We start from the raw sequence: 57,671 nt of genomic DNA, 5'->3' as shown, positions 1-57,671 counted from the left end.
TCCGGGCCGGTTGTGGGCCACGACGGCGACTCGCACGTGCTCGCCGGCCGCGCGGACCGCCTCGGTGCAGTCGGCGAGCCGCGCCCGCCGCCACGTGTCGACCTGTTCCGGGGCGTGCAACACCCGTGCGCCGCCCAGGTACAGGGTGAAGTCGTCGTCCGCGGTGGCGACGATGCGGGCGCGGGCGATCTCGGCGCCCGGGGGAAGCCGTAGCTCGCCGTGGAACCAGCGGTCGCCGACCGGCGCCGTCTCGGGCGAGGCGTCGGCCGACCAGATCCACGAGGTGCCGTCCAACGTCGGCGGGGCCTCCGTGGCCGGGGCGCCGATCCAGCGGGCCTGCCAGTCCTCGCCGAGCATCGCGGTCTCCCACCAGCGGACGTCGCTCCAGTCCGATCGGCGGCCCCGGCCGTCCCAGACCCGCACCCGCCAGTGGTAACGGGTGCGGGGGCGCAGCGGCTCGCCCGCGTATTCGACGCCGATCGAGCGATCGGACGCGACCCGGCCGGAGTCCCAGGCCCGGCCGCGCGGCCAGTCGTTCGGATCGGTGGTGACCTGCACCTGGTAGGCGGACTGTCGTGCGCCGTGTCCTTCGGCGGCGGTCACCCACGACAGTCGAGGGGTCGTCACGTCGGTGCCCAGCAGGGTGTCGGCGTACTCGACGGTCGTGCGCTCCACACGCAGCCTGCCCGCCCCGTGCCCGGCCGAGGGTCGTTCGTCGTCGTGCGCGTCGTATGCGGCGGCGGGCGCCGAGGACAGCGACAACGCCGCCACCCCGGCGCCGGTCCCGAGCGCGGACGTGTGCAGGAATCCACGTCGATTCATGCCCTTGCCCATCGACTTCCTCCGTGATCGTCGTCGACTGAGGAGAGAAGGACGGGCCGGCGACCACCCCGTTCTGCCGGTCGACGCGCGCCCGTCGTAGCGAGTCCACTTCGGACCGTAGTCGGATGGTCGCTGGATCGAGTGTTTCACGATGTCCGATTCCGGCCGGCGACGGTCGGCGGCGCGGCTTCGCAGTCGGCTTCGGGTGTCTCGGTCTCGGCTCGGCGGCCCCTGTCGTCGTGCGCCGTGGGAGCAGGATCGCCGCCGCGGCGGCCAGCCGACGCTCGCCACCGCCGTGCGGGCGGCACGCGGCGACCCTGAGGAAGGTCGTCGACGGCGCGGCCGGGCGCCACGCCGCACCCGCCGGCGTCGCCGGGGAACCCGGTTGCGGCGAGCGTGACGGGCCACGAAGATCCGAGAGTCGAACCCCGGATCGCCTCCCGGCGCGTGCGGCGACGGCAGCACGGGACGGCGGTCGAGCAGAAGGAGCGAGGTCCGCCCGAGTGAGCCTGGATTCCGAACGGCATGCGAGCGCCGAGGGGGAGCGGCCTGCGGTCGACCTCGATCGGCTGCGGTCCTGGGTCCTGGCGGACTTCGCCGTCGACCTCACCGCGATCGACTCCGTCGCCGAGGGCGCGGACTCGGCCGCCGAGGTGTGGCAGGGCCTGGCCTCGGACGGCGCGTGTTACGCGGTGAAGTGGAGCGGCGGCGGGAGCCCGGCGGGTCTGATCCTGGCGGCACGGCTCGCGCACCAGGGCATCGCGGGGGTGGTGGGGCCGATCCCGACCCGTGCGGGCCGCTGGTGGAGCGACCGCGAGGGACGCAGGCTGTCCCTCGTCCCGTGGATCTCCCACGAGGCGGCGCTCGGCGGGATGACCCGGCGGCAGTGGATCGCCTACGGTGAGCTGCTCGCCCGGACCCACGCCACCGAGGTCACCGAGACACTGGTCGAGATCCTGCGACAGGAGGACCATCGGACCCACGAGCAGTACGCGGCCGTGGCCCGCTCCGTCGGCCGACGACTCGACGCCGTCGCCGCGGCGCCCGCCGAACCGGGGGCCGACGGTGCGCGATCCCGAGGCGCGTCCGGCGCCCCGAATCTCGCCGCCGAGCCTGCCCGAGGACCGTCCGCCGACGCGACGGCAGATCGTCTCCGGGGCGACCCGCTCGTCCGTTCCCTGGCGACGGGCTGGCAGGCCGCGTCGACGCTCATCGGCGTGCTTCTCGACCAGGCGGAGTCCCTGGCCGCGGAGCTGCGGACCCGGCCGACCCGTCGCGTCGTCTGCCACGGTGACCCGCATCTGGGCAACGTGCTGGCGGCGGGCGATGACGAGGTCTTCCTGCTCGACTGGGACGACGCGGTGCTGGCGCCCCGAGAGCTGGATCTGTTGTTCGTGCTCGGCGGGGTGCTGCCCTTCGCGCAGGTCACGCCGCAGGAGCAGACCTGGTTCTTCGAGGGGTACGGGCCTGTCGAGATCGACCCCGTGCGGCTGGCCTACCACCGCTGCACTCGAGCACTGGAGGATCTGGCCGTGCCCGCCGCCGAGGTGCTCGATCCGCGTCGCCTCAGCGTCGAGGAGCGTGCCGAGGCCTTGGACATCGCGCTGAGCGTCGTCTCGCCCACCGGACTCGCCACCCTGGCCTATGCCGGGCTGCGGGAACTCGGCCGGATCGCGGAGGCGTCTCCCGCGCCGTCCTCCTGACCGATCGACAACCCGACACCCCGGAGCCCGGAGTCGGCGGACCGGGCCTCGCTGCCTCGACGGCAGACGAGCCCGCGTGGTGCGCGCCCGCGCGGACGGGTACGGCGGCGGAACATCGAGCGGCCCGCGGCCCGCGGCACGACGCGAGCGGCGGCGCGTCCGCGCGCGTCACAGTTCGTCGGCGGATGCGGGCGTCGGCCCGCGGCCGGCGTGCGAGGCGGCCCGCGTCGAGAAGTGAACGGTCTCGCCGGGGCCGAGCAGCACGCTCTCCGGGCCGCACACGCATCGGATCGCGGGCCTGCGCGGTCCCGGCGCGGTGCGCACCGTCACGGTGCGGCCGCTCACCCGCACCAGCACCGGCTGGTGGTGGTAGCGGATGGTCAGCTCCAGCACACCGAGCTCGGCGGGCCAGTGCGGGTCCAGTCGCAGCACGCCCTCGCGGACCTCGATGCCCGCGAAACACCGTTGCAGCAGGTCGACGCCGCCGACCATCCCGGCGAGGTGGATGCCCTCCTGGGTCGTGCCCTTCTGAACGTCGTGCAGGTCCGACACGATGGCGCGGTCGAAGAACTCGACGGCACGCGCCCGGTGGCTGCGCGCCAGGACCCAGGCGTGCACCACGGAGCTGAGCGTGGAGCCGTGGGAGGTGCGGCCCAGGTAGTACTCGATGTTCTTCGGGATCTGCTCCCCGGTGAAGTCGTACCCGAGGTCCCGCAGGATCTCGATCAGCTCGTCTGACGACAGCAGGTAGAAGAGCATCAGCACGTCGGCCTGTTTGGAGGCCTGAAAGTCGTTCGGGTCGCGCCCCTCCGCCTCCAGGATGCGGTCCAGCCTGTGGATGTCGGGATAGCGGCGGCGGTAGTCGTCCCAGTCCAGCTCGGCGAGCCGTTCATAGCCTTCGAACTGGCTGATCACCCCGTCGTCGTGGAACGGAACGAACAACTTGCGTGACATGCGGCGCCACCGGTCGATCTCGCGATGCCGCAGCCGCAGCGTCTCCATCAGCTCGTCGCCGCGCTCGGTGGGCAGAACGGTGGTGACGACGTCGACGGCGACCCGGCACAGCCAGGCCGTCATGATGTTGGTGTAGGCGTGATTGTCGATTCCGGGACGGTCTGAGCCCGGATAGGCTGTGTGGTACTCGTCGGGGCCGACCACGCCGCGGATGACGTACCGGTCGCGGCCGTGGTCGTACCGGGCGAGCGACGCGAAGAAGCGGGTGATCTCCAGGATCATCTCCGCTCCGAAGGAGCTGAGGAACTCCTCGTCGCCGGTCGCCTGGTAGTAGTGCCACACGTTGTAGGCGATCGCGATGCCGATGTGGCGCTGGAGATGCGTGTCGTCCCGCAGCCAGCGGCCGGACTCCGGGTTGAGGTGCATGAACTGGCTCTCCTCGCGGCCGTTGCTGCCGCTCTGCCAGGGATACATCGCCCCGGTCAGGCCCTCGCGGCGGGCGGCGAGCCGAGCCTGTGGGAGCCGACGATGGCGATACAGCAGCAGGGACCGGGTCAGGTGCGGGGTGCGCAGCGTGATCGTGGGAAGCACGAACAGCTCATCCCAGAAGACGTGCCCCCGGTAGGCCTCGCCGTGCAGTCCACGCGCCGGGACGCCGACGTCGAGATCCGCGGTGTGCGTCGAGAGCGTCTGCGCCAGGTGGAAGAGGTTGAGGTTCACCGCCTGCCGCGCCTCGACGTCGGCCGACAGGCCGCAGCGGTACCGCGACCACACCTGGTCCCAGGCCAGGACGTGCGTGGCGAGCAGGTCGTCGAACCCCGCCGCGTCCGCCAGGTCGCCGACGGCCTCCTCCCTGGGCTCGGTGGCGGCGAGATCGCGCGAGGTGTGCACCGAGACGATCTTCTCCAGCCGGGCCTGGCGGCCGGGTGTGAGGTCGACGCTCATCTGCTGGGCGATCAGGTCGTCCTGTCTGCACAGGGTGCGCGTCGGCTCGACGACCTCGGCGTCGCACCACACCGTCGAACGGCACGCCTCGGCGACGAGGATGCCGGACTGGCTCGTCCTGGCGTGCAGCAGCACCGTGTCGGGGCGCGCCTCCTCGGTGCCGTGCTCGATCAGATGGCGGCCGTTCAACGCCCGGTAGCGCGCCACGCCGGCGTTGGTGATCCGTCCGTCGATGCCGCTGCGGAAGGTCAGCCGCCCGGACCAGTCCTCGGCCACGATCGTCGTCTCCAGGCCTGCGAGGTGTGGCGAGCCGAGATGGACGAACCGGCGCTGAACCAGCCGGGTGGTGCGTCCTCGCGCATCACGGAAACGAAGTCGGCGCAGTAGCAGTCCGCGCTCCATGTCCAGTTCCTGCTCGTGTTCCAGCAGTTCCGCGGAGTCCGGTGCGAACCACGGCCCGTCGTCGATCCGGAAGGTGAGCAGCAGCCAGTTCGGGAGGTTGACCATCGACTCGTCTTCGATGTCGTGACCGGCGATCCGGCTGGTCACGCGGTTGTAGCAGCCCGCGACATAGGTCCCCGGGTAGTGCACCCCGTCGGCGACGGACTCCGGCGCGGCGCCTCGGGTGGCGAGGTACCCGTTGCCGACGACGCACAGCGCCTCCCGCCTGCCCTCGTCGGCGGGGTCGAAGCCTTCGAACAGCAGTTCCCACGCCGTCACGACGGCCGCCCGCTCCCCGGCCCGGCCGAGCCCGTGCCGGTCGAGCCCGTGCGGCGGCGGCCTGCGGTGGTCGCCGGGCCGCCGCCGTGTCGATCCGGCCTCGCCGGCCCGTCGCCATGCGACGGCTCGACAGGTCCGTCGACGATTTCCTGCCCCCGAGTCTCGCCTGCCGCGGCGTCCCGGCCCGCCCGGCCGGGGCCGGTGGCGGGCCGATCGGCCTCCGCGCAGCCGTGGATCGCCAGTTCGTCGAGGTTCGACACGACGACATGGGCGCCCGCGGCGCGCAGCCGAGAGCCGTCGCCCGCTCGGTCGACGCCCACCACCAGACCGAATGCGCCGCGCCTGCCCGCGAGGACGCCTGCCTCGGCGTCCTCCAGCACGGCGGTCTGGTCGGGCGGGACGCCGAGCAGCTCGGCCGCGGCGAGGAACACGGCGGGATCGGGCTTGCCGGGCAGGTCTCGTCGCGCGGCGAGGAGGCCGTCGACCCGTGCGTCGAAGAGATCGTCGATGCCTGCTCGGGCCAGGACCGCGGCGCAGTTGCGGCTCGCGGAGACCACGGCGACGGTCAGTCCGCATCCACGCAGGGACGTCACCAGCTCGCGCGCGTCGGGGTAGACGTGCACGCCGTCGGCGAGGGCGTGCTGGAAGCAGGCATCCTTCCGTCTGGTCAGGTCGTGCACCGTCTCGGCCGGACCCGCCGCTCGTGTCCCGTCCTCGCGGCCGTCGTCCGGCCCGTCGTCGGGCAGGCGGATCCCGCGGGAGCTCAGGAAGGCCCGGGCGCCGTCCTCTCGCGACCTGCCGTCCACCTCACGCAGGTAGTCCTCCTGGCTGAACGGCCGATGATCCTCGCCCTCGGCGGCGGGACGGGTCGCGAGGAAGTCGTCGAACAGCCGTCGCCAGGCCGCGGCGTGCACTCGTGCGGTGTCCGTGACGACACCGTCGAGGTCGAACAGCGCCGCCGCCACCTCTCGCACGTCGATGCCCGCCATCCACGCCTCCCTCCCCACTGCCGACCGCCGTGCCGACGGCTGCGGCGACCTGCCGCGACGGGGCTCGTCGGACGAGGGGTTCCCCGTTCCGCCTCGGGTACTCCGCCGCCCGGTGATTCCGCGAGCCCGGGACGCGGCCCGATGCGGGGTCCGTCTGGGATCCGTCGGCACGAGGGCCGCCGGAGAACACCTTCGAATACCCCCACGCGGCGGCGCGCGGAATCGATTCGCCTTTTCGTCGAGAAAATTGCCCTGCGATGTCCTCGATATTCCCTCTGCTGTCCACGAGGAACGTCGTCGGATCGTCGGCGGACATCGGCGAGCGACGTTCGTCGACGCGACGTCCGGGCGCGAACCACAGGCCGGAGAGGTCGGTGACCAGGCAGGCAGGGCATCAGCGCAGGCATGTCACGCCCCCGCGACGGCTGTGTTACCTTCCCGTTAACAAGATCATCGAGCACCCCTGCGAACCACCGGCGAGAGAATTCATGACGAACAGGCGGGCGTGGTCCTCGGCTGCGCTGCAGAGCAACCGAGGTTTCATTCTTCTGCTGCTCTCCACCGGGGTATCGGCATTGGGATCGGGCATGTATCTGCCCGCGATCCAGCTTCTGGCCACCGAGATCGCGCAGGACGACCGTGTCGTGGCCGTGGTCCGGGTCGCCATGACGCTGCCGCCGGTGCTGTTCATCCTTCTCGCGGGCGTGGCGGCCGATCGGATGCGTCGTCGCAGACTGATGATCCTCGCCGACGCGGTGCGGGCGGCGGCGGTCCTGGCCTTCGCCGTCGTGGTCGGCGCCGAGGTCGGATCGATGTGGTTCGTCCTGCTCGTGGTGATCGTCTTGGGCTCCAGTCAGACCTTCTTCGACAGTTCGGCACAGGCCCTGCTGCCGCAGCTGGTGGCCAAGGACGCCCTCGTCCAGGCCAACAGCTGGCTCACGGCTGCGCTGACCCTCGGGTTCTCCTTCGTCGGGCCCGCCATGGGCGGCGTGCTGTTCTCCTGGAATCCCAGCCTGCCGTTCTTCGTGAACGCGCTGACCTTCCTCGTCTCCGGGCTGCTGATCCTGGGGGTCCGCTCCACCACGGCCCGCTTCGACGATCCTTCGGCGCGGCGGCCGAATCGGTCGGGGGTGGTGGCCGACATGCGTGCGGGGCTCGCCTACACCGCACGGCACCCGGTGCTGCGGTCGGTGACCCTGCTGGGCATCACCGTGTCGTTCGCGATCGGGATGGTCACGGGGGTGTTCGTGCTGTTCGCGACCCGCTACCTGGCGTTGGGGCCCATCGGCTACGGGGTGCTGCTGGTGAGCGAGTCCCTCGGGGCGCTGCTCGGCAGCATGCTGGCCCTGCGGCTGCGACATCGGCTGGGGCGGCGGAGGATGTTCCGGATGCTGCCGGTCGTCATGGCCCTGACCTATCTGTTGGAGATCTCCACCCGCAGCGTGGTGTTCATCTTCTTCGTCATCGTGGTGGGCAACGCGGCCTTCCTGGTCTGGGTCATCACCTCCACCTCCGTCCGGCAGGAGGTGGGGCCGCCGGAACTGCTGGGGCGGATCACCAGCGTCTATCGTCTCGGCGGACTCGCCGCCACCAGCCTCGGCGCGGCAGCGGGCGGCCTGATCTCGGAGTCCTTCGACGTCCGGGCGTCGTTCCTGGCGGCGGCCGTGCTGCTGCTCGTCGTCCCCTGGTTCGTTCCGCTGCGGGTGCCCGCGGCGGAACGCGCGCCGTCGACGCCGCCGGCACTCGGCGCGGCAGCGGGTTCGGAGACGCTTCCCGGTTGAGCATCGAGGGCTCGGCGCGTCCGCTCGGCGCGGATCGTCCGGCGCCGCGAGGTCATCCCTCGTCCGGCGCCGCGAGGTCATCCCTCGGCAGGCGTCGGCGCGGCGGGGCTCGGCTCGACGGGCGCCGGCTCGGCAGGGGCCGGCTCGGCAGGCGTCGATGCGGCGGGCCAGGCACGCAGGGCCAGGTCCACGGCGCGGTCCAGCTCTTCACGCTCGGCGCCGTCGGCGGCCTGGACGGAGATGCCGTAGGAGATCATCGCGATATAACGGGCGAGGTCGGCGGCGTCGACGTCGTCCCCCAGCTCGCCGTCGGCCTTGGCCTGTGCGAAGCGGGCACGGAGGCCGAGTTCGCCCGCGCGACGCCGGGAGACGAGTTCGTCGCGAGCGGCGTCCGCCTGGGCGCCGGTGACCAGCGCGGACTGCACGACCAGGCAGCCTCGGCTGGGGCCCGTGGTCGTGACCGAGGCCGCGCCGCGGAGGAGGCCTTCGGCGGCGGCCCGCGCCGTCGGCGCCTCGGCGGCCTCCCGGATGTGGCGCGCCGGCCCGTCGAGATAGCGATCCACCGCCTTGCGGAACAACGACTCCTTGTTGCCGTAGGCGGCGTAGAGGCTCGGCCTGCTGATGCCCATCGCCTCGGTCAGCTCCGCGAGTCCGGCGCCCTCGTATCCGTGGCGCCAGAACACCTCGAGCGCGCGGTCCAGCCGTTCGCCTACGTCGAACTCGCGGGGGCGTCCGGTGGCCATGAGTGCCCTCCCTGCTTCCGTACTGATCGATAGGATAGCCTTCCTCTTGTATACTGAACGGTATAAAACTGGAGGTAGCGTCATGACGACCAACCAGGCAGGACGAGTCGCCCTCGTCACCGGCGGTTCACGCGGCATCGGCGCCGCCACCGCCCGAGCACTGGCCGACGAGGGACTGAACGTGGCGATCGGCTACTCCGCCTCGGCCGAGAAGGCCGACGAGGTCGTCCGCGATCTGCGGCGCCGAGGAGTCCGCGCGGTCGCCTATCGGGCGGACCAGTCCGACGCGGACCAGGTCACCGCCCTCGTCGACACCGTGGCGACCGAGTTCGGCAGGCTGGACGTCCTGGTGAACAACGCCGGGGTGTCGATCAACGGCAGGGTCGACGACCCCGAGGCCGACACGACCGCCTTCGATCACCAGATCGCCGTCAACCTCGGCGGCGTGGTCGCCGCCATTCGGGCCGCGACCAGGGTTCTCGGGCGCGGCGGACGCATCATCACGGTCGGCTCGACGCTCGCCGCCCGCGCCGGATTCCCCGGCGTCGCCGACTACGCCGCGACGAAGGCGGCGGTCACCGGATACAGCCGCGGCGCGGCTCAGGACCTCGCGTCACGCGAGATCACCGTCAACGTGGTGCAGGTCGGCGCGGTCGCCACCGACATGAACCCGCCGGTGGGCGACTACGCCGACCGCCAACGGGCGGCCGTCGCGTTGGGCCGCTTCGGCACCCCGGAGGAGATCGCGGCGGGCATCGTCTTCCTCGCGAGCCCGGGCGCGTCGTTCGTCACGGGCAGCGTGCTCACCATCGACGGCGGCTTCCTGGCCTGACCGTCTCCGAGGCCCTGCGGGCATCCGTCACGTCGCGGCGGGAACGCGGCCGCGACGAGGGCGACCGGCCCCGCGCGGCGGAGTCGACAGGACGGACCCGACAGCGGCGACCTGCTACGGCGGGCGGGCGTGGCCTGCGCGGCCGTGACGGCGGCGCAGGACGGCCCGGCGGCGCAGGTGCGGACGACGGGCGTGCGACCGTCCGACGGTCGCACGCCTCGTCCAGGGGAGTCTCGGCTGTCAGAGCCCCGTCGCCCCGTCCAGCTGTTCCCGGAGGATGTCGGCGTGGCCGGCGTGCCTGCCGGTCTCCTCGATCATGTGCGCCACGATGGCCCGTAACGGCACGCGCAGCTCCTCGCCGGGGTTGGCCGCGGCGGCGAGCGTGGCGAGGTCGGGGCAGTCCCGCACGATCTCGTCGCTGCGCGCCGCGGCCTGTCGGTAGGCCGTCAGGACCTCCTCGGCGGTCCGGCTCGCGGGGACCCGCATCGACTCGTCGCTCGCGATCTCGACATCGAGGAAGACCCGTTGGAACCAGTGCTCCCCGCACCAGGTCAGGTGCTGGATGAGACCGAGCAGGTTCGTGCCGGACGGGACGCCGGGGGCCCGCAGGTCCGCGTCGGAGAGTCCCGCGCAGGCCCGCGTCACCGCCTGGCGCATCTTCTCCAGGTAGCGCAGGAGCACTTCACGCTCGGACTCCAGCCACTGTGGACGGACGGGTTCACTCATGCCGCGCACCTTATGCCGGGCGCCACCGCCGTGCACCGGACATCCGCCGCCCGCCGCCCGCCGCCCGCCGCCCGCCGCCCGGCGCCCGGCGCCCGGCTCACAATCCGCCGGAGCAGCCCGGCTCGTCGACGCCGCCCTGGATCCACGGCAGGTTCACCTTTCGGAAGGCGATCGAGCGGTTCGAGGTCGCGCTGCTGCCGGTGTTCTCGTTCACCTCGATCAACGCCCCGACGTGATAGTCGGCGGTCTTGGCGATGCTGGAGTAGCCGCCCTCCCGGTAGGTGCTGCTCTCCCCGGACAGCGGGGCGTCGGAGAACGGCCTGCTGTAGCCCCAGGTGCGGCCCTCGTCCTCACTCATCCGGATGCGCATTCTGGTGCGCGTCTCGGTGCTGGCCGAGTTCACGAAGGCCAGCCGGGCGGGCTCGTCGGAGTTGTACCGCATGGTGGACGCCTCGTTGATCGGGTCCAACAGGCAGCTCGCGGGGGCGAACGGCGTGAAGCCGTTCTCGATCGACCCGCGGGAGACCCAGCGGCGCTTCCCACGTTCGGCCGTCGCCGTGGTCGGCCGATCGTTGCGGTAGAGGCTGCCGTCGGCCAGTTCGAGGATCGTGGACTCCCCGGTCTCCTCCATCGGGGCGCCCGAGGTGGTGCGCATGACCTCGACCTGCCAGGTCTCGCCGTGGTCGTCGCTGTAGATGTTGCGGTGCTGGGCGGGGATCACGAGCCTGCCGGGATCACGCACCGTGGTCTGGATGCCCACTCCGGGGCCGATCGCGTCCCAGTTCCAGCTGGACCCGTCCGCGCGCGTCCGGGGCTTGAGGGTGTCGGACATGTTCACCGGGTCGGTCCAGGTCACGCCGTCGTCGCTGCTGGAGGAGACCCAGACCTGCCGGTCGTCCCAGGAGTCCACCGTGCCGCTGCCCTCGGGCTGGTGGTTCATGAACAGCCAGATCCGATTGTCGGTGCGGTCCACCACGGGCGTCGGATTCCCCCAGGTGCCCTGGCCCCGGCCGACCACCTCGTTCAGGCCCGACCAGGACGCCCCGTCGTCCGTGGAGCGCTTGTAGAGCAGGTTGATGTTGCCGAAGTCGCGGTTGTTCGACGCGCGTCCCTCGGCGAAGGCGATGAGGGTGTCGCGGTTGGTCCTGATCAGCGCCGGGATGCGGAACGAGTGATATCGAAGACCGTTGAAGGACTCGTCGCCGCCGTCGAAGAGGATGCGAGAGGACTGCGAGGGCGCGGCGGAGATCTCGGCCTCGGCGGCGGTCTCGGCGAGGCTCGGCGTGGTCGGGGTCATCACAGCCTCGCTCGTCGCCGCGGTCGGCCGCGGCACGACGTCGGCCGCGCCGTCTGCGGCGATCGCCGAGCCCGAGGTCGAGACGGCGGCCGCCAGCACCCCCGCCAGTGCGAGCGCGACTCCGCGCGGGTGCCGTCGTGTTCCCGTTCTGAACAGAGGTGTCCGTGCCACCGGGGTCTCCTTCGCGGCCGTCGTCTCTCGCGCACCGGAGGAGCTAGTCGATCATCCGAGCGTCCGGTGTGACTCGACGATCGATCCACCCGCTGTTCACCGGGGATCGGGCGGCCCGACGGTCGCTCCCTCGGGGCCGTGCCGGGTTCCGACGCGGCGACGACCTCCGGGGACGGACCCCGGGAACGGACCCCGGGAACGGACCTCGGTGGCGGACGCGGTGGCCGGACGCGGCGACGGACGCCCGCGACCATGAGGGCGGACCCGCCGCCTGCGCCTGCGACCGATCGGCCGAGGCGCCTGCGACGGTCGGCCTCGATCAGGACCTGCCGTCGTCCACGCCGAAGGCGGCGGCCAGCTCGTCCAGCATCTGCTCGGCGCCCTGGAGGCTCACCGAGGTGACCCAGACCTCGTCGTCGACCGTGGTGATCTCGCCCGTCAGCCTGCCCCACAGCGGGTTGGACTCGAACTGCTCCCGCGGGTTCTCCGCCTCGGCGGCCGGGTCCGTGTAGGTGGACACGAAGATGCGGTCCGCGTCGAGGTCGGTGATCTCCTCCTGACTGAGGTTCACCATGATCTCGTCCTCCGAGTCGGCCTGGCCTTCGGGGCGGGTCAGGCCCGCGTCGGCCAGGATGATGCCGGGGAAGGACGCGCTGGTGTAGAGCCGGACCGTCGGCTCGCCTTCGACGAAGCGCGCCATCGTCACGGTGGCGTCCCGGCCCAGCTCCTCGCGGATCGCCTCGCCGATGCTCGCCGCGCGCTGTTCGTAGGCGCTGATGCGCTCCTCGGCGAGGTCCTCCCGGCCGGTCGCCTCGCCCAGGAGTCGGATGTTGTCCTTCCAGGTCGCCCCGGTGGTCTCGCTGAAGACCGTGGGCGCCACCTCGCTCAGTTCCGGGTAGATCTCCTCGTGCCGCACCTGCGCCGAGACGATCAGCTCGGGCTCGACGTCCCACAGCATCTCGACGTCGGGGGCGGTGATCTCGCCGATCACGGTGGCCGCCTCGGCCTGGGCCTGCTCGTCCTCCTTCAGGTAGCCGGGCAGCGTTCCGTCGGCGGTGTGGTAGTTGATCCGCGCCACCACGTCGAGGTCCAACGCCATCGCGGCGTCGATGTAGCTGGTGTCCAGCGTCGCGACGCGCGTCGGCCGCGTCTCCAGCGTCGTCTCGCCCATGGCATGGCTGATCGTCCGGGGAAAGCCCTCCTGGCTCGCGCCCTCCGGCGCGGGAGTCTGGGCTTCCTCTCCGCCCCCGCATGCGCTGAGAAGCAGGCAGATCGCGAGCGGAACGGCGACGGCCGCCCCCCTGGTGCGATGACGCACGGCACTCGACATCTCACTCGTCCTTTGTTCGGTTAGCCTTGCCTCAGCATGGTACGAGGTGATCGGGAACGGCTCGGCGTCGCCTGTGTGCCTCGAACGATCGCCGCATCCCTTCCGCAGGCGGTGCACGACGGTGCCGACGAGCGTCCGCGGTGGACTTCCGGCGGGTGTCCGGTGCTCGGCGGGCAGGCGGGGGACGGGGCGTGCGGCTCGGGACGTGTCGGGCGCCGGGGATCGAGGTGCCTGCGCGCCTCGACGGAGTCGGTGAGGCTAGCCTCAGTGCCGGTCGTCGCCAGTCGTGCGAGAGCGGACGTCGAAGCGGCGCGTCGACGTCCGGAGCGGACGGCGCGACGACGGGACCGGGCCGCCCGCGGGACAGACCGGGACGCGGGACGATCGCCGAGTGAGGAGACAGGGTGAGCGCGACACTCGACGCGGTCCGTCGCCGCGTGCCCGACGGACGGGCGCGCCGCAGGACGGTGGGACTGACACTGCTCTGCGTGGCGCTGGTGCTGGCGGTCGCCGCGAGCGTCTCGATCGGGTCGCGGACGATCCCGCTCGACCTCGTCTGGGCGGCGCTGGTCGACCCGCGAGGCACCGAGTTCGACGACATCGTCCGCTCGCTGCGGCTGCCCCGAACGGTGCTGGGGCTGCTCGCCGGAGCGGGCCTCGGTGCTGCGGGCGCGCTGATGCAGGGCCACACCAGGAACCCGCTGGCCGACCCCGGCATCCTCGGCGTGACACAGGGCGCCGCCTTCGCCACCGTGCTCGCCGTGGTCGCGTTCGGCATCCGTGACCTGGAGAACTTCATCTGGTTCGGCTTCGCCGGGGCCTTGATCGCCAGCGTCGTGGTGTTCGTCCTCGGCTCGCTCGGCGGCTCCACGCCGGTGACGCTCGCGATGGCGGGTGCCGCCGTCACCGCGCTGCTCGGCGGCCTCGTCGCCGCGGTGGTGCTGGGCAACCGGGCCGGGATGGAGGTCTACCGCTTCTGGCAGGTCGGCTCGATCGCCGCCCGCGAGTACTCCGTCTCCGGGCAGGTGGCGCCCTTCCTGCTGGCGGGCATCGTGCTCGCCCTGGTCAACGCCCGAGGGCTCAACGTGCTCGCGCTCGGCGAGGACATGGCGCGGGCGCTGGGCCAGAACATCCGACTCACCCGGATCGTCGGCGTCACGGCGATCACGCTGCTCACGGGCGCCGTCGTCGCGGCCTGCGGGCCGATCGCCTTCCTCGGGCTGGTCGTCCCGCACCTCGCCAGGTCCATCACCGGACCGGACTACCGATGGATCGTGCCCGTCTCGGCGCTGACCGGTGCGGTCCTGCTGCTGGCCGCCGACGTGCTCTGCCGAGTCGTGTCCTCCGACAGCTTCGAGGTGGGCATCATGCTCGCCGTCCTCGGCGCGCCGGTCTTCATCTGGCTCGTCCGGCGGAAGGGACTGATCCGGCTGTGACCGTCCACGATCCACAGCTCGACCCCGACGGCCGCGGCGCGGGCAGGCGGAACGGAACGGCGCCCGGCTCGACGGCCCCGGCCGGGGGCGGCCCCGAGGCGGCGGGGAGATCCGCCGAGGCGCCGGTCATCCCTGCGGTGCGCCTCGGGCCGGTCTCGATGATCCTGCGGCCCCGGGTCGTCCTCGTCACCGGCATCGCGCTCGTCCTGCTCGTCCTGGTCGCCGCGCTGAACATCGGCCGGGGCACCTCGCAGATCGAGGTGTTCGACGTCCTGCGCACTCTCGCGGGCGGCGGCGACCGCCGGGAGAACGGCATCATCTTCAGCCTGCGCATGCCCAGGACCCTCACCGGCGTCCTCGTCGGAGCGGCGCTCGGCCTGTCCGGGGCGCTCTTCCAGTCGCTGGCGCGCAATCCACTGGCCAGCCCGGACATCCTCGGCGTGACCTGGGGCGCGGGTGTCGGCGCCGTCGCCGTCATCGTGCTCGGCGGCTCGCGCGGCACGGTCAGCGGCGCCGTCGCGTTGGGCGTCCCGGCGGCCGGGCTCGTCGGCGGCCTCGCGGCGGGCCTGCTGCTGTATCTGCTGTCCTGGCGGCAGGGCATCGACGGGTATCGGATGGTCCTGGTGGGCATCGGCCTGTCGGCGATCGGCGGCAACATCGTCTACTGGCTGCTGACCGTCGGCGACGTGGACGATGCCAGTCGGGCGACCGTCTGGCTGGTCGGCAGCCTCGCCAACGCGGGCTGGGACGGCGTGGGACCGCTCGCGATCGCCGTCGCGATCCTCGTCCCCGCCACGCTGGCCTGCTCGCGGGTGCTCGGCGGCCTCCAGTTCGGCGACGACACCTCGCGCGCGCTGGGCATCCGGGTCGACGGCGCGCGCGGCACCCTGCTGCTGCTCGCCGCCGCGCTCGCCGCCGTGGCCGCCGCGACCGCGGGCCCCATCGCCTTCGTCGCGCTGGCCACACCGCAGATCGCGATGCGGCTCGTCGGGGCCTCGCAGCCGCCGCTGGTCGCCTCGATGGTCCTGGGCGCACTGCTCACCGTGAGCGCCGACCTCGCCGTGCGGATCACGCCCGGCCTGTCACACCTGCCGGTCGGAGTGCTCACCGCCGTCCTCGGCGCGCCCTACCTGATCTATCTGTTCGTCAGGACCCGCCGCAGACAGCAGTCCTGAGCCGCGGCGGATCGTAGGCTGCGGCCCGAGACGTGCCGCCTGCGGCGGCGGTCGACCCGATCAGCCTGCCGACTCCGGGTTCAGGATCACGGGCAGCTCGGCGTGTCCGTTGGAGATGAACGACGACACCGGTGCCAGCTCGTCCGCGGCCACCGCGAGCCGCATGTTCGGGAACCGCGCGAACAGGGCGGGCAGGGCGGTCTTCACCTCCATGCGGGCCAGCGGCGCCCCCAGGCAGTAGTGCACGCCGTGACCGAAGGCCAGGTGGTCCTTGACCGCCCGGGTCAGGTCGAACGAGTCGGCGTCCGCCCCGTGCCGCTCCGGGTCCCGACCGGTGGCCGCGTAGGGCGCCAGGATGCGATCGCCCTTGCGGATGAGGATGTCGCCGACCTGGATGTCCTCCACCGCGTACCGCAGCGGCAGGTTCGCCACCGGGGCCTGCCAGCGCATCGTCTCGTCGATCACGTCGTCCCAGGACCGCTCGCCGGACCGGACGAGCGCGAGCTGGTCGGGGTGGGTGAGCAGCGCGGTGATCGCCTGATCCAGCAGGTTGACCGTCGTCTCGTGACCGGCGGACAGCACCAGGCTCAGCGTGTCGATCAGCTCCGTCTCGTCCAGCTGCGAGCCGTCCTCGTCACGCGCGCTGATCAGTGCCGACGCGAGGTCGTCCCCGGGGTTGGCGCGCTTGTCCGCGATGAAGACGTTCATGATCTTGTAGAGATCCTCGCCCAGCGCGGCGGCCTCCTCCGGCGTCGCGGCCGTGTCGAACACCCCGTCGACCACTCGACGCAGCTCCGGCCGGTGCTCCTCCGCGACGCCGAACAGGGCGCAGATCACCTCGATCGGCACCGGGAAGCAGAAGCCCTCACGAAGGTCCACCGGCTGATCCTGCGGCCCCGCCGCCAGGTCGGTCACGAGCCGATCGGTGATCGACTCGATCCACGGCTGGAGCGCGTTGACCCGGCGGGGCGTGAAGGCCTTGGAGACCAGCGACCGCAGCCGCCGATGATCGTCGCCGTAGGCGTTGAACATGTTGCGCACGCCGACCCAGGTCGCCAGGACGGAGTCGAGCCGCACCCTGCCCTCGGCGTAGCCGGGCCAGTGCTGGACGGGGTCCTTGGACACCCGAGGATCGGCGAGCAGGCTCCGCAGGTGGTGGTGGCTGGTCACAGACCACGCCACCACCGGACCAGGGAGCTCAACCAGCGTGGCGACTCCCCGCTCCCTGAGCCGCCTCGCCTCGCCCTGGATGTCGGCGCCTGCGGGGTCGATGACATAGGGGGCGGTGGACTGACGTTCCATCTGCTGTCTCCTGTGTTCTCGTCGGGTCGGACGGAGGAACGGACGGGGGGAAAGCGCACGGGCAGCGAGTCGAGTGCCCGGTGGAAGGGACCCGGCCGCCACGTCAGGTCGTCGACGGGCACGGCCAGTTCGAGGTCCGGCAGTCGGTCGAGGAGCGTCTCGACCGCCACCGAGGCGATGGTCATCGCCTGGGACTGGGCGGGGCAGACATGCGGGCCCGCGCTCCATGCCAGGTGCGCCCGGTTGCCCGACGCACGGGCGGCGGACACCTCGGGGTCGGCGTTCGCGGCGGCCAGGCTGATCAGCACGGGGCGATCGCCCGGAACCCGCACACCGCCCGCGAGGTACACGTCATGGATCGGATGGGTCGTCGCGTAGTTCGCCATCGGCGGGTCGGTCCAGAGGATCTCTGTCAGCGCGTCGTCGAGTGCGACGCTGCCGCCGGTCAGGCCGCCCGCGAACCGATCGTCGGAGAGCAGCAGCCGCAGCACGTTCGCGATCAGGTTCTGCGTCGGCTCGATGCCCGCCGCCATCAGCAGCATGATCGTGCTGACCAGCTCTTCCTGCGTCAGCTCCGCGGGATGGGCGATCAGCCACGAGACGACGTCCCTGCCCGGCGCGGCGCGGCGGGTCTCGACCAGCTCCGCGGTGCACAGGAAGAGTTCCCTGTTCGCCTGCTCGGCGTTGGCCGCGACGCCCTCGAAGATCGTTCCCAGGGCCGTGGTCAGGCGTTCGCTGAGATGCGGCGGGGTGGCGAACATCTGATCGAGGACGAGGATCGGCAGGAGCCTGCCGTACTGCGTGAGCAGATCCGCCTCGCCCGCGGGCGCGAACTCGTCGATCAACGTCGTCGCCCCGCGCTCGACATAGCCGCGCAGCGTCACCGAGTCGACCCCGCCGAGGCCGTCGTTCAGCGCCGCGCGGAGCCTGCGGTGCCGCTCGCCGTCGGTGAACAGACAGTTGTCCCGGTACATCAGCATCGGCAGCACCGGCGAGTCCGGCGGGACGGTCTGCTGCCACCGTCGTGGGTCCTTCGGGAAATTGCGCGGATCGCGCAGGACCTCCAGAGCCGTCGAGTAGCTCGTGACCAGCGTGGCGGGCACACCGGGGGCGATCTCCACCGGCGCGACGGGTCCCTGGGCCCGCAGCGAGTCGTAGACGGCGTTCGGATCGGCCGCGAACTCCGGCAGGTACAACCGCGTCACGCCGTCGTGCGCCGGGCAGCCGGGCGGCGGCGACGACCGCGCGCCGTCCGGCGGGTGCACGTGGTCCTGGCCGAGGGGATCGGTGGGAGTCACACGTTCTCCTGGAGCGTCGTCGGTGCGGAACGAGAGGTCGGTCCGGTGGTGCTCGGACGGTGGCGGACCGCCCCCGCCGCCGGTCCGCGTCGTGGACCGGGACTCGACGGTCGCGACGGGGTTCGAGCGCCCGACGCGGCGGAGGCGATCGCGGTGATCACTGGCCGCGCCACCACCGGGTCAGGGCGGCCATCCAGCGCGGTCTCGACGGGCGGCCGTCGGCCGGGGCCGCCTGCCGCTCCGCCGTCGGGGCGGGTCCGTCGGACGGCACCCCCGCCGTCGTGGCCCGGCGTCCGCCGGTCCCGCCGTCGGTCGGTGTGAGCGGCGAAGGGGGCAGCGGGCCGCCGGGGTCCTCCGGCACGGCCACCGGGGGGAATCGCACGGGCAGCGCCGTCAGTGCCCGTTGGAAGGGACCCGGTCGCCACCGCAGCTCGTCCTCGGCCAGCGCCAGCTCGACGTCGGGGAGTCGGTCCAGCACCTTCTCGATCGCCAGCGACGCGATGATCCGGGCCTGCGACTGCCCGGGGCAGGCATGCGGTCCCGCGCTCCAGGCGAGGTGGGCCCGGTTCCCGGTGCCGCGATCCGAGGCGAGACTCGGGTCGAGGTTGGCCGCGGCGTAACTGACCACCACGGGTCGACCCGCGGGCAGCACGGTGCCGTCGGGCAGCGACACATTCCGGGTGGGATAGGCGGGGCCGAAGTTCGCCAACGGCGGGTCGGTCCAGAGGATCTCCACGAGCGCGTCGTCCACGGGCAGGCTGCCGCCGGAGAGGTCCCCGGCGAACCGCGCGTCGGACAACAGCAGCCGCAGGGCGTTGGCGATGAGGTTCTGCACCGGCTCGATGCCGCCCGCCAGCAACATCGTGAGCTGGTCCATCAGCTCCTGGGTGTCGAGCCGGGTGGGATGGGCGATCAGCCAGGAGAGCAGGTCGTTGCCGGGCTCCCGCTGGCGCAGCGTGATCAGCTCCAGCATGCAGCGGCCCAGCTCCCCGTTCGCCTCGGCCGCCTCGGCTCCGCCTTCGAAGATCGCCGCCAGACAGCGGACCAGGGAGGCGCTCAGCTGCGGCGGACAGTCGAGGAGCTGGTTGAACACCAGGATCGGCAGCAGCCGGGCGTATTCGGCGAGCAGATCCGCCCGACCCCGGTCGGCGAAGTCGTCGATGAGGGTGTCCGCGCTGCGCTCCACGTACTGGCGCAACGTGGTCGGGTCGATCCGATCCAGGCTGTCGCTCACCGCGACGCGCAGTCGGGTGTGGACGTCGCCGTCGTTGAACACCGCGCTCCGTCGGTGCTGCATCATCGGCAGCACCGGGCAGTCGGGGGGCATGGTCTGCTGCCAGCGGCGGGGATCACGGGGGAAGGACTCGGGGTCCCGGAGCACGGCGAGGGCGGCCTCGTAGCCGATCACCAGGCTCGCGGGGACGCCGGGACTGAGTTCGACGAAGCCCGCCGAGCCCTGCCTGCGCAACTCGGCGTAGACCGCGGCCGGGTCGGCGGCGAAGGCGGCCGAGTACAGCGCGGTGGGCTCGACGGCGGTCGCGGGCATCGCGGCGCGCGCGGCCTGCTCCGAGGGCGCCGAGGCGTGCGCCGGGCAACCGGGTGGCGGACCGCCGGCATGGCCTGCCGGATCGGTGGTGGTCACAGGCGTGCTCCTATGGTGCTGTCGGGACAAGGCCCTCGTCGCCGGACCGCGGTGCGGATCACCGGACGAGGGCGTCGGTTCGTCGGCGTATGCCTCGGGTGCACGGGCCTGGGCGGCCGATCCGCCGCCCGCGCGAGCTCGATGCCTGCCGCGCGTCGACGGGCCGCGTCGATCGGCCGGGCCGTCCGCCGGTCAGGGCTGCCGGCCAGGGCTGCCGCCGCCGGAGTCTGCGCCGGGGCGCCACGGACGCGGCGCGGTGCCGCCGGTCGGACACGGCGACGGGACACGGCGCGGGTGGCGGACCCGCCTTCGACTCGACGGGGAACCGGCCGCTCGCCCGCCGAGGCCGGAGCCGGGTCGGCGACGGTCCTCGCCCGAGGAGCCGGACAGGTTCGATGCCGGCGGGTCGGTGTCGACCGCCGACGTGGATGAGGTCACGATGCGGTGCTCCTCCTGCGTCGCATCCGTTCCGGATGCCTGAGATGTCCGACGAGGGCGGCCGCTGCCGCGCGGCCCGCACCGGATCGCGGTGTCGTCGCCGCACGACCTGCCTGGGCGGCGGCGGCGTTCTCGTGCACCGCGGACGCAGTCCCTGGTGGGGCGACCGGGCGCGCACGGTGATCGATGCCCGAGGGCGTCGTGCACCGTGCGCGCGGGCCGCGCCAGGGTCTCGCTCTCTCGCGCGCGGTCGATTCGCGCGCGAACCTCCAAGAGATCGGCCGGCTCAGCCTCTCGCCGCGACGAGCGTCGCGGGAAGGTCGAGATGACCATTGGAGACGAAGGACCGCACCGGCCTGAGCTCGTCAGGCCGGCAGGCCAGGGTGATGTCGGGGAATCGGTCGAACAGAGCGGGCAGCGCGATCCTGGCCTCCAGCCGGGCCAGGGGAGCGCCGAGGCAGTAGTGCACCCCGTGCCCGAAGGACAGGTGATCCTTGACGGCCCTGGTGGCGTCGAACCGGTCGGCGGTCTCGCCGTAGTGCGCCGGATCGCGTCCGGCACCGGCGAAGAACGCCAGGATCGCCTCGCCCTTGCGGATCGTCACGCCCGCGATCTCCAGGTCCTCCACCGCGTAGCGCAGCGGGAGGCTGGCGATCGGCGCGTTCCACCGCAGGGCCTCCTCGATGACGTCGTCCCAGGTGATCGCACCGGAACGCACCATCGCCAGCTGATCGGGATGGGTCAGCATCGCCGTCATGGCCTGGTCGAGGAGATTCGTGGTCGTCTCGTGGCCCGCGCCGAGCATCAGCAGCAGGGTGTCGACCAGCTCGTGCTCCTGAAGCCGGGTGCCGTCCTGCTCGTGGGCGTCGATGAGGGCACTGGTCATGTCCTCGCCCGGGGAGGCCTGCTTCAGCTCGACCAGCTTGTTGAGCAGCGTGTACAGCTGCATCTGGTTGGCCCGTGCCTCCTCCGGACCCAGCGTGGTGTCGAAGATGCCGTCGACGATCCCCCGCAGCTCGTCGCTCCAGTCCTCGGGCACGCCGAACATGGTGCTGATCACCGCGATGGGCAGCGGATACGCGAGCCCGGCGCGGAGATCGACCGGCTCGCCCCCCGCGCCCTTCGTGACCAGGTCGTCGATGAGACCGGCGACGAGCTGCTCGATGCTCGGTGCGAGCGCCGCCACCCGCCTCGGGGTGAAGGCCTTGGAGATCAACGAGCGTAACCGGGTGTGATCGGCGCCGTACGCGGAGATCATGTTCTGCACGGCGACGAACGTGTACAGATGCCAGTCCGGCGTGATCTCCCCGTCCGCCCACGCCTGCCAGTGCGCCCTGGCGTTGCGGGAGACCCGGGAGTCGGTGGTCAGACCCCGGATCTGCTCATAGCCCGCTACTGCCCACGCCACCACCCCACCAGGGAGTTCAACCAGCGTGGGCGCGCCGACCTCGCGGAGGCCTGCTGCTTCGGACTGGACGTCGGCTCCGGTGGGGTCGATGACGGTGGAACCGGCTTGTCGTTCCATCTGCTGTCTCCAGTGGTCTCGTCGGATCGGACGGGTACCGAGGGAAAGCGAAGCGGGAGCGCGGTCAGCGCTCGGAGGAACGGTCCAGGTCGCCACGTCAGCTGGTCGGCCGGGACTGCCAGTTCGAGGTCGGGCAGTCGGTCGAGCAGCTTCTCGATGGCCACCGAGGTGATCAGCCGTGCCGGGGACTGCGCCGGGCAGACGTGCGCGCCACCGCCGAACGCCAGGTGGGCGCGGTTTCCCGCCCGAGTCTCGGAGGCCAGCGCGGGATCGGTGTTGACCGCGGTGAGGCTGATCAGCACCGGCTTGTCCCGCGGGAGGACGAATCCGTTGAACTCGACGTCACGGGTGGGGTAGGTCATGCAGAAGTTCGAGAACGGCGGGGTGGTCCACAGGACCTCCACCAGGGCGTCGTCCACCGGCATGCTGCCTCCGGCCAGATCGCCCGCGAACCGGTCGTCGGACAACAACAGCAGCAGCGCGTTGGCGATCCAGTTCTGGGTGGGCTCGACGCCCGCGCCCAGCAGCAGCACCAGCTGGTGGATCATCTCCTCGTCGGTGAGCTGCGCGCTGTGCTGCAGCATCCACGAGGTCACATCCTGTCCAGGCTCGGCGCGCTTGGCGGCGATCAGCTCCAGCAGGATGCCCAGCAGCTCCGCGTTGGACTTCTCCGGCTCGACGCCGTCGAAGACGTTGGTCATCGCGACGATCATCCGACTGCCCGGCTCCTCCGGGACGCCCATGAGGAGCTGGATGACCATCAGCGGCAGGATCTTGGCGTACTGGTTGAGCAGATCCGCCTCACCTTCGCCCGCGAAGGTGTCGATGAGCCGATCGGCGCTGCGCTCGATGTGCGTGCGCAGGGTGTTGGGCTCGATCCGATCGAGGCTGTCGGTGATCGCGCCGCGCAGCCTGGCATGGCGGGGCCCGTCCGCGTGATAGCAGTTGGGCCGGTACATCATCATGCCGATGATCGGGCTGTCCTGCGGTGCCGTCGCCTGCCAGGTCCGGCCGTCCTTGCGGAAGGTGTCGGAGTCCCGCAGCACCTCCAGGGCGATGCGGTAGTCGGTGACCAGCGAGGCCGACACGCCGGGGGCGATCTCGACCGAGGAGATCGGCCCGTCGCCGCGCAGCGCATCGAGGGTGCGCATGGGGTCCGCGGCGTAGTCCGCCCCGTACAGCGGCGGTCCGGGGTGGGTCCCGCCGTGCGCGGGACAGCCCGGCGGCGGCTGAAGATCGGTCGTGTCGGGTGAGGTCACTCTTGCTCCTGGGCGGTGCTGGCGAGCAGGTACTCGACAAGGGTGATCAGTGCACGGGTGGACGACGCCGGATCACGGGCGTCGCACATGACGAGGGGGGTGGCGGGCAGCAGGTCCAGCGCCTCACGCAGTTCCTCCTCCGAGTAGGAGGACGCGTCGTCGAAGTGGTTGACCGCCACCGCGTAACGCAGCCCCTGCTCCTCCAACAGGCCCATGACCTCGAAGGAGTGTTCGAGCCTGCGAGTGTCGACGAGGACGAGCGCGCCCAGGGCACCGGAGGCGAGGTCCTCCCACATCGGAGTGAAACGCTGCTGGCCGGGAGCGCCGAACAGGTACAGCACGAGCTGCTCGTTGAGCGTCAGCCTGCCGAAGTCCATCGCCACCGTGGTGGTCTTCTTCTGCTGGACGCCCGCGAGGTCGTCGACCAGCGCGCCCGCCTGCGTCATCGTCTCCTCGGTCCGCAGCGGGCGGATCTCGGATAACGTGCCGACGAACGTCGTCTTGCCTACGGCGAAGTGGCCCACGATCAGCAACTTGACCGCGGTCCGTACGGTCTCCCGCAGGTAGACGCGATCAGAGGCGAGCGCGGAGTCCATCAAGCACCTCCTGAAGGAGCTTCATGCTGGGCAGTTCGGTCGTCGGGACCGGTGCCGTCGTCTGGATGTGGCCACTGTCGACCAGATCGCTGAGCAGGACCTTCGTGACGCTGACGGGCAGCTGGAGGTGGCCTGCGATCTCGGCGACGGACAGCGAACCACCCCGACACAGCTCCATCAGGCGGCGCTTCTCCGGGCTGAGCCCGGTCAACTGATCTCGCGCCGCACTCACCAGGGTGATCAGGCCGAACGTGTTGCGAGTCGGGTGCGCCCTACCGCCGGTCACCACGTGGGGCCGGACCAGCGCCCGCTCGTTGCGGGGCGGGTTCACACCGGACTTCCTGAATCGGACCGCTGCGGGCTGGTCAGCTCCTTACCGAGTCGCTGCACCAGTTCCTGCAGGCGGAAGGACACCGTCTCGAGATCCACCTTCTCGGTGGTGGACACCGCGAGGTAGGCCCGAGGGCCCGCGGCGACGAGGAACACGTAGCCGTTCTGGAACTCGTTGACGGTCTGCTGCCACGGCGTGTTCGGGTCGCCGCAGAACTCGGCGGTGCTGCGGGCGAGCGCCTGGAGGCCGGACATCCCGGCGGCGTGCCGCTCGGCGTCGTCGCGGTCGATGCGCTCCGAGTGGGCCATGAGCAGGCCGTCCGCCGAGAGGAGGATCGCGTGACGGGTCTCGGGCACTCTCAGCGCATCGTCGAGCATCCAGCCCAGCTTGTTCTGCACGGGGTCGGTCATGCCTGGGGGTTCCCTTCACTGTCAGACGATTCGGTGCCACGGCCGGATCGGGTGCCGCGTTGCCATGCACCCATGCCCGCCGCGGTCTCGCTCGCGGGCCGAGCCGAGGGGGTGGACGGGGGCAGGGTCTGCTCGGTGGCGGGCGGACGCGCACCAGTGCGTGGTGCATGTCGCCTGCGCTTGGGCAGCCCGCCCGCGGTCGACGCAGGGGTGTGCGACGGGGTGCTGAGCGACGGAGCCTGGGGGACGGTCGGGGTCACGGCAGGCTCCGGTCGGACGGGAGCGGGCGGTGCGATCCGGGTGAGCAGCGCGGTGGGGAGGAAGACGACGGCGCGCACGCCGCCGAAGGGCGAGGTCGTGTCGACCGAGACGGTGAACCCGTACCGCGCGGCGAGGACGCCGATCACGGCGAAGCCGATCTGCGGGGGGTCGCCGAGGCGGTTGATGTCGGCGACCTCGCGGCCGGCCAGCAGGCCCGCGGCCCGCCGGATCTCCTCGGCGTTCATGCCGACGCCCGCGTCGTCGATCACGATCGCGGTGCCGTTGTGGGCGTGCCGGAAGTTGACCTCGACGGAGGTGTTGGGCTGCGAGTGGCGAGCCGCGTTGTCCAGCAGCTCCGCCAGGGTGAGCACGACGGGCTCCACGGCGCGGCTGATCACCGCGTTGTCGATCTGGGCGTGCACGTCGACTCGGCGGTAGTCCCGGATTCGCGAGGTCGCGCCGCGCACGATGTCGGTCAGCGAGGACGCGGAGCGCTGCTGGCCCGGCCACGAGCCGCACAGGACGGCGGTGGCCTGGACGCGGCGGCCCAGCTGGGAGTTCGCGTGGTCGATGCGCAGCAGGTCCTCGAGGACGTCGGGGTCGTCGTGGCGGTCCTGCATGGTCGAGATGGCGAGCTGCTGTTCGTTGGCGAGGCTCTGGACCGTGCGCATCATGGCCTTGAGCGTGGTCCTGGCCGACTGGTCGACGCGGCTCATCGCCTTCTCGACCGACTCGGTGACCAGGGACACCACGAGCTGGAGGTTCTGGCCGTACTGGGTGTTCGCGAGCTGCGGGTGCAGGGGACCGGGGACCTCGGCCGCCATGTGGCTCAGCGCGTCCACCAGCGCGGGCAGGCGCGCGGAGACGAGATGCTGGGCTTCTTCGTCGCGGGTCCGCAGGTCGTTCTCCAACGCGGCGTTACGCGCGCGCAGCAGTGTGGAGATCTGCTGTTGACGGACCAGCAGTACCACCAGCGCGAGCGCGCCGACGACTAAGCACCACAACGCGATGGTCATCAGCACTTGTTGTTCCATGAGATCCTCGTGAACGGGGCGGATGGGAAGGGACGACGCCGTCGAGCGCGCCGGATATTCACCCGGCTGCACGATTGCGCTTCGATCGATGACGACTTATGGGATTCGGGTGCCTCCCTGCGTCATGCCTGCGGCATCCGCGAAGTTCTTGCTGGTCTTCTCCTGCTTCATGATCAGCTCCTCTGGGACCCTACACAGCCGCACATTGGTGTCAATGCCCAGGGGGTGCACTCGTCGATTGTTACACGTATCACAGTACGGGCAAGGTGGAGCCGCGTCGTCGGGTTCCGAAGGCACTGATCGGACCCCGTCGAATGCGTCGGCGTGAACTCCGCCGCTCGTTGTGTTGGCCGGCCGACCGGCTGCCGCACTGAAGTGGTGAATCCGGAACTCCGCGTATTTCGATCGTTCCATCTCGGATATCGGCCCGCCGCCGTGTCGGGGACGGTGTCGCCTGCCGGCGGGCGGGGGTTCGACGGCGGTTCCCGGCGGACCGATATGGCCGCCCTCGTCGTCGCCTCGGCCCGCGGTGCGGCCGATATCCTGCGACGATGCGGCGTTCGGCGGGGTGCCGCGCCTGTCCGGCCCGCCGCGTCGCCCGTCGAGGCCGGGTGCCGTCGGCCGGTGTCCACGTGGGCGAATCGACGCCGGACCGCTCCGGTCGGCGGCGGAATGCCCATTCGTCGACCGCGTCCTCCACGATCTCACTCGCATCACGGCGACCGCCGATAGGCGGCGTCTCGCGGTCCGAGTTCGGGAGGAGACGGACGGGAACGGCATGGCCGTGCAGTCGGTCAGGGGACTGATCGGCGAATCTCCCTTCCGTGTCGGTATCGCCGCTGTACCGTGCTGACCAGCGACGACGGATCCGGTCTCCTGCTTCGGACGCTGATCGACCGCGTCGAGCGCGCTTGATACTGCCATACAGATGTCGGAGTGCCCACGCGAAGTCCGGCCTCGGCGCCCGGCGTGTCAGCGGCGCGCCCCCGGATCACGTCCTGGACCAGCATGAATCGGCACGTCTACTCGATGCGATGCGGTCGGATCGCGTGAATGGCGTCGGAATCGATTCCCTCTCGGAGCCCGGTTCGACCCCGATGTATTCGGGTTCCGATGCACTGCTACCAGGGTCACTAGTGCGGAGCGTGATGTGTCGACTCACCCGTTCGGCGGTATCAGCGGGAATGATTCGGCGTGACTTACGCCGAACGGCGGTGTCGTGTCGGACCTTGTGTCGTGCCGGCGGCGTAGTCACCGTGTGTGTTCTGATCCGTGCGGCGACAGCGTCGGCCGGTCGCTGGTCGAACCCGCGACATCGCCGGTCCGGTCGGCACCGAAAATCGATGCCGAACGCCGTGGACCGGGACATGAGCCGGGGCGAGGGGAGAGCGGATCGCGGAAATGCGCTTCCGTTCGCCGATCGTCTGACACCGGACAGAGCGGTCCATCAGCGGAGCTTCGATCATCGGAATCGCACGGTGCGTATGCGATTCCGAGTAGGTCTGGCAGGCTGCGGCGAGACCGGGCGGTCTTCTTGTCGAAATCCGACCGCGTCGTGCTCGCCGTCGATTCGCGGTTCGATTCCGCCTGGCGGTCATTCGCCTGCGGCCGGTGAATCGAATCAGCGGCGGCGGATTTCGCCGCGGTCGGGTGTCGCGCGATGTGCCGCCGCCTGCCCGTTTCGTCCGCGCGCGCACGGCCGCCGCGAACGACTCGGACGGGGAGCGGTGCCTGCGTCTCTCACCGCGTTGTCGTGCCCGCCGCCGCCGCGTCGGGTCGGGGTCGGTCCGGCGGGCGACGTCCCGCCCGGGCCGCGGTGCCTCGCCGGGCGCCTCGACCCGTCGACGGGAGCGTGGCCGTCGAGACCTTCGGTGTTCGGGGACGGCGGCGGCCTCCGCGAGCCCCGCGGCCCGCCCCCGTCGATCCGGGAGAGCGGTGGACGGCGCGGGCTCCGCGTCGCCCACCCGGCACGAAGGTCCGCGGTCGAGCGTTCCGTGTCGCGCCGCCGCTCCGTGTCGGGCCGTCAGCCGCTGGTCTCCTCGTCGGGCGGCTCCGGCGGACCGTCGTCGCCCCCGCCACCGCCGCCGCCGTCCTCGCCGCCGCCCGGCGGGAGATCATCCGTGGGAGTGGGGGCGCCTCCGGTGGGCTCGGTCGGTTCGGTGGTGGTCGGCGCGGTCGGCTCGACGGGCTCCGTCGGGGTGGACGGGGGCGGCGGCGGGTCCGTCGGGGTGGTGCCCCCGCCGGGCCACCGGTCCTGCCGCGGTGGATTCTGCGGGTACACCGGGTCGCCGCCGAACTGGTCGTCGTCCTCCGGCGGGACACTCACCTCGCTGGTGACGACGGGCGCGGTGCGGCGCGTCGGCTCGGTGCCGGAGCCGCCGGGGGTCGTCGCGTCGCCGGAGTCGTTCCCGGAGAGCAGGACGCTGATGACCAGCACGACCGCCGCCACCGCGAGCACGCCGCCGCCCGCCAGCACGGCGGGCCTGCGCCAGAGGGGCTCCGGAGCGGAACCTGCCGCCGTGCGCGGGGAGCGGTGCGCACTCGGCTGATCGTCGAGCGGCGCTTGCCTGCCCGGCTGCGAGTGGCCGGACTGGCCGGAGCCGGGATGAGTGCCGGCGGGACGGGCGTCGAGTCGGGTGACGCCGTCCTTCGCGTCCCCGGCGCGCGTCGCGGCGCCCGAGGCCACGGTGGTCGTCTGCGCCCCCGGCGGGGCGGCGGGTCCGGTGGGCGCCAGGATCGTGTGCCCACCGTCGCCGGAGTCGTGCAGCGGGGTCAGCCCGGTCGCCGTGCCGCCGCCCGCCACCTCGGCCAGGACCCGTTGCGCCTCCGGCATCGTGATCCGCTCTTCGGGATCGGCCGTCAGCATGTGCATCAACACCGGGGTCAGCTCGCCCGCCCGCTCCGGCGGCGCGATCTCGCCCGCCGCGACGGCGTGCAGGATGGCCAGCCCGTTGTCACTGGTGCCGAACGGGGGCGCGCCCTCGATCGCGGCGTAGAGCGTGGAGCCGAGCGAGAAGACGTCGGACGCGGGCCGCGACGGGTGTCCCCTGGCGACCTCCGGCGCGAGATAGGCGGGGGTGCCCGCGAGCATCCCGGTCTTGGTGACGGTGACGTCGCCTGCGGCGCGGGAGATCCCGAAGTCGACGATCTTGACGATGCCGTCCTCGCCCAACAGGACGTTGCCCGGCTTGACGTCCCGGTGGACGACGCCCGCGACGTGGGCGGCGTGCAGCGCCGAGGCGACCTGGGTGCCGATCCTGGCGACCTCTCGGACGTCCAACGGTCCCTCGGCGGCCATGGTGGCCGACAGGTTCCGGGAGGCCATGTACTCCATCACCAGGCACGGCTGCTCTTCGTGCTCGACGACGTCGTAGACCGAGATCGCGTGCGGATGCTGCAGCCGGGCGGCGATGCGTCCCTCCCGGAAGGCCCGTTCCCGGGCCTCCTCCGCCGCGGACTCCTCCAAGCCGGGCGACAGGAGGAGCTGCTTGACCGCCACGACGCGACCGAGCCGCTCGTCCTGTGCCTTCCAGACGACGCCCATCGCACCGCTGCCGATACGGTCCAGCAGGCGGTAGCGTCCCGCGACCAGCCGCCCGTCCTGATCCACCCGTTCCTCCGTACGTCGCTCCGTGACCACGAGAGCGCATAGGTTCTCGCCGTGTTCCGATTCACACCCGAGGGGGTCGCCCTGGGTCGATCGGCTCGAAGAGTCTGACAGGAGGCGATTCGCCGTCGATCATCGGTGTGGCCTGTCCGTGATCTTCCAGCACGCCGCGACACCTGCCTGACCAGGCGGGCGCGGACGCCCCTGAGGGCCCGCTCACCTGCGCTGTCCGCCGTCGTCCCTGCTGTTTCGCGTCCGCCGAGCACCGGCAGCCCGTGATCTGTTCGCGATCTGGGCGTGCCGATCGGGGTCCGCCGCGTGGCGGTGTCGCATCGTCGATCTCGGTGTTACGGCGTGAGTCCGATCTCGGCCTGCCGTCGCGCGAAGCCGTCGAGCATCGCCCGCAGTCCTGCCTCGTACTGTTCATCGGGTCGATAACCCTCGGCCATCGCCTCGACGAGATGAGGATAGTCGGCGGAGCCGATCGCCTCGCGGGGTGCCCGCGTCGGCCCGCCCAGGGGCGCGCCCACCTCGGCGAGGACGAAACCGATCGTGTAGGCGCGGCAGGCGTGCGTGATCTCCATGGCCGCCCTGGCGGTGAGGCCCTCCTCCTTCAGTCTGCCGACGGCTCGATCGGCGGGTTCGAGCACGGAGGCCGTGTAGCCGGGTCTCGTCGCGATCACCGCCACCGCGTGGGGGTGTCGACGCAGCACCGTGCGCAGTCGTCGCAGGTAGGCGGCGAGCAGGTCCGGCCACGGGCCGGGCAGGGCGGCCGCGTCGACGTCGACCTCCGAGTACACCGCCTCCACGACGCCGTCGAAGAGGGCGGCCTTGTCGGGCAGGTGGTAGTAGACGGCCATCGGATCGACGCCGAGCTCGGCGCCGAGTCTGCGCATGGACAGCGCGTCCAACCCGTCCCGGTCGATCAGGGCGAGAGCGGCACGGATGATGCGGTCGCGGCTCAGCGCGGGCCTGCGGGTGGCCATGGGCCGCGAGGCTACCGGCCCCGGCCCGGCCCGCTCGCGGTGCCCGGCGGCAGCGTGGTCGCGACCCGGCGCGGTCGGTCGGCGAAGGCGTCGGGGCGGGTGAGGAACGACGGGTGGCCGCCGGGGAACCCCGCGAGGTCGACGCCGAGGCGTCGCGCCGGGACTTCGGTCGCGCGGTGGTCGTGAGTACGGCCTGCTTCGCCTGCCGCCCGCTGGTCGGACGCGGCGGAGCGCGGTCACGTCGGGTGGAGACTCGTCGGCGGGATCTTCCTGGTCACGAGGACCTCGGCGTGCCGAGCGGCCGCCGGTGGCAGGCGGACCGCGTCGCCTCGGCGCTGGGGCCGCGCCGTGCGGCCCGTCCGCCCGCGAGTCGGATCGCGGTGGACAGCGCTCGGGCGGTGCGGCGGCGGACCGTCGGGCTCCGGAGCGGCGCGGGCGGCCCGGGCCTGCCGATCGCCGCGTCGACCAGCAGGAACGCGGGCCGCGTGCCCTCCTCGCGGATCGCCCGGTCGACCTCGGCGAAGAACCTCGCCTGCTCCTCGGCATCCGCGGTGGTCCGATGAGCGGCGGCTCGTGAACGACGAGCCCCAGGATCGCCTCCGGGTGCCGGGCCGCCACCGCGAGCCCGGTGATCGCTCCCGAGCTGTTCCCGAACACCACCGCCGTGTCGATGCCCGCGTGGGCTGCCGCGGGGATGTCCGCGCCGGTCGTAGATCAGCACCGTGCAGGCGTCGGCGAGCCGGTCGGCGACCGCCGAGTAGCAGCCTGCGTCACCGTCGCCGCCCGCGATCATGAGCAGCGCGGGCCCGGTACCGGGTCGTTCGACGTGCAGCACGCCGCCGCCGCTGTCGCCGACGACCCGATGTCCGGTCTGGCATGGCTTCGCTCTCCTTCGGTGCCGGTCGGGCGTGGCGCGGCCGTCGAGCGTCACCGGCGGCGTGCCGACGTCGGGCGTGGGTGCCGCGAGGGGCCGATCCGCGACCGTGCTCTACGGTGTAGAAATCTCACTCTACGCCGTAGAAATCAGCGAGGAGGACGCGGATGGGGACACGGGACAGCCCGAGACGATGGCTGGTGCGCTCGACGGGAGCGCCTGGCGCCGGCGGCCCGCCGGGTGTCGCGGAGACACTGCGCCGTTGGATGTATCTGCCGTACTGCCTGCTGACGAGCGCGGTCGCCGTGACCCTGTTCCTTCAGGCGGTGCTGGCCGGACAGTTCCTCTCCGGAACCTTCGGCTCCCTGCAACGACACCAGGACGGCGCGGCACTGGCCGACATGCTGCTGATCACCGCGTTCCTCGTCGCGATCCCGGCACGGTGGCCCGGACGCGGGCCCCGCTGGCCGCTCGTCGCGTCGCTCGGACTGCTCGGGCTCACCGGCGCGCAGAACGTGGCCGGTTTCGAGCGACTGCTCACCGTGCACATCCCGCTGGGCGTGGCGATCATCCTGCTCGCCGTGCTGCTCGCGGTGCGGTCCTGGCGCCTCGTTCCCCACGCGCCGTCCCCGCCGAAGACGGCGGTGCCCTCGGAGCTCGCACGGGCCGCGCCCGCCCCGCACACCCCCGACGACCGCACCCCCGACGACCGCACCCCGCCGAGGAGCCCCGCATGACATCGCTGACCAGGCGCAACCTGTTGCGCGGCCTCGGCATCGGCGCCGTCGGAGCGGCGATCGGCGTGCCGCTGGTGAGCGGGATCGCCGGCTCGGACTCGACGGGACTACTGCTGTCCAGCCGGCTTCCCCTGCCCCCGCCCTTCCAGCTTCCGCTCGCGATCCCGCCCGTCCTCGCCCCGGTGCGGACGGACGCGGCGGCGGATCACTACGCGCTGACCCAGCGCGCGACGACGGTGGAGATCCTGCCCGGCGTCCAGACCGAGATCTGGGGCTACGACGGACGATTCCCCGGCCCCACGATCGTCTCCCGACGCGGCAGGCGGACCGTGGTCCGGCATCGCAACGAGCTGCCCGTGCCCGCCGTGGTCCACCTGCACGGCGGACACACCCCGCCGGAACACGACGGCTATCCCATCGACCTGATCCTGCCGGTGGGGATGTCCGCCGGTCCCGGCCGCGGCGGTGCCGTGCTCGCCGAGGGGGAGCGCGCCTACGACTATCCGCTGGACCAGCGGGCGGCGACGCTCTGGTACCACGACCATCGGATGGACTTCACCGCGCCGAGCGTCTGGCGGGGCCTGGCGGGTTTCCATCTGGTGACCGACGAGGAGGAGGACGCCCTCCCGCTGCCCAGGGGCGAGCGCGATCTGCCGCTGATGATCACCGATCGGTCGTTCGCCGCCGACGGGACGCTGCACTATCCGAGCCTCGACCCGACCCTGACGGGGCGACCGGGCGTCCGGGAGCCCTACGCGGGCGGCGTGCTCGGTGACGTGATCCTGGTGAACGGCGTGCCGTGGCCGCTGGCGGAGGTGCGCGCCGCGCGCTACCGGCTCCGCCTGCTCAACGCCTCCAACGCCCGCCGCTATCGACTGGCCCTGGACCCGCCCCCGCCGGGCGGCGGCGGTCTCGTGCAGATCGGCACCGACGCCGGCCTGCTGGCCGCCCCGGTCCGGCATGACGCCGTCGAACTGGCGCCCGCCCAGCGTTATGACGTGATCGTCGACTTCGGTCGATACCGTCCGGGCACCGAGGTGACCCTCGTCGACGAGTTCGGCGCGGACTCGACGGCGTCGGTGCTGCGATTCCGGGTCGGCGAATGCCTCGCCGACGACACCGCGATCCCCGAGCGGCTCAGCGAGATCGTCCCGCTGAACCCCGCCGACGCCGTCGTCACCCGCACGCTGCGCTTCCAGTCGACGCGCCTGCACGGGATGTCGGGCTGGACGGTCAACGGCAGGCCCTTCCATCCGGACGAGGTCCACGCCGAGCCGCGGCTGGGCAACGTCGAGATCTGGCGGCTGATCTCCGACTTCCACCACCCCGTGCACCTGCACCTGAGCCCGTTCCAGGTGCTCTCGCGCGGCACGGGCGGCCCCGGCCCCTATGACCACGGGTGGAAGGACACCGTCGACGTCCGGCCCGGCGAGGAGGTCGCGATCATCGTGCGCTTCGAGCGGTACGCGGGGCGGTACGTGTTCCACTGCCACAACCTCGAACACGAGGACATGATGATGATGGCGAACTTCGTGGCCGTGGAGTGAGCACTGCGGCGGTCTCGGGGCGCGTCAGTCGGGAAGGGTCCCTGTCCTGGGCCTGCCCGACGTCCTCAGTCGCCGGTCTCGAAGGCCGCGCGGTGCTCGCGGACCCACTCGGCGAAGCTCCGCGTGGGCCGCCCGAGGACCCGCTGCACGTCGTCGGTCACGAAGTCGCCGTCCCCTCGGCGATACCGGCCGAGGCCGTACTCGGTCACCGCGACGAACGACTCGTCCATCCCGGCGGAGAGCATCTGCTGCCGAACGGTCGCCATGTCGACGTCGGCGACCGGCACCGGACGCCCGAGTTCCGCCGCGAGCACCGCGGCCTGGTCGGGAACGCTCAGCGTCTCGGGTCCGGTGAGGGTGTAGACCTTGCCGTCGTGTTCCGGCGACAGCAGCGTGGCCGTCGCGACCTCGGCCACGTCGCCGGGGTGCACCACGCCCTGGGCGCCGGTTCCCGACATGTTGGGCACCGGCAGTCCCGCGCGCACGGACTCGGCCCACTGCACGGCATTGGACGCGAAGCCCGCGGGCCGCAGCACCGTCCACCCCAGACCGCTGCCCCGTACCGCCTGCTCGCCGGGAAGGTGCCAGTCGGCGGGTCGGGTTCCGGCGGGGTCCTCGCCGGTGCTGATCGCGGAGAGCTTGACGACCCGCCGCACGCCCGCCTCGGCCGCCGCCGCGACGAGGTTCCGGTCCTGTGCGGGCAGACCGGGCCCGAAGGTGGTGAGCAGAAGCACCGTGTCCACGTCGGTCAGCGGCGCGGACAGCGACTCGGGCTGGTCGAGGTCGCCGCGCACGATCTGTTCGGCGGTCAGCGCGGACTTCGCCGCGAGCCGGTCGGGGTCGCGGGTGAGGGCACGGACGTCGGCGTCCTGGTCGACGAGAGCGGACAGGACCAGGCTGCCGATGGTGCCGGTGGCACCGATGATCAGGATCATGGCGACGACCCTGTCGGGCGGCGGCGAGGAACTATAGGAAGATTCGGCGGTCGGCCGCGATGCCGCGTCCGGGCCGGGGTGGTTAGCGTGTCGGGATGAGCGTGATGCCGCGGCCTCGTGCGGACGAGACGGCTCCGGCGGCGGAGGGTCGCCGGGAGACGCCGCCCCTGCACTCGGCGCTGCACCCGTGGGTCGAGTCGGTCAGCCTCGACGACGTCGGCGGCCCGACCGGCCCGCGACGCCGCCGCACCCAGCCGCCGGACCCGGCCACCGCCCTGGTGTGGCGGACGACGGCCGAGGGCCGGAGCGATCTGCTCGTGCTGGGCCCGCGCACCCGCGCGGCCTACCGGGCCGGGAAGGAGTTGCCGCTGTGCGTGCGGCTGCGCCTTCGCCCCGGGCACGCCGAGTCGCTTCTCGACGTGCCCGTCGACGAGATCGCCGATCGCACCGTGCCGTTGCGGGACCTGTGGGGCAGGCAGGCCGCGCTGCTGGCGGAGGAGCTGGCCGATCTCGGCGCCGACCCGCCCGGCGTGCTGCGTCGACTGGAGACGACGCTGCTCGGCCGCGTGACGGACCGGACCGGGCCCGCGCTGGATCGGGTGCGCCTCCTGCGTGCGGCCACCGCCCGGCTGGCGGGCGGACTGCGTCGAACCCCGGAACGACTCGGCGACGTCGCTCGCGACGCGGGCCTCAGCGAACGCAGGCTGCGCACCGTCTTCACCAGCGCCGTCGGCCTCTCGCCCCGTCGTTTCGCCCGTGTCACCCGGGTGCGGACGGTCCTGGCCGCGACCAGCGCGGGCGTGGACTCCTGGTCCCGGCTGGCCGTCGACGCGGGCTACTACGACCAGTCGCACCTCACGGCCGAGTTCCGCGAGGTCATGCAGGTGACGCCGGGCCGCTTCGCGGCAGGCCGTCTGCCCGAGGCCGCGCCGTGTCGGAGCTGAGGATCGCGCTGCCTCGCCTGAAGAGCCTCGTGGACGGTCGTGTCGTCGACGGCGTGATCGAGCAGGCGCGGTGGCGGCAGCCGAACACCGTGGCGCGCGGTGCCGCTCCGACCGAGGACGGGCACCCTCCACTCTGGAGTGACCTGGATCACGTGGTCGAAAACGGCGCTCCGACACTCTAAACTCCCTGGTCAACAAGTATCGGCCCCGCGCACGCGGGGATGGCTCACCAATCAACGACTGCAAATCCTCCCCGCGCAGATCGGCCCCGCGCACGCGGGGATGGCTCTCTCGCGACGGCACTGGCCCTGGCTGGCCAGTCATCGGCCCCGCGCACGCGGGGATGGCTCCTCCGTGCCGCCCCGGGCACACCAGACCTCCACATCGGCCCCGCGCACGCGGGGATGGCTCAAGCCACAGCAAAAGAAGCTGAAGATCTAGCTGATCGGCCCCGCGCACGCGGGGATGGCTCCTGCCGCACTGCGGGAGCACCAGGCCGACGACCATCGGCCCCGCGCACGCGGGGATGGCTCCTGCGGGGAGTACTCGGTGAACGTGTCCAGCTGATCGGCCCCGCGCACGCGGGGATGGCTCTCCGGCGGCATGGGGCAACCGAAAGCCGGGATAATCGGCCCCGCGCACGCGGGGATGGCTCGCGTTCGCGCGAGTTCAGCGACGGTCGCCCACGATCGGCCCCGCGCACGCGGGGATGGCTCGCCACTGAAGGGGACCGCGGCGGCGCTGTACGAATCGGCCCCGCGCACGCGGGGATGGCTCCTGAGCGAGCGGTACCAGGTCTCTCGGCAAGTGATCGGCCCCGCGCACGCGGGGATGGCTCACAGGCGGCGGTGGAACGATGGCAGGGTGATCGTGCCTTCGGCGTCGCTGCGCTGGGGCACGGCCTACCTGCACCAGCGGGTCAGTGTGCGCATCGACCGTCCCGCAGGAAGCCTCCACCTGCGGCACGGCTACCGCTATCCGGTGAGCTACTCGAGGGACTCCGGGTTCCTGAGCCCGGAGGAGGAACGGGTCTGGGCGGACAAGGGTCGGGTTCTCGCAGCCCGTGTCAAGCAGGAATCCCCGGTCGTGGCCAGCGTGCACTACCGTGCCAACGGCAGTGTGCCGCGCGGCACCTGCGTCTTCTGACGCCCGCGCCCACGAATCGCCCTGTCGCCTGCTGAGCCGATCGGCAGGTGAGCGGTGACGGCCGGAGTGAGACCAGCCCTACCGCCCTCCGCAAGCCCGGACCGGCGGCCTTCGCCCGTCTGTGTGGCCGCGTTCGGGCATGCACGAAGGCAGCAGGCTGCCGTCGCATCAGGTCGGTGCCGCGTACTGGCGGTGCGGTGCGGATCCACCGCTGCACGGCGGGCGAAACCACGTGTCGTCGGCCGCGACTGTCGTCTCGTCGTCGGCGTGACCGGGTGGGGTGCGGGACGGCCGCCGAACCCTGTGACGGGCTGTACCGCTCCGGCCGAGGGCGAGCACCCTCCACTCTGGAGTGACCTGTATCACGTGGTCGAAAACGGTGTTCCGAAGCTCTAAACTTCCTGGTCAACAAGTATCGGCCCCGCGCACGCGGGGATGGCTCCGGCCGAAGGACGCGGGTACCTGGTCGACGGACATCGGCCCCGCGCACGCGGGGATGGCTCCATGATGGATTGCTCGAACTAGGGTGGTGTCAGATCGGCCCCGCGCACGCGGGGATGGCTCTGGTTACGCCTGGCATGACAACCGCTGAGACGAATCGGCCCCGCGCACGCGGGGATGGCTCCGTCCACTGGGCAGGCGGCATGGACGACGTCGTATCGGCCCCGCGCACGCGGGGATGGCTCCCTTTGGTACATGAGCAGCGAGAACGTAATCGGATCGGCCCCGCGCACGCGGGGATGGCTCTCCGGGACGATGGACCTGTCGACGGCCACCGGCATCGGCCCCGCGCACGCGGGGATGGCTCCACCGACTTGCCGCCGCCTGGTCGGGCGGCGACATCGGCCCCGCGCACGCGGGGATGGCTCGGCCCTACGCCAACACGCTCTGGCCGAACACGACTCCCCCTGTGGTAGCCAGCCCTGCGGCAGCCGCCGTCGACGCCCGCGACGGCGGGCGCCCGTCTCGGCCGCTGCGTCCGCCCGGTCGTGGCTCGGAGCCCGTCTCGGTGTCGGCCGTCGACCGATTCACCGGCGAAACCGGCTGCGTCGCGGGGCCTCGGCGGTGTAGATCAGTAACCGACGGCTCCCGGCCGAACACTCGACGTCCGCGCGGGGGCCGGGAAGGAGCGTGACGTGGTGAGCGTCGAGGTGTCGATCACGCCGGGAACGAGTCGGTACGACGAGGACGAGGAAGCCTGGCAGAGCCAGGTGTCGACGCTGTACGCGGCGCTGCTCGACGAGGTCGGCGGCGTCACGACGGGCGGTGCGGCCGTGCCGGGCGCCAAGGGCGCCTGGGACACGGTGTTGATCGCGTTGGGCTCCTCCGGGGCGCTGACGGCGGCCGTGGCCTGCTTCCGATCCTGGTTGGCCCGCGACCGGACGCGGACGCTCACGCTGACCTGGACCGGGGACTCCGGCGCCGAGCAGCGGATCACCGTGTCGGGCGACAACATCGACCGGGCGTCGTTGCAGGCGCTCGCCCGTGCCGTGGGGGAGCGGATCGGCGACCCGGCCACCGGCGGCGGGAGATCCGACGGCGCCGGGCCGGGCGGCGCCGGGGCACGGTGATGGCGGGCGAGCGCCGCTATCGCGCTCTGCTGGTCGGCAACGGCGACTTCCCGAGCGATCCACACGGCCTGCCCGCCCTGCACGGCCCGGCGGCCGACGTCGCGTTGCTGCGGCGGGCACTCATCGAGGGCGACGGCGCCCTGTTCGCACCCGCCGACGTCGCCGTGTTGGCCGATCGGAAGGTGCAGCGGCTGCGGGAGAGTCTCGACGAGTTCTTCGCCTCGGCCGACCGGAACGACGTCCTGCTGTTGTATTACAGCGGTCACGGCAGGCTCGACCTCGATAATCGGCTGCACCTGTGTGCCAGGGACACCCGCACGGCAGGGTTGCGCGCCACCGCGTTACGGGCCGACGACGTCAACGAGATGATCACGTCCTGCGCGGCGCGCAGCACCATCGTGGTGCTGGACTGCTGTCACAGCGGCGCCTTCAAGGGCTCGGATCTCCTGAGTGGGACGGACCGGCTCGCCGGCCGCGCCCCGGCCATGCGGCCGGGCGGCGCGGGCCCCAGGGCGTTCGTCGACGACGTCACGTCGTGGTGGGGCGGGCTGCGGTCCGGTGTTCGGCGCGGCGGCCGGGGCTCGTCGCCCGGCCGGGCCGGCTTCGGCGGTCCCGAACCGGACTCGCCTGGATTGTCGGGCCAAGACTCGGACGTTGCGCCGCATCGCGGCCGCTACGTGCTGGCGAGCAGCCGGTCGACACAGCTCGCGCAGGACACGACCGACCCCGGCCAGGCCAGTCCCTTCACCGCCGCGCTGGTGCGCGGGCTGACGGAGATCGGCCCCGGTGAGGCGTTGACCGTTCCCGAGGTCTATCGGCGGGTGCATCGGCTGGTCGCGGGCGGGCGCGGCCCGACCCCACAGCTGCGCTTCTCGGGGGAGGGCGAACTGGTCATCGCCCGGCGGGCGGACTCCCGGGCCGTCCCCGAGCCCCGGCCCGACGATGAAGATCCTCGGCATGGCGACGCCCGGCCGGACCCGTCTCGGGTCTTCGCACGAGAACACCGGCGCGACGGGTGGCCCGATGACCAGCGTCCGCCCACGGCCGGCCCGGACCGCCCTCCCGAGCGGTGGCGCTGCCGTCGCATCCGGGACAGCGGCGTCGACTGCCTGCTGGAGCTGCGTCGGGGCCTGGATCGGCACGTCGTCGAATACCGTGCGGTGCCGAGACAGCAGGGACAGGTGTTCGTCGACGGCCGCCGGATCTATCAGGGACCCGGCCTGCTGGACTGCGACTTCCGGCTCGACAGGAACGGCACGCGGGCGCGGCTGACCGTCTCGGAGACCGACATCCGGCTCGTCGTCGACGGTGCCGAGGTCTACGGCCTCGGCCGGGCCGCTCCCGGTTCCCCCGACTGGCTGGAGGAACGGGCGGCGGCGATCCGCGCGAACCTCCTCGACCGTTTCGGCGGCATCGTCAAGGAGCCGACGCTGTGGCTGCGGGTGGCGCCGAGGCTGCGACTGCGGGAGGTCGATGCGGTGCGGGTCAGGACGAGCCGGTCGGCACGGGCGGCGGCCCAGGCGCCGATCATCGCGGTGGCCACCCATCGGTATGTGGGTGACAGCGGTGAGCGGGTCTGGTTCACCGACCAGGCGATGCACGTGCGTGGGAAGGATCGCGGTCTCGCCGTCCCGTACGAGCGGCTGGCGACGTTGGCGGTGTCGTCGGGGAAGGCGGAGCTGACGCTCGGCACCGAGAAGGTGTCGTTCAGCGGCCACGAGCCGATGACGAGGATGCGCAAGGTGATCGAGGCCGTCCAGGCCGCCGTCGTCTACCAGGACACCGGTCTGGGCGAGCCGCCGCCGCTGCATCGGCACAGCGGCGGCGACGCCCTCGGCGGCGGCACGCGGCAGCACGGGACCTCGGGCCCCGAGGCGCCCCGCGATCCGCAGTCCGGCCTCCTCGCCGTGATCATCGGGTTCGCGGTGGCACAGACCCTCCTCGCCTCCGGGACTCGGGAGGTGGAGCTGTTCCACTACGGACTCGGCATCATGGTGGTCCTCGCGGCCCTGCCGTGTATGATCGCCGCGCCGCTTCTCGCGCGAACCCGGCTCTTCCGTGGCTTCGGCGGTGCCATGACGCTCACCGGGGTGGCCGCACTCCTGTATGCCGTGTCCTTCAACTGGGTGCCGATCCTCGGCAACGCCTGGGCCCGCGCGGGTGGCGAGGAGGAGCTGCCGTTGTACGGCTGGCTCATTCCCCTCGGCGACGCGGGCGGCATCGCCCTCGGCGGCGTGGACACCGGCGCACTCGGGGAGTGGCCCCGCGTCTGGGGTGCCGTGCTGCTCGCGGCCGTCGCCTTCGCCGTGGTGACCACCGATGTGATCCTGCTGCACCGCGAACGCCGCCGAGCGGAGCGCGGCGGCTGAGCCCGTGCCCGACGCGTCGCCGTGCGGGACCCGCTGCGCTGTTCTGCCTGCCTCGGCGTGGTGTTCGGTTCAGTGGCGTAGGCGGTTGAGGAGGGTGATGAGGGTGATGAGGGTGGTTCGGTGGATGGGGGGGTAGTGCGGTGGTGGGGAGGGTGGTGATTGTGACGGTGCGGAGGGTTTCGATGGCGGCTTCGAGGAATTCGACGCCGTGGTCGGTGATGGTGAGTCGACCAAGTCGAGTTGAGCAATTTGAGAAAGGTGGGATAAGCCGTGAAGATGTCACCGATCTTGTCTTCGGCTGTCTCGAACGGGAAAAATGCGTCGGGCGCCTTAAGGATGCTGAAGTGTCTGCCTCCGGTATTTGTGCGGTCGGATTTTTCGCCGGTCCTCGATGCCGAGGGGATAGGCGGTGACTATGTAGCCGTTGTCTGAGATCACGACGGACGACGCGTTTCCGGTCACCGACAAGGTCTACATCGTAGACCTCGGATCCTTGCCCGGAGTAACCGATGTGCTCCCCGCGCTCGATCCCGGCAAAGATGAGATCCACCACCCGATGCAGCGGCACACCTTTTTTCGCAAACTCGCGCTCTCTTTTTGGCCGCAGGATATGAGCTTGGCCGGAAAAGTCGATGTCGCCGACCTCCAGCCATACCAGATGGCCTTGCTGATGACGGCCAACGCGAATGACCTTCTCGGGGCTGATCTTCGTTTCCTTCCGGCGAAGCTCGGCGATCTCCTCGGCATAGCGGACTTCCGGCGCGGACCCTCGCTCGGCGTCCGCCAGAGGGCCGGCAGACGGCGGACGAGTCGTCGTCTCCTCGGTGGAGGACGCTACCGAGGACAGCACGCCGGGATCGCCGACCCCGTGGCCGGCGATCCCGTGGCAGTAGCCGTCGATGAGGTCCTGCGCCTGGCCGAACAGTGCATGGGCCGCGCGGACGTCGTTGCCGGACGCGCGGGCCAGGTGGTTGATCTGTTCGACCTCGGATCGGGTCGAACCGGCGGTGGCGGTGGCGAAGACCTCGGCGCCGTCGGTGATCGCCGCGTCTGCCCTGGCCGTCGCCCGGCGGGCGTCCGACAACAGGGCGTGGGCCCGCCGCAGCTGCTCGACCACGTCCGTGACCGACACGGCTCGACACCTCACACTCGGTGACGTCGAGATCATGCCGGACCCGTGGCGGTGCCGGTGGAGCGGGGTGCGGACGGCGTCAGACCACGCGATTCGATTCCGGCGCCCGGCAGGACTGCCCATGGTCGAGCAGTGAGGTCCCCGACGACTGCCCAGTCAGCCGATCCTCACCCCGGCGAGCCGTCAGTCAGGCGCGATCGCCTGATCGACCCGGTGTCGCCGCCGACACCAGGCCCGCGCCTGCCACTGCCGCCACCACCGGCACCGCTACCGGCACCGGCTGCCTGCCCGGGCCACTGCCACCGAAGTACTAGTCGTGGGAGAAGTGCATCCTGCTGTTGTGAAACGTCGTGAAGAGCCAGCGACCGTCGCGCTTCACCGCATGCCGGGTCTGAATCGACAACGCCTCCGGGGCGCACTCCTGCTCGCCGGGTCGCAACACGCAGACGCCGCTGGTGACGACCACCGCCACGTCGGGCAACGGAAAACGAATCGTCCGTTCCCTGGCCTGCGACATGCGGGTTCCCGCCATGAAGCCGTCGAAGCCCTCCTGAAGACTCTCGGCGATCTCCGCCCGACTCCGCAGGTGGCTGCCGTCGACCGCCACGAAGTCGGCTTCCTCGGTGAACGTGTCCGCGAAGGCCGCGCCGTCCCTGGCCCAGGAGTCCACCTGCCGCTGAAGCAGGCCGTCCAGAGCGTCGACGTCCTGTTGCCTGTCCGGCGTCGTGGTCATCGATTCACTCCGTTCACGAGTTCGCAGGCGCGGCACGCCGGCGAGTTCCGGTTCACGAGCAGCAGAAGAAGATTACAAGGAGGCAGTACCGCGACGGCCCTCTGCCTGGACGGCGCTCTGTCCGGTCGACACCCTGTCCGGTCGACAACCCGTCCGGTCGGCATCCTGTCTGGTCGGCGGTCGGCAGGTGCCCGTGTCGGTGGTGGCAGGCGCGCAGCCGACGCCGCAACGCCAGCGCCGTGGTCTGCGAACTCGTGGCAGCGGCCGTCGATGAGGCCCGGCGCCTGGCCGAACAAGGGCCGCGACCGCCGACGAGCCATGCGGAATCCGACGCGCGATCCGAGCGCCTCGCGCCGCCGCGTCCTCAGCCGCTCGTGGTGATCCCTCGGCACCGAGACGGCATCGACCCGTTCACCGACGACCGGCCGGGCACGCACCCGAGGCGAGCCACTTCTCCTTCAGCTCGGCGGGGATGTTCAGGGTGGTGGGCTGCCCGTCGCAGAGGACGCGGACGCTGCCGGTGAGCAGCAGGCTGCCCGCCTTGTCCAGGACGGCCGTGGCGATCCTGCTGCGGTCCTCCGCCCGTTCCAGCAGGCGCATCAACCGGGCTCCGGCGCGGACGGCGCCCCGCCAGCCTCGGGAATGCGGTACGCCCATCCAGTCGGCCACGTGCGGACGAACCGTCTGACGGACCATCGCCGCGACGACGCCGTCGAACATCCTGCCGGGCACCATCCTCTCGTAGAGGTCGAGCAGATTCCGCGTGAGTTCCACGCCCTCGGGCGACGGCGCGTACGAGGCCTCGACGAGCGTCGCGTTGAGTTCCTGTGCCTCGGCCAGGGTCTCCGGCATCGCCTCGGCGGGAATCCCGAGCAGGGCGCCCGTCACCCGCCAGACGTGGTAGTAGTCCTCGGCCTCCTTCTCGGTCACCGAGACACCGATCCGCCGCATGCCGTCGATCACCTGCACCGAGAAGATGAGCAGCGCGCCGAGCAGATCCTGTTGGCAGACGGGCACCCCGTCGGCCTCGACGTCCCAGGTGCCGGAGTGAGTGATGAAGTACCGGACGGCGGCATGGATCAGCCGGGTCTTCTGGATGGTGGGCAGGAACGCTCCACCGGCCCCGAACGGCGCGGGCGCCATCATGTCGAGCACGAACTGCGCGGTCTCCGACAGCCGTCGATGCGGTTGGTTCAGCCGGTGCGTCAGCGCCAGCACTCGGGACGGTCTCGGCTGGGCGTAGCAGTTGACCATCGCGCCGAACGACAGAACCGAGGCGACGTGCACGCCGTCGTCGATGAAGAAGTCGTACGCGCCCGCCACGCGATCGAGGTCGGTCCAGTCCGGCACGGCGTCGGTGGCGAGGAGATACGCCCGCACCGGCGGCGGTAACTCCTCGGGGACGGGCTGGTCGTTGGACCGGAATCGGGCGAGGACCTCGTTCACCGCGCCCACCTGATCGGTGGCCACCAACTCGGTGATCACGTCGTCCGCGAGCGGGTCGCCGCGGAACTTCAACGCCTCGATGCCTGCCGCGTCGATCATCGGGCTGCCCCCCTGCTGCTACGGTGCGCCACTCGCGCCCGATCAGCTAAGGCCTTCCCAGGGGGCGATGACCAGAGCCGCCGCCGTCGACCCCCCGAATGCCCTTTCTCTATAGCCCGAACGGCCTAGAAGTCCGCTCCGTGGGTTCGTCGGCGTTCGGTGCCCCGGGCGCCGCTGCCTGTCGACGTCGTCGCCGCACCTCGGCCGGATCGGGATCGGGGCCGGGCCGAGGTCGGATGAGCCTTCGTCGACCGGGGGCGTCGAGGCGGCGTCGGGCGGGGCCGAATCGGACCCGGGAGCAGCATCGAACCCCGCCGTCGCTCGTGCAGGCTCGCACCGTCCTCGGTCCGGTCGGCCTGCCCGAGCTCAGGTCCTCAGCCGAAGAAGCCCGCCCCCGGAATCGCGTCGAGCAGGTTGCGCGTGTAGTCGGTCTCCGGGTTCTCGAACACCCGCTCGACGGTGTCCCGTTCGACGACCTGGCCCGCCCGCATCACCAGGACGTCGTCGGCGATGAGCCGCACCACGGCGAGATCGTGAGTGATGAACAAGTAGGTCAGACCCAGATCGCGTTGCAGGCCGGCGAGCAGCCGCAACACCTGATCCTGCACCAGGACGTCCAGCGCGGACACCGCCTCGTCGCAGATGACCACCGACGGCTCCAACGCCAGCGCCCTGGCCAGCGCCACCCGCTGCCGCTGCCCGCCGGACAGCTCGTTGGGGTGACGCTGGGCGACGCTGCGCGGCAGGGCGACGTGATCGAGCAGTTCGGCGACCCGCCGCCTGCGGCTCTGCCGGTCGCCGGTGCGGAACACCCGCAGCGGCTCGTCCACGATGCGTTCGATGGTGAACATCGGGTTCAGCGAGCCGTAGGGGTCCTGGAACACCGGCTGCATCGCCCGGCGGATCGCCCGCCGCTCCGCGCCGCGCGCGGTCTGCACCGTGCGGCCGTCCAGCCGCACCGACCCGGCCGTGGGCGTCTCCAGCCCCAGCACCATCTTGGCGACGGTGGACTTCCCCGACCCGGACTCGCCGACGATCGCCGTGGTGGAGCCCCGGCGGACGCGGAAGCTCACGTCGTCGACCGCGCGCAACGTCCCGGAGAGCCTGCCCCGAAGTCGGTAGTCCTTCACCAGCCCGTCGACGACGAGGACGTCGGCCGCCGTGCCCCTCGCGTCGCTGGAACCGAGTTCGGCCGGAGTCTCCCGCTCGACGACCGTGGTCGATGCCGGGGCCGCGCCGCCGAGGAACCGCCGGGCGGTCACCACCGAGGGCGCGGCGGCCACCAGCCGCCGGGTGTACTCGTGCTGCGGGTCCTCCAGCAGGGCACGCGCCGAGCCGGACTCCACCACCCGGCCCTGCGACATGACGAACACGGTGTCCGCCCGGTCGGCGGCCAGACCGAGATCGTGGGTGATGAACAGCAGCGACGTGCCCGACGACGACACCAGCGTCGTCAGGTGGTCCAGGATCTGCCGCTGCACGGTGACATCGAGCGCGGAGGTCGGCTCGTCGGCGATGAGCAGCCGCGGCCGGCACGCCAGTCCGATGGCGATGAGCACCCGCTGCCGCATCCCGCCGGAGAACTCGTGCGGATACTGCCGGGACCGTCGGGCGGCGTCGGGGATGCCCGCGTCGCCCATCAGCTCGATCGCCCGGCTGCGTGCCTCGGCGCCCGTGGCCAGGCCGTGGGCGCGCAGCGTCTCCGCCACCTGATCCCCGACCCGGCGCACCGGGTTCAGGTTGGACATCGGATCCTGCGGCACCAGGCCGATCTCCCGGCCGCGCAGCCTGCGCAGCCGGGACTCGCCCGCCGTGGTGATGTCCTCGCCTCGGAAGCGGACGCTGCCCGAGGTGATCCGCCCCCGGCCCGCCAGCAGCCCCAGGACCGCCATGGCGGCGGTGGACTTCCCGGAGCCCGACTCGCCGACGACGGCGACCCGCTCACCCGGCCGCACCGTGAGGTCGACCCCGCGCACGGCGGGCGTCGCGCCCGGCGCGGTGGAGAAGGACACCTCCAGGTCGCGTAGTTCGAGAAGAGGTGTGGCGGTGTCGGTCTCGGTCATCGTCCTCACACTCCTGGTGTGCCGCCGGTCCGCCGTCCCGGCCGACCGGCTGTGCGGTCGGGCTTCCTCGGACGACCGGTGCTCGGGTCTGCCGTCGGTTCTGTCGTGCGATGCCGCCATGAGGGCGGCCGTGTCGGATCGGGTTCCGGAGGCGGCGCGCGGGCGCGGCGTCGAGTGCCCCGCGCGCCGTGGAGTCAGCGCCCGACCGCGTAGCCCTGCATGCCACGCGGATTCGCCGCCGCCGTCAGCACCCCGGTGTCCGGGTTCCTCGTCACCGAGGACAGCCGCCCCAACGCCCAGTCGCCCGCCCTGGTGACCAGGTGGCCGCGCCGGGTCAGCTCGGCGATGACGTCCTCGCCGAGGCGGTCCTCGACGACGATCTCGCCGGGGCTCCAGGTGCGCGGCCAGAACGAGCCGGGCATCGACGTGGTGTGGAAGGCCGGGGCGTCGACGGCCTGTTGCGGGGTGTAGCCGCCGACGATGGTCCGCAGCAGGTAGAGCAGCTGCCACTGGTCCTGCTGGTCGCCGCCGGGAGAGCCGAGCGCGGTCAGCGGCACGCCGTCACGCAGCACCAGGGTCGGCGTCAGCGTGGTGCGCGGCCGCCGTCCGGGGCGCAGCGCCGAGGGGGAGTCCTCGTCCAGCCAGGTCATCTGGAGCCGGGTGCCCAGGCAGAAGCCCAGTTCGGGGATGGTGGGGGAGGACTGGAGCCAGCCGCCCGACGGCGTCACCGAGACCAGGTTGCCCCACCGGTCGACGACGTCGACATGACACGTGTCGCCCTTCGTCTCGCCCGCCCGGCTGACCGTCGGCTCGCCCGCGGCGGCGCCCGCCGCCGACACGTCGTAGGCGACGCGCAGCGGCGGCTGGTAGGCCGTCCGGCCGGGCAGCACGCCGGGGCGGAGCTCGGCCGAGGCGGTCTCGCCGATCAGCGCCCGACGCTCGGCGGCGTACTCCGCGGACAGCAGCGTCTCGGCGGGCGGGGCGAGCGTGCCCTCGCCGTCGCCGTAGTAGGCGTCGCGGTCGGCGAGGGCCAGCTTCATCGCCTCGACGATCCGGTGGGCGCCCGCCGAGGTGCTCGGGTCGATCTCGGCGTCGGTGAAGCCCTCCAGGATCGCCAGCGTCTGCAACAACGCCGGTCCCTGCCCCCAGAAGCCCGTCTTGGCGATCGTGTGGCCGCGGAACTCCACCGTCACGGCAGGCTCGTAACCCGCCGAGAACCCGGCGAAGTCCGCCGCCGTGATCACGCCTGCATGGTCGGTGCCCGAGGCGTGCCGGTGCGGGGTGCGCACGAACTCCTCGACGGCCTCGGCGACGAAGCCCTCCCGCCACGCCGAGCGGGCGGCCTCGATCCGCGCGACCCGATCGGGCGCGTCGGCACCCGCCGCGACCAGCCGCTGAAGCACGCGGGCGTAGGCGGGCAGCCGCACCAGCTCACCGGCCTCCGGCGCGCGGCCCTCGGGCGTCCACAGCTCGGCGGAGGTCGGCCAGTGCTCGGAGAACAGCTCGGAGACCCCGGCGATCGTCGCGCACACCCGCGCCAGCGCCGGATGGCCGTCGCGGGCGTAGCCGATCGCGAACTCGAGGACGTCGGCGAGCTCCCAGGTCCCGTGATCGCGCAGCAGCACGAACCAGGCGTCGACCGCCCCGGGCACCGCGGCGCCCAGCGCCCCCGCGCCGGGGACCAGGTCCAGCCCTTCGGCACGGTAGTGATCGATCGTCGCCTTCTCGGGGGCGGGCCCCTGTCCCACGAGCACCTGCGGGGTCGGATCGGTCGCCGTGGTGAACACGCCGGTGAGGTCCCCGCCGGGACCGTTGAGGTGCGGCTCGACCACGTGCAGGACGAAGCCCGCGGCGACGGCGGCGTCGAAGGCGTTGCCGCCGCGCTCCAGCACGGCCTGCGCGGTGGCGGAGGCGGTCCAGTGCGTCGTCGCCGCCATGCCGAACGTGCCCGCAAGGGTGGGGCGGCTGGTCATCGCGGGTGGGGGGACGAAGGTCACGAGCAGATCCTCAGCGTCGAGTGGTCGGGTCGAGTGCGTCGCGCAGGGCGTCGCCGAACAGGTTGAAGCCAAGACAGATCAGCAGGATGGCCAGGCCCGGGAAGATCGCCGCCGTGGGCGCCCGCACCAGGTACTGCTGGGCGTCGGCGAGCATCACGCCCAGGCTGGGCGTCGGCGGCTGGATGCCGAGACCGAGGAAGGACAGCGTCGCCTCGCCGATGACCGCCACCGGCATGATCACCGTGGCCTGGACGATGATCGCCGAGGCCGCGTTGGGCAGGATGTGCTGGGCGAGGATGCGCGGCCCCGAGGCGTCCAGACCGCGGGCCGCGAGCACGAAGTCCTTGCCCTTGAACCGCAGCGTCTCGGCGCGCACGACCCGGATCATGGTGGGGATCTGCGCGACGCCCAGCGCGATGGCGGCGTTGGTCAGGCTCGGTCCGTTGATGGCGGCCAGCCCGACGGCCAGCACGAGGAACGGGAAGGCCAGCATCAGGTCGGTCAGCCGCGACACGACCGCGTCGAGCACCGGCCAGAAGCCCGCCAGCAGTCCCAGCGGGGTGCCGATGACGATCGCCAGCAGCACCGAGAGGCCGCCGACCTGCAACGACGTCCGCGCGCCGTGCAGCAGCCGGGAGAGGATGTCGCGGCCGAGATCGTCGGTGCCCAGCGCGTAGCCGATGGTGAGCGGCTGCTGGAAGGGCGCGTCGAAGTGCACCTCGGCGGGCGGATACGGCGCGATCCAGGGCGACAGCAGCGCCCCCGCGATCACGACGAGCAGCAGCACGGCGCCGGTGACGCCCAGCGGATTGCGCAGCAGATCGCGCAGGAGGCGACCGCGTACCTGGGCGAGGTCGGCCTGCACGGGTTCGGTGACGGTGGACATCAGGCCTTGCCTCCCACTCGGATACGCGGGTCGATGAGCGTGTAGAGGACGTCCACGGCCAGGTTGATCAGGATGTAGGCCGCCGTCACCACCAGGACCACGGCCTGGATCACCGGATAGTCGCGGCTGAAGACGGAGTCGAGGGTGAGCTTGCCGAAGCCGGGCAGACCGAAGATCCGCTCGGTGACCACCGCGCCGGAGATCAGCCCGCCGAGTTGCAGCCCGACGATCGTGACCACGGTGATCAGACTGTTCCGCAGGGCGTAGCGCAGCAGCACGGTCCCCCGGCCGAGGCCCTTGGCCCTGGCGGTGCGGACGTAGTCGGCGGTCAGCGTCTCCAGCATCGAGGCGCGGGTCTGCCGCATCACCACCCCCGCGATGCCGGTGCCCAGGATGATCGCGGGCAGCGTCAGGTGCAGCAGGCCGCGCAGCGGGTCCTCCCACGGCGAGACGTAGCCCGACGCCGGGAACCAGCCCAGCCCCACCGCCAGATAGAGGATGGCGAGGATGCCCAGCCAGAAGTTCGGCACCGACAGCGACACCAGGGCGAAGCCGTTGGCCGTCCACTCCGGCCAGCGACCCCGGAAGACCGCCGCGACGACGCCCGCGCCGATTCCGAACAGCATGGCCACCACGAGCGCGTAGACCGACAGCTCGATCGTGACCGGAAGCGTGGTGGCGATCAGCTCGGTGACGGGCGTGCCGGTGCGGATCGAGTCGCCCAGGTCACCGCTCAGCGTGTTGGTGAGAAAGCGCCAGTACTGCACGAACAGCGAGTCGTCCAGGCCGAGGCTCGCGCGGACGGCCGCCAGCCGCTCCGGGTCGGCCTCCTCGCCCGCCATGGCCAACGCCGGGTCGCCGGGCAGCGCGCGCACCCCGAGGAACACCACGGCCGAGGCGAGCAGGAGGGTGACGAGCGACTGCCACGCCCTTGTCAGCAGGTAGCGGCCCACGTCAGTCCTCCTCGGCTCGGAAGGCGGCGCGGCCCAGCCGCACGACGCCGTCGGCGTAGACCTCCACACCGACGACACCCTCGTCGTGGGCGGTGATGTTGCGCTCGCGGTACAGGTACACCACCGGGTTGTCCCGCTGGAGGACCTCCACGATCTCCCCGTACAGCTCGGCCCGCCGCTCGACGTCCTCGACCTCGGCCGCCTCGCCGAGCATCTCGTCGACCTCGGCGACGCTGTAGCCCGCGTAGTTGCTGCCCGCGCCGGTCTCCATGAACGTCCTGATGTTGTTGTTCGGGTCGATCCGGCCCGACCAGCCCAGCTGCACGGCGTCGAAGGTGCCGTTGGACTGGACGTCGAGCAGGGTGGAGTACTCCACCGGCACGATCTCGATCTCGAAGCCGCCCTCGCCGACGGAGGCCTGCAACGCCTGGGAGAACCGCAGCGTGTCCGGGTTGTTGGCGGCCTGCAGCCTGATCCGGTACGGGGTCTCGACGCCCGCCTCGGCGAGCAGTCTGCGCGACTCCTCGGGATCGTGCTCGGGACAGACCTCGCTCGCCTCGCTGGTGAACGGGCTGGCGGGCGAGATCGGTGAGCAGGCGGGCTCGAACCAGTTGTTGAACACCGAGTTGACCAGCGCGTCGCGGTCGACGGCGTGGGAGAACGCCTGCCGTACCCGAGGGTCGGAGCCCAGCGGCGTGTCGATCTCGCCGGTCTCGGCGCCCACCCCGGCGACGTTGCCGACGTTGAAGGTGACGCCCTGGTAGCCGAGTGAGGCGATCTGGAGGACCTCGATGCCGTCCTCCTGGTCGAGCGCGTCGACCTCGGTGGTGGAGACCCGGTCGATCACCTGCACGTCGCCGGAGCGCAGGTTCGCCGCTCGGATCGAGGCGTCGGACATGATCCGATAGGTGATCGTGTCGAGGTGTACCTGGTCGGCGTCGTAGTAGAGCGGGTCGCGTTCCACGCTGATCGAGGTCTGCGGGACCCGGTCGACGAAGCGGAACGGCCCGACGCACACCGGGTGTCCGCCGAAGGCGTCGCCGCGTTCGGCGAGCGCGGCGGGGGAGAGGATCATCCCCGCCCGGTCGGCCAGTGCCCCGGTGATCGGCGCGAAGGGCTCGGCGTAGTGCAGGACGACGTGCTCGTCGTCGAGCACCTCGACGGACTCGATCGGCCCCAGCTCGGCGCGCCGGGCGGAGTCCTCCTTCTCCAGGTGTCGGAGCAGCGTCGTGCGGACCGCCTCGGCGTCCAGCGGCACCCCGTCGGCGAAGACGGCGTCCGTGCGCAGCGGGATGGTGACGGCGAGTCCGTCGTCGGAGACGCTCGGCAGCTCGGTGGCGAGCTGGGGGACCAGCTCACCCTCGGCGTCGAGGTCGTAGAGCTTCTCGCAGACGCTGCTCATGACGTATCGGGTGTACAGCGACGTCGAGGTGGTCGGGTCGAGCTGGTCGGGCTCGGCGGAGAGGCCCATCACCAGATCGCCGCCCTCCTGCACCGGGGTGTCGCCCACCGGCGACCCGGTGACGTCCGACCGCTCGCCCGCGGGCGGGGGCGGCTGGACCGGGACGCAGGCGCTGGCCGCCAGCACCGCCAACGCCGTGCCGACCACGGCGCCGGAACGGCGTCCGAGCCGACCGCGTCGGGCGCTGCGCCACGGGAGCGCAGCGGGGCGCACCTCCGGACGGGGCATAGGGGACCTCACAGAACATCAGGAATGTATACGATCCTAGACCTTAGGTGGACGATGTTTCCACGATGTTTCCGCAGGTGCAATGGGTTCGGTCACCCCGGATGGGCGACGACTTCTCGATGGGGCGTTTTTTGTATACGATTCGTTCCGCTACGAGGACGCCCCTCACGGTGACGAATACCCGGCCGGCAGGCACGAGACGGAAGGTGAATCGGATGAGCGTCGCCGGGCCGACGTCCGCCCGCCGCCCGGCGGCGCGCACGCGGCGACGCGGCGACCCGCGTGGGTCATCCGTGGCGGAGCAGATACCCGTGCCGGGAGTTCTCGACATGACGGCGCATGAGGAGGGCAGCCCCATCGACGTCGCCCGTCTCGATCGCCGAGGCGATCAGTCGATGCTCGATCCACGAGCTTTCCGCGCGCACCGCGACGTCGGCCGCGTAGATCCACTCGATCTTGCCCGCCAGCTGCCGCAGCATCCCGGTGAGGCTCGGGTTGGCCGCGATCTCGGCGATCGCGAGATGGAAACTCGTGTTCAGATCGGTCAGGTCCTGTCGCCTGCCCGCCGCCAGCGCGGCGTCGCCCGCGTCGACGACGGCCATCAGCCGGGCCACCGCCGCCGAGTCCGCCCGGCCCGCGGCCCGGCGCGCGGTGCGCTCCTCCACGGTCGCCCGCACGGCGAAGAGATCGTCGGCGTCGGCGCCGTCCAGAGCCGCCACCGTCGATCCCGCATAAGGCCGCGACACGACGAAGCCTTCGGTCTCCAAGACCCGGAAGGCCTCCCGGATCGGAACCCGCGAGACGCCGTAGGCCTCGCTCAGCGCGGCCTCGGTCACCCGAGTGCCCGGCGCGAGGGCGCCGCGGATGATGTCGCGCCGGATTCGGCCTGCGACCCGCTCGCTGAGGCTGGCCACGGTGCGCTCCTGATCCTTGATGCGGCAGTTCCCCTGCCGGTGCGAGACCCCGCCGCCCGCCCGAGACCCGAGGCGGGGCGCGGACATCGGGGACGGCCGCGGCCACGGGAGTCGCGGGACTTCTCGAACCGCGGGATCAGCATATCCATGCCTTCCGCCTGTCGGGAGCAGACGAGAACAGGACGACCGAGTTGACGAGCCGCACGCCCGACGATCGGGCACGCACCCACCTGATGCTGATGCTGGCGCTGACCTTCTCCACCGGAGTGATCGACGCGGTCGGCTACCTGGGACTGGACCGGGTCTTCACCGGGAACATGACCGGCAACGTCGTGCTGCTGGGCATGGGCGTCGTCGACGGCGTCGCGGGGGACGGGGGCGTGGCGGGCGGTGCGCCGCTGCCCGTGCTGCGGCCCGCGCTGGCGCTGATCGGCTATCTCGTCGGGGCCGTCATCGCCGGCCGCGTCCTACGCAGGGCGGCTCCCGGCTGGACGACGCACACCACCGCCCTGCTCGGCGTGGTCGCGGGCGTCCTGCTGCTGCTCGGCGGCGCGCTGCTGCTCACCGGAGACCATCCGGCCGACCCGCTCGGCGCCGTGATCACCACCGGCACCGCCGTGGTGATGGGCATGCAGGCGGCGGCGGCCCGGCGGCTCGCCGTCAAGGACGTCACCACGGTCGTGGTGACCTCGACGTTGACCGGCCTCGCCGCCGACTCGCGGCTGGCGGGCGGCGACGGCCGACTGTGGGCCCGGCGGATCGGCGCGGTGAGCCTGATCCTGCTCGGCGCGCTGGTCGGCGCCGCCCTGCTGCTCTGGCACATCGCCGCGGCCCTGCTGCTGTCGGTGCTGATCACCGCCGTCGTCGCGGTGGTCGGCCACCGGACCCGCGAGGTCGCCGCCGCGCCGAGGTCTCCGGTGCTCAGCGAGGCCCCGCTGGGGTGAGGGCGGTTTCCGCGGGGGTGTGCGTGGCCTCCGTCGGGGTGTGCTTGGCCTTCGTCGCGCTGAGCGTGGCTCGGTCGGGCTGAGCTCGGCTCCGCTGGGCCGCGGCCTGGCGTCGTCGGGTTGAGCGTTCCCCGCCGGGCCGAGCGGCCGTCGGCGTTCCGCCCGTGCGCGACGGTCGCCGCCCGTCCGGGGGTGCCGCCGGCGAGGACCGCCGACATGTTCCACCGGTTCGTCGGGAACTCACCGGCTCCGTCCGACGACCTGTGCGGTGACGATCTCTCGCCGTTCGAGGTCGAGCCCGCTCGGCGCCGTGAGCCCGTGCGGCTTCACGACGGCGAGTCGGCGTCGCGAGACGGACGGAGCGCCGATGAGCACCAGCACGGGGAACGGACGGGACGGTTCGGCGGCGTCGGCGGACGCGCCGCCGGGCGAACCCGACGCCGCCACACCGGCGGCCGCGACGGCCACCGACGCCGCACGGGCCGCCCGCCCCGCGTCGGAGGGCCGCCCCGCGTCCGACGGCCGCGACACCAGGACGTCGGCGTGGTCGCACCTGCGCCCCCTGGTGCTGCGGCTGCACTTCTACGCGGGCGTCTTCGTCGCACCGCTGCTGGTCATCGCCACGCTCACCGGGTTGCTCTACGTCTTCACCCCGCAGCTCGAACAGGCGCTGTACGACCGGGAGCTGCACGTGCCCGCGGGCGGGACCGCCCAACCGCTGGCGGACCAGGTCGAGGCCGCCCGGCTCGCCCTCCCGGACGGCGAGATGAGATCCGTGCGGCCGGGTCCGACGCCGACCGACACGACGCAGGTGATCTTCCACGCCCCCGACCTGCCGGAGAGCTACTGGCGGACGGTCTTCGTCGACCCCTACACCACCGAGGTGCGGGGCGTCCTGGAGACCTACGGCAGCGGGCAGGCCCTGCCGGTGCGCGGCTGGATCGACTGGCTGCACCGAGGACTGCACCTCGGCGACGTCGGCAGGCTCTACAGCGAACTCGCCGCCAGCTGGCTGTGGTTGATCGTCTCGGTCGGCGCCGTGCTGTGGGTCCTGCGTCGGCGTTCCGACCGGCGGGCCCGCGCGATCCTGGCACCGACGGGCGGCCCGGCGGGGCGCCGCCGAACCCTGTCCTGGCACGGCTCGGTGGGCGTCTGGGCGGCGGGCGGGCTGATCCTGCTCTCCGCCACCGGACTGACCTGGTCGACCTTCGCCGGCGAGAACGTCAACCAGCTTCGGGCGGCGCTGTCCTGGGACACGCCGGCCGTGTCCACCGAACTGTCCGACTCCAGGGCGGGTGCCGACGCCGCGGCGCCGCCGGGCGGCGGGGGCGGCGACGTCGGCGTGGACCGCGTCTGGGAGGCGGTGATCGCCGAGGGCGTCACCGGCCCGGTGGAGATCACGCCGCCTGAGGAGCCCGGCACCGCCTATCGGGTGGCCGAACAGGGCCGATCCTGGCCGACCGAACAGGACTCCGCCGCCGTCGACCCGGCGACCGGCGAGGTCCTCGAGGTCCTGCGCTTCGACGATTACCCGTTGGCGGCGAAGCTGGCCCGCTGGGGAATCGACGCCCACATGGGCTTCCTCTTCGGCTGGGTGAACCAGGCCGTGCTGGTGCTGCTCGCGGTGTCCCTGCTCGGCGTGATCTTCTGGGGCTACCGGATGTGGTGGCTGCGCAGACCGACCCGGGCAGGCGGATCCTCCTTCGGCAGGCCGCCCGCCCGAGGCGCCTGGCAACGGATTCCCGGCCGAGTGCTGGCGCCGGTGATCCTTCTCGGCGTCTTCATCGCCTACTTCCTGCCACTGCTCGGCGCTTCACTGCTGGTATTCCTGCTGGTGGACATCCTGCTCGGCCGTCGAGACCGGCGCCGCGCCGCGCGGCTGGATCCGCCACCAGGACCCGAGGACGCCACGGAGATCGGTGCGCTCGCGGATGCCGACGCGGCTTCGGCCGTGGTCGGAACGCCGAGCGGGGGCGCCGCCGACCCCGCCACGACGGGGGCCGGTCGAACCGGCCGAACCGACACCGCCGGAGGTGCCTGATGGTCGACGAGCCCCTGCTGCGCTGGCTGTTCACGATCGGGTTCGCCGTCGCGCTGATCGGCTTCCTCCGACAGCTCGCGGGGCGCAGGGTGGACGGCCCGAGCCTGCCCGCGCGGATCTCGGCCCTGACCCACGTGCTGATGTGCGTGGCGATGATCGCCATGGCCTGGCCGTGGGGGATGAGCGTCCCCCTCACCCCACAGCTCGTCGTGTTCTCGCTCGCCACCGCGTGGTTCCTGGCACTGACGGTGGGGCGGCTGCGGGCGGGCCGTGAACTGGCAGGCGGGTTGTCGGCGCACGTGCATCACACGCTGATGGCGGCGGCGATGGTGTGGATGCTGGCGATCATGCCCGCCGCGATGACCGCGCCCAGCTCCGGCCGGGGCGGTCACAATCACGCGCTCGCGGCGCTGGGACCGGCAGGCGAACAGGTCACGACCCTGGGTGCCGTGTCGACCCCGCCGGAACGGCTGGGCCTGTCGTCCGTCGTCGCCGTCCTGACCGGTGTGATCGGTCTGTATCTGATTCTGTCGTCCCTGCGCTGGATCGCGGGTGCCGTCGACGCCGCGCAGGGCGTGCTCGACGTCGAGTCCGGGACCCGGCCCGCCGCCGGCTGGACGCGGGCCGAATGGGCGGGCCGGGTGACGGCCGAGGTCGACGGCGCGAGCACTAACGCCCGGCCCGGCGCGACCGGCCTCGGCACGGTCGCCCGGCGGGGCACGGCCACAGCGGATCCTGGTTCGGGATCGACCCCGGGTTCGGCGCGTGTGCTGCGCGTCGAGTCCTTCGAGGCGGCCTGTCACGCCGTGATGAGCGTGGGAATGGGGGCCATGCTGCTGGTGATGCTCTGATCGGCCGGCCCCGGCGCGACGGTCGCGCGGCTGCCGGTCGCGCCGGGCGACAGGGCGGATGGATGACAGACGACCGGGACGTCCTCGACGCCCGACGCCGAGCCTGCGAGCGACGAGATCATCCTCGGCGCCGATGCCGATGCCGATGCCGATGCCGATGCCGATGCCGATGCCGATGCCGATGCCGCCGGCACCGAGGGTGCGCGCGCACCGCCCCTCCGTCAGAGCCTGCGGTTCGCCGTCGCGGCTACTCCGGCCACTCCGGCGACTCCCGCCCGATCGGCCCCGCCGACGGCGACCCCGCCGCCGAGGCATGCCGCCTGCTCGACCAGGACACCGCTCGTCGTCCGTCGCGTCGTTCAGGCTGCCGCCGCCGACCTGGGCCCCCGCTGCGGACGCCTTCTCGTCCGGGGCTCAGCAGGCGAGGTCGCGCAAGACCTGTGCGGACGGCCGCTCCCTCCGCTGTACGTCCAGGACGCCGAACGGCACGGACCATCCCGCGAGCCACTCGTAATTGTCGATCGGCGTCCACAGGTAGGCACCCGTCAGATTCACGCCTCGTTGCCGCGCGGCGCGCAGCTGCGCGTCCACAGCCCGCAGGTACTCGCCCCGCGCGACGTCGTCACCCCCGCCGTACCCGACCTCGGCCACCACCAGCTCCTTCCCGGCAGCGTGGTGTGCAGGCGGTCCACGACGATTCCCAGCCCCTCCGCCCAGGGCACATACCCCGACGGTCCCGGCTGCCGACCCGCAGGCCATGGACGCGGTGAGCCGTCGCCTGCCACCGGCGCACCGTAGTAGTAGGAGAATCCCACCTGGTCGAACGCGTCGGCTGTCGGCAGCCAGGACCACAGCAGCGCGTCGAACCGAGCCGTCGCCTCCTCCGCCGCCGCGCTGTCGTCCGCAGGCCACAACGGTGCGAGCGATTGATTGGAGGTCACCGGCAGTCCGGTCGTCTCCTTCAGCATCGCCGCAGCCTGAGCATCGCAGCGATGCATCACCTCCAGGACCCTCGTGAACTGCCGCAGGCCCCGCTCACCGGGGGGAGACATCCCGGTCAGGTAGGCCTTCTGGGCATACGACCCCGGATTGTCGATCGGCATCCAACCGCCGACGGGGTCGCCGAACTCCGCGGCGACCAGGCGGACCCAGTCCCGCCACCGAGCCTCCGCGGTAGCCGCGGCGAAGCCGCCCTCCGCTGCGAACCATCTCGGTATCGCCGAGTGCAGGAGCGTCAGACGCATCTGCAGCCCGGCCTCCCGGCCCGCGGCCAGGACGCCGCGGAGGTGATCGACTTCGGCTCGGTCGACTCTGCCCGGCTCCGGGACCACTCGCGCCCACGACACCGACGTTCGATACCGCGTCAACCCTAAGGAACGGATCGACCGCAGACCCGATTCGTACCTCTCCCGAAATCCGGTGCCGGTCCCGGACACCGGGGCTCTCCCCGCCTCCTCCCACTGCGACCAGTCATCCCCGGAGAGGA

45 protein-coding genes and 2 CRISPR repeat arrays (1 of these 47 cut by a window edge) are annotated in these 57,671 nt (G+C 72.0%); of the genes, 15 read left to right on the top strand and 30 right to left on the bottom strand.

Features of this window, described 5'->3' with window-relative positions:
* Positions 1 to 834, bottom strand: the 5' portion of a protein-coding gene (locus tag AHOG_RS18380; RefSeq protein ID WP_093942462.1) for an alpha-L-rhamnosidase. It extends 2,448 nt beyond the left edge of the window; 834 of the gene's 3,282 nt are visible here — the first part of the coding sequence; the start codon lies at positions 832 to 834; the stop codon falls past the left edge of the window.
* A 491-nt stretch (positions 835 to 1,325) separates the two neighbouring features.
* On the opposite strand from AHOG_RS18380, the gene AHOG_RS18375 reads away from it, so the two are divergent.
* The gene (locus tag AHOG_RS18375) at positions 1,326 to 2,525 is read left to right on the top strand and encodes a phosphotransferase (protein WP_211290443.1); all 1,200 of its coding nucleotides are present in this window, start codon (positions 1,326 to 1,328) and stop codon (positions 2,523 to 2,525) included.
* A 168-nt stretch (positions 2,526 to 2,693) separates the two neighbouring features.
* Here the strand turns inward: AHOG_RS18375 and AHOG_RS18370 are convergent, their stop codons facing one another.
* Complete coding sequence (locus AHOG_RS18370; protein ID WP_093942460.1) at positions 2,694 to 5,144, bottom strand: glycoside hydrolase family 65 protein; 2,451 nt, start codon at positions 5,142 to 5,144, stop codon at positions 2,694 to 2,696.
* Positions 5,141 to 6,133 (bottom strand): HAD family hydrolase, encoded by a 993-nt coding sequence (locus AHOG_RS18365; RefSeq protein ID WP_093942459.1) that lies wholly within the window; start codon positions 6,131 to 6,133, stop codon positions 5,141 to 5,143. Before AHOG_RS18365 ends, AHOG_RS18370 begins: the two co-directional genes overlap by 4 nt.
* 488 nt (positions 6,134 to 6,621) lie before the next feature.
* On the opposite strand from AHOG_RS18365, the gene AHOG_RS18360 reads away from it, so the two are divergent.
* Complete coding sequence (locus tag AHOG_RS18360; RefSeq protein ID WP_157736906.1) at positions 6,622 to 7,914, top strand: MFS transporter; 1,293 nt, start codon at positions 6,622 to 6,624, stop codon at positions 7,912 to 7,914.
* Between the two features lie 77 nt (positions 7,915 to 7,991).
* Here the strand turns inward: AHOG_RS18360 and AHOG_RS18355 are convergent, their stop codons facing one another.
* The gene (locus tag AHOG_RS18355; protein WP_093942457.1) at positions 7,992 to 8,657 is read right to left on the bottom strand and encodes a TetR/AcrR family transcriptional regulator; all 666 of its coding nucleotides are present in this window, start codon (positions 8,655 to 8,657) and stop codon (positions 7,992 to 7,994) included.
* A gap of 82 nt (positions 8,658 to 8,739) precedes the next feature.
* On the opposite strand from AHOG_RS18355, the gene AHOG_RS18350 reads away from it, so the two are divergent.
* Positions 8,740 to 9,489 carry an SDR family NAD(P)-dependent oxidoreductase gene (locus AHOG_RS18350; protein ID WP_093942456.1) on the top strand — a complete coding sequence of 250 codons (750 nt, stop codon included), beginning with the start codon at positions 8,740 to 8,742 and terminating at the stop codon, positions 9,487 to 9,489.
* 240 nt (positions 9,490 to 9,729) lie between these two features.
* Here the strand turns inward: AHOG_RS18350 and AHOG_RS18345 are convergent, their stop codons facing one another.
* From AHOG_RS18345 to AHOG_RS18335, 3 genes are all read right to left on the bottom strand, one after another.
* A complete protein-coding gene (locus tag AHOG_RS18345; RefSeq protein ID WP_093942455.1) occupies positions 9,730 to 10,215 on the bottom strand; it encodes a DinB family protein in 486 nt (161 codons plus the stop codon).
* A gap of 97 nt (positions 10,216 to 10,312) precedes the next feature.
* On the bottom strand, positions 10,313 to 11,683 hold the full coding sequence (locus tag AHOG_RS18340) for a sialidase family protein (RefSeq protein WP_093942454.1): 1,371 nt from the start codon (positions 11,681 to 11,683) through the stop codon (positions 10,313 to 10,315).
* Positions 11,684 to 12,002: 319 nt separating this feature from the next.
* Entirely contained in the window at positions 12,003 to 13,013 is a 1,011-nt protein-coding gene (locus AHOG_RS18335; RefSeq protein ID WP_093942453.1) for an ABC transporter substrate-binding protein, read from the bottom strand.
* Between the two features lie 404 nt (positions 13,014 to 13,417).
* On the opposite strand from AHOG_RS18335, the gene AHOG_RS18330 reads away from it, so the two are divergent.
* Both AHOG_RS18330 and AHOG_RS18325 read left to right on the top strand, forming a co-directional pair.
* Complete coding sequence (locus tag AHOG_RS18330; RefSeq protein ID WP_245856306.1) at positions 13,418 to 14,449, top strand: FecCD family ABC transporter permease; 1,032 nt, start codon at positions 13,418 to 13,420, stop codon at positions 14,447 to 14,449.
* Positions 14,450 to 14,607: 158 nt separating this feature from the next.
* Positions 14,608 to 15,624 carry a FecCD family ABC transporter permease gene (locus tag AHOG_RS18325; protein ID WP_093944574.1) on the top strand — a complete coding sequence of 339 codons (1,017 nt, stop codon included), beginning with the start codon at positions 14,608 to 14,610 and terminating at the stop codon, positions 15,622 to 15,624.
* 60 nt (positions 15,625 to 15,684) lie between these two features.
* Here AHOG_RS18325 and AHOG_RS18320 read toward each other — a convergent pair whose 3' ends face one another.
* The 12 genes from AHOG_RS18320 to AHOG_RS29155 all read right to left on the bottom strand — a co-directional run bounded on the left by AHOG_RS18320 (position 15,685) and on the right by AHOG_RS29155 (position 31,244).
* Positions 15,685 to 16,809, bottom strand: coding sequence for a cytochrome P450 family protein (locus AHOG_RS18320; RefSeq protein ID WP_245856305.1), 1,125 nt, complete (start codon positions 16,807 to 16,809; stop codon positions 15,685 to 15,687).
* Positions 16,791 to 18,224, bottom strand: a complete 1,434-nt coding sequence (locus AHOG_RS30050; RefSeq protein WP_245856304.1) for a cytochrome P450 — start codon at positions 18,222 to 18,224, stop codon at positions 16,791 to 16,793. The genes AHOG_RS18320 and AHOG_RS30050 overlap by 19 nt, the downstream gene beginning before the upstream one ends.
* 157 nt (positions 18,225 to 18,381) lie before the next feature.
* Positions 18,382 to 19,866: a cytochrome P450 gene (locus tag AHOG_RS18310; protein ID WP_245856303.1), complete on the bottom strand. Its 1,485-nt coding sequence runs from the start codon at positions 19,864 to 19,866 to the stop codon at positions 18,382 to 18,384.
* Positions 19,867 to 20,590: 724 nt separating this feature from the next.
* Positions 20,591 to 21,712, bottom strand: coding sequence for a cytochrome P450 family protein (locus AHOG_RS18305; protein WP_311770148.1), 1,122 nt, complete (start codon positions 21,710 to 21,712; stop codon positions 20,591 to 20,593).
* Positions 21,697 to 23,088: a cytochrome P450 gene (locus tag AHOG_RS30045; protein WP_245856301.1), complete on the bottom strand. Its 1,392-nt coding sequence runs from the start codon at positions 23,086 to 23,088 to the stop codon at positions 21,697 to 21,699. Before AHOG_RS30045 ends, AHOG_RS18305 begins: the two co-directional genes overlap by 16 nt.
* Positions 23,085 to 23,684: a GTP-binding protein gene (locus AHOG_RS18300; protein WP_093942450.1), complete on the bottom strand. Its 600-nt coding sequence runs from the start codon at positions 23,682 to 23,684 to the stop codon at positions 23,085 to 23,087. Before AHOG_RS18300 ends, AHOG_RS30045 begins: the two co-directional genes overlap by 4 nt.
* Positions 23,662 to 24,015 carry a DUF742 domain-containing protein gene (locus AHOG_RS18295; RefSeq protein WP_093942449.1) on the bottom strand — a complete coding sequence of 118 codons (354 nt, stop codon included), beginning with the start codon at positions 24,013 to 24,015 and terminating at the stop codon, positions 23,662 to 23,664. The genes AHOG_RS18300 and AHOG_RS18295 overlap by 23 nt, the downstream gene beginning before the upstream one ends.
* Positions 24,012 to 24,425 (bottom strand): roadblock/LC7 domain-containing protein, encoded by a 414-nt coding sequence (locus tag AHOG_RS18290; protein ID WP_093942448.1) that lies wholly within the window; start codon positions 24,423 to 24,425, stop codon positions 24,012 to 24,014. Before AHOG_RS18290 ends, AHOG_RS18295 begins: the two co-directional genes overlap by 4 nt.
* The gene (locus tag AHOG_RS18285) at positions 24,422 to 25,720 is read right to left on the bottom strand and encodes an ATP-binding protein (RefSeq protein ID WP_093942447.1); all 1,299 of its coding nucleotides are present in this window, start codon (positions 25,718 to 25,720) and stop codon (positions 24,422 to 24,424) included. Before AHOG_RS18285 ends, AHOG_RS18290 begins: the two co-directional genes overlap by 4 nt.
* Before the next feature lie 2,023 nt (positions 25,721 to 27,743).
* Positions 27,744 to 29,330, bottom strand: a complete 1,587-nt coding sequence (locus tag AHOG_RS18280) for a serine/threonine-protein kinase (protein ID WP_093944572.1) — start codon at positions 29,328 to 29,330, stop codon at positions 27,744 to 27,746.
* Between the two features lie 344 nt (positions 29,331 to 29,674).
* Positions 29,675 to 30,313 (bottom strand): TetR/AcrR family transcriptional regulator, encoded by a 639-nt coding sequence (locus AHOG_RS29160; RefSeq protein ID WP_169725880.1) that lies wholly within the window; start codon positions 30,311 to 30,313, stop codon positions 29,675 to 29,677.
* Positions 30,314 to 30,587: 274 nt separating this feature from the next.
* On the bottom strand, positions 30,588 to 31,244 hold the full coding sequence (locus tag AHOG_RS29155; RefSeq protein ID WP_169725879.1) for an alpha/beta fold hydrolase: 657 nt from the start codon (positions 31,242 to 31,244) through the stop codon (positions 30,588 to 30,590).
* A gap of 110 nt (positions 31,245 to 31,354) precedes the next feature.
* On the opposite strand from AHOG_RS29155, the gene AHOG_RS18270 reads away from it, so the two are divergent.
* Together AHOG_RS18270 and AHOG_RS18265 are read left to right on the top strand one after the other, a co-directional pair.
* Positions 31,355 to 31,924, top strand: coding sequence for a hypothetical protein (locus tag AHOG_RS18270; RefSeq protein WP_157736905.1), 570 nt, complete (start codon positions 31,355 to 31,357; stop codon positions 31,922 to 31,924).
* Positions 31,921 to 33,471, top strand: coding sequence for a multicopper oxidase family protein (locus tag AHOG_RS18265; RefSeq protein ID WP_093942444.1), 1,551 nt, complete (start codon positions 31,921 to 31,923; stop codon positions 33,469 to 33,471). The genes AHOG_RS18270 and AHOG_RS18265 overlap by 4 nt, the downstream gene beginning before the upstream one ends.
* Positions 33,472 to 33,536: 65 nt before the next feature.
* Here the strand turns inward: AHOG_RS18265 and AHOG_RS18260 are convergent, their stop codons facing one another.
* The gene (locus AHOG_RS18260; protein ID WP_093942443.1) at positions 33,537 to 34,406 is read right to left on the bottom strand and encodes an NAD(P)H-binding protein; all 870 of its coding nucleotides are present in this window, start codon (positions 34,404 to 34,406) and stop codon (positions 33,537 to 33,539) included.
* A 95-nt stretch (positions 34,407 to 34,501) separates the two neighbouring features.
* Between AHOG_RS18260 and AHOG_RS18255 the strand changes: the two genes are divergently transcribed.
* From AHOG_RS18255 to AHOG_RS28735, 5 genes are all read left to right on the top strand, one after another.
* Positions 34,502 to 35,350 carry a helix-turn-helix domain-containing protein gene (locus AHOG_RS18255; protein WP_211290442.1) on the top strand — a complete coding sequence of 283 codons (849 nt, stop codon included), beginning with the start codon at positions 34,502 to 34,504 and terminating at the stop codon, positions 35,348 to 35,350.
* A 200-nt stretch (positions 35,351 to 35,550) separates the two neighbouring features.
* A CRISPR array of direct repeats spans positions 35,551 to 36,188; the repeat unit is 28 nt; unit sequence ATCGGCCCCGCGCACGCGGGGATGGCTC.
* A gap of 26 nt (positions 36,189 to 36,214) precedes the next feature.
* Positions 36,215 to 36,496 carry a hypothetical protein gene (locus tag AHOG_RS18245; RefSeq protein WP_093942441.1) on the top strand — a complete coding sequence of 94 codons (282 nt, stop codon included), beginning with the start codon at positions 36,215 to 36,217 and terminating at the stop codon, positions 36,494 to 36,496.
* A 413-nt stretch (positions 36,497 to 36,909) separates the two neighbouring features.
* A CRISPR array of direct repeats spans positions 36,910 to 37,365; the repeat unit is 28 nt; unit sequence ATCGGCCCCGCGCACGCGGGGATGGCTC.
* 267 nt (positions 37,366 to 37,632) lie between these two features.
* Positions 37,633 to 38,067 (top strand): effector-associated constant component EACC1, encoded by a 435-nt coding sequence (locus AHOG_RS18240; protein ID WP_184450944.1) that lies wholly within the window; start codon positions 37,633 to 37,635, stop codon positions 38,065 to 38,067.
* Entirely contained in the window at positions 38,067 to 40,436 is a 2,370-nt protein-coding gene (locus tag AHOG_RS18235; RefSeq protein WP_093942440.1) for a caspase family protein, read from the top strand. The genes AHOG_RS18240 and AHOG_RS18235 overlap by 1 nt, the downstream gene beginning before the upstream one ends.
* 424 nt (positions 40,437 to 40,860) lie before the next feature.
* Positions 40,861 to 41,592, top strand: coding sequence for a hypothetical protein (locus tag AHOG_RS28735; RefSeq protein ID WP_157736904.1), 732 nt, complete (start codon positions 40,861 to 40,863; stop codon positions 41,590 to 41,592).
* 286 nt (positions 41,593 to 41,878) lie between these two features.
* On the opposite strand, the gene AHOG_RS18225 is transcribed toward AHOG_RS28735, so the two are convergent.
* The 8 genes from AHOG_RS18225 to AHOG_RS18190 form a co-directional block, all read right to left on the bottom strand.
* Complete coding sequence (locus AHOG_RS18225; RefSeq protein WP_093942438.1) at positions 41,879 to 42,301, bottom strand: SgcJ/EcaC family oxidoreductase; 423 nt, start codon at positions 42,299 to 42,301, stop codon at positions 41,879 to 41,881.
* A 411-nt stretch (positions 42,302 to 42,712) separates the two neighbouring features.
* Complete coding sequence (locus tag AHOG_RS18220) at positions 42,713 to 43,846, bottom strand: oxygenase MpaB family protein (RefSeq protein ID WP_093942437.1); 1,134 nt, start codon at positions 43,844 to 43,846, stop codon at positions 42,713 to 42,715.
* Between the two features lie 374 nt (positions 43,847 to 44,220).
* Positions 44,221 to 45,909: a dipeptide ABC transporter ATP-binding protein gene (locus tag AHOG_RS18215; RefSeq protein WP_093944570.1), complete on the bottom strand. Its 1,689-nt coding sequence runs from the start codon at positions 45,907 to 45,909 to the stop codon at positions 44,221 to 44,223.
* 194 nt (positions 45,910 to 46,103) lie between these two features.
* Positions 46,104 to 47,882, bottom strand: a complete 1,779-nt coding sequence (locus tag AHOG_RS18210; RefSeq protein WP_245857013.1) for a gamma-glutamyltransferase family protein — start codon at positions 47,880 to 47,882, stop codon at positions 46,104 to 46,106.
* Positions 47,883 to 47,916: 34 nt separating this feature from the next.
* Entirely contained in the window at positions 47,917 to 48,792 is an 876-nt protein-coding gene (locus tag AHOG_RS18205; protein ID WP_093942435.1) for an ABC transporter permease, read from the bottom strand.
* Entirely contained in the window at positions 48,792 to 49,745 is a 954-nt protein-coding gene (locus AHOG_RS18200) for an ABC transporter permease (protein ID WP_093942434.1), read from the bottom strand. The genes AHOG_RS18205 and AHOG_RS18200 overlap by 1 nt, the downstream gene beginning before the upstream one ends.
* Position 49,746: 1 nt before the next feature.
* Positions 49,747 to 51,435: an ABC transporter substrate-binding protein gene (locus AHOG_RS18195; RefSeq protein ID WP_093942433.1), complete on the bottom strand. Its 1,689-nt coding sequence runs from the start codon at positions 51,433 to 51,435 to the stop codon at positions 49,747 to 49,749.
* Between the two features lie 287 nt (positions 51,436 to 51,722).
* Complete coding sequence (locus AHOG_RS18190) at positions 51,723 to 52,349, bottom strand: GntR family transcriptional regulator (protein ID WP_211290441.1); 627 nt, start codon at positions 52,347 to 52,349, stop codon at positions 51,723 to 51,725.
* 191 nt (positions 52,350 to 52,540) lie between these two features.
* Between AHOG_RS18190 and AHOG_RS18185 the strand changes: the two genes are divergently transcribed.
* The 3 genes from AHOG_RS18185 (at position 52,541) to AHOG_RS18170 (ending at position 56,185) form a co-directional block, all read left to right on the top strand.
* Entirely contained in the window at positions 52,541 to 53,293 is a 753-nt protein-coding gene (locus AHOG_RS18185) for a YoaK family protein (protein WP_221438627.1), read from the top strand.
* A 367-nt stretch (positions 53,294 to 53,660) separates the two neighbouring features.
* Complete coding sequence (locus AHOG_RS18175) at positions 53,661 to 55,334, top strand: PepSY-associated TM helix domain-containing protein (RefSeq protein ID WP_093942430.1); 1,674 nt, start codon at positions 53,661 to 53,663, stop codon at positions 55,332 to 55,334.
* On the top strand, positions 55,334 to 56,185 hold the full coding sequence (locus AHOG_RS18170; protein ID WP_093942429.1) for a DUF5134 domain-containing protein: 852 nt from the start codon (positions 55,334 to 55,336) through the stop codon (positions 56,183 to 56,185). The genes AHOG_RS18175 and AHOG_RS18170 overlap by 1 nt, the downstream gene beginning before the upstream one ends.
* Before the next feature lie 414 nt (positions 56,186 to 56,599).
* On the opposite strand, the gene AHOG_RS28730 is transcribed toward AHOG_RS18170, so the two are convergent.
* Both AHOG_RS28730 and AHOG_RS18165 read right to left on the bottom strand, forming a co-directional pair.
* Complete coding sequence (locus AHOG_RS28730; protein ID WP_157736903.1) at positions 56,600 to 56,776, bottom strand: family 1 glycosylhydrolase; 177 nt, start codon at positions 56,774 to 56,776, stop codon at positions 56,600 to 56,602.
* Positions 56,737 to 57,621: a family 1 glycosylhydrolase gene (locus tag AHOG_RS18165; protein WP_093942428.1), complete on the bottom strand. Its 885-nt coding sequence runs from the start codon at positions 57,619 to 57,621 to the stop codon at positions 56,737 to 56,739. The genes AHOG_RS28730 and AHOG_RS18165 overlap by 40 nt, the downstream gene beginning before the upstream one ends.
* Positions 57,622 to 57,671 lie beyond the last annotated feature (50 nt).

Source organism: Actinoalloteichus hoggarensis (genome assembly GCF_002234535.1).
GTDB classification, from domain to species: Bacteria; Actinomycetota; Actinomycetes; order Mycobacteriales; family Pseudonocardiaceae; genus Actinoalloteichus_A; species Actinoalloteichus_A hoggarensis.
This window is presented reverse-complemented; position numbering and strand designations above follow the sequence as displayed.

Bases quoted from the DNA above. Each gene is read 5' to 3' on its own strand.
- AHOG_RS18220 (WP_093942437.1), bottom strand. From the start codon at position 43,846: ATGATCGACGCGGCAGGCATCGAGGCGTTGAAGTTCCGCGGCGACCCG.
- AHOG_RS18175 (WP_093942430.1), top strand. From the start codon at position 53,661: ATGAGCACCAGCACGGGGAACGGACGGGACGGTTCGGCGGCGTCGGCG.
- AHOG_RS18270 (WP_157736905.1), top strand. From the start codon at position 31,355: ATGGGGACACGGGACAGCCCGAGACGATGGCTGGTGCGCTCGACGGGA.
- AHOG_RS18255 (WP_211290442.1), top strand. From the start codon at position 34,502: ATGAGCGTGATGCCGCGGCCTCGTGCGGACGAGACGGCTCCGGCGGCG.
- AHOG_RS18215 (WP_093944570.1), bottom strand. From the start codon at position 45,909: ATGACCGAGACCGACACCGCCACACCTCTTCTCGAACTACGCGACCTG.
- AHOG_RS18335 (WP_093942453.1), bottom strand. From the start codon at position 13,013: ATGTCGAGTGCCGTGCGTCATCGCACCAGGGGGGCGGCCGTCGCCGTT.
- AHOG_RS18195 (WP_093942433.1), bottom strand. From the start codon at position 51,435: ATGCCCCGTCCGGAGGTGCGCCCCGCTGCGCTCCCGTGGCGCAGCGCC.
- AHOG_RS18285 (WP_093942447.1), bottom strand. From the start codon at position 25,720: ATGGAACAACAAGTGCTGATGACCATCGCGTTGTGGTGCTTAGTCGTC.
- AHOG_RS18360 (WP_157736906.1), top strand. From the start codon at position 6,622: ATGACGAACAGGCGGGCGTGGTCCTCGGCTGCGCTGCAGAGCAACCGA.
- AHOG_RS29160 (WP_169725880.1), bottom strand. From the start codon at position 30,313: ATGGCCACCCGCAGGCCCGCGCTGAGCCGCGACCGCATCATCCGTGCC.
- AHOG_RS18355 (WP_093942457.1), bottom strand. From the start codon at position 8,657: ATGGCCACCGGACGCCCCCGCGAGTTCGACGTAGGCGAACGGCTGGAC.
- AHOG_RS18260 (WP_093942443.1), bottom strand. From the start codon at position 34,406: ATGATCCTGATCATCGGTGCCACCGGCACCATCGGCAGCCTGGTCCTG.
- AHOG_RS18225 (WP_093942438.1), bottom strand. From the start codon at position 42,301: ATGACCACGACGCCGGACAGGCAACAGGACGTCGACGCTCTGGACGGC.
- AHOG_RS18300 (WP_093942450.1), bottom strand. From the start codon at position 23,684: ATGGACTCCGCGCTCGCCTCTGATCGCGTCTACCTGCGGGAGACCGTA.
- AHOG_RS18365 (WP_093942459.1), bottom strand. From the start codon at position 6,133: ATGGCGGGCATCGACGTGCGAGAGGTGGCGGCGGCGCTGTTCGACCTC.
- AHOG_RS18265 (WP_093942444.1), top strand. From the start codon at position 31,921: ATGACATCGCTGACCAGGCGCAACCTGTTGCGCGGCCTCGGCATCGGC.
- AHOG_RS18350 (WP_093942456.1), top strand. From the start codon at position 8,740: ATGACGACCAACCAGGCAGGACGAGTCGCCCTCGTCACCGGCGGTTCA.
- AHOG_RS18210 (WP_245857013.1), bottom strand. From the start codon at position 47,882: ATGACCAGCCGCCCCACCCTTGCGGGCACGTTCGGCATGGCGGCGACG.
- AHOG_RS18235 (WP_093942440.1), top strand. From the start codon at position 38,067: ATGGCGGGCGAGCGCCGCTATCGCGCTCTGCTGGTCGGCAACGGCGAC.
- AHOG_RS18205 (WP_093942435.1), bottom strand. From the start codon at position 48,792: ATGTCCACCGTCACCGAACCCGTGCAGGCCGACCTCGCCCAGGTACGC.
- AHOG_RS18290 (WP_093942448.1), bottom strand. From the start codon at position 24,425: ATGACCGACCCCGTGCAGAACAAGCTGGGCTGGATGCTCGACGATGCG.
- AHOG_RS18325 (WP_093944574.1), top strand. From the start codon at position 14,608: ATGATCCTGCGGCCCCGGGTCGTCCTCGTCACCGGCATCGCGCTCGTC.
- AHOG_RS18170 (WP_093942429.1), top strand. From the start codon at position 55,334: ATGGTCGACGAGCCCCTGCTGCGCTGGCTGTTCACGATCGGGTTCGCC.
- AHOG_RS18345 (WP_093942455.1), bottom strand. From the start codon at position 10,215: ATGAGTGAACCCGTCCGTCCACAGTGGCTGGAGTCCGAGCGTGAAGTG.